Source organism: Kluyvera georgiana, from assembly GCF_050990895.1.
GTDB classification, from domain to species: Bacteria; Pseudomonadota; Gammaproteobacteria; order Enterobacterales; family Enterobacteriaceae; genus Kluyvera; species Kluyvera georgiana.
Genome location: NZ_CP158865.1, coordinates 1,268,775 through 1,326,153, shown reverse-complemented (window position 1 = coordinate 1,326,153; position 57,379 = coordinate 1,268,775). Strand labels below are relative to the sequence as shown.

At 57.4% G+C, this 57,379-nt stretch carries 53 protein-coding genes (2 of these 53 only partly in view); 14 read left to right on the top strand and 39 right to left on the bottom strand.

The window, feature by feature from the left end; genetic code table 11:
- Window positions 1-1,577 carry the 5' portion of an EAL domain-containing protein gene (locus tag ABTW00_RS06320; protein WP_433639615.1) on the bottom strand. Its footprint begins 706 nt before the window's first position, so only the first 1,577 of its 2,283 coding nucleotides appear in the window; it begins with the start codon at window positions 1,575-1,577; its stop codon lies beyond the left edge, outside the window.
- Window positions 1,578-1,928: 351 nt separating this feature from the next.
- Between ABTW00_RS06320 and ABTW00_RS06315 the strand changes: the two genes are divergently transcribed.
- Both ABTW00_RS06315 and mscS read left to right on the top strand, forming a co-directional pair.
- Complete coding sequence (locus ABTW00_RS06315; RefSeq protein WP_074416780.1) at window positions 1,929-2,132, top strand: YfgG family protein; 204 nt, start codon at window positions 1,929-1,931, stop codon at window positions 2,130-2,132.
- A 315-nt stretch (window positions 2,133-2,447) separates the two neighbouring features.
- Window positions 2,448-3,326, top strand: a complete 879-nt coding sequence (gene mscS, locus ABTW00_RS06310; RefSeq protein WP_433639613.1) for a small-conductance mechanosensitive channel MscS — start codon at window positions 2,448-2,450, stop codon at window positions 3,324-3,326.
- On the opposite strand, the gene ABTW00_RS06305 is transcribed toward mscS, so the two are convergent.
- Window positions 3,323-4,216 carry a LysR family transcriptional regulator gene (locus ABTW00_RS06305; protein ID WP_433639611.1) on the bottom strand — a complete coding sequence of 298 codons (894 nt, stop codon included), beginning with the start codon at window positions 4,214-4,216 and terminating at the stop codon, window positions 3,323-3,325. The two genes, mscS and ABTW00_RS06305, sit on opposite strands and share 4 nt — an antisense overlap.
- 97 nt (window positions 4,217-4,313) lie before the next feature.
- Here ABTW00_RS06305 and ABTW00_RS06300 point away from each other — a divergent pair, with 97 nt between their 5' ends.
- Window positions 4,314-5,507 carry an MFS transporter gene (locus ABTW00_RS06300; RefSeq protein WP_433639609.1) on the top strand — a complete coding sequence of 398 codons (1,194 nt, stop codon included), beginning with the start codon at window positions 4,314-4,316 and terminating at the stop codon, window positions 5,505-5,507.
- Window positions 5,508-5,512: 5 nt separating this feature from the next.
- Window positions 5,513-6,028: a GNAT family N-acetyltransferase gene (locus ABTW00_RS06295; protein ID WP_065355906.1), complete on the top strand. Its 516-nt coding sequence runs from the start codon at window positions 5,513-5,515 to the stop codon at window positions 6,026-6,028.
- 59 nt (window positions 6,029-6,087) lie between these two features.
- On the opposite strand, the gene guaA is transcribed toward ABTW00_RS06295, so the two are convergent.
- Window positions 6,088-7,665 (bottom strand): glutamine-hydrolyzing GMP synthase, encoded by a 1,578-nt coding sequence (guaA, locus tag ABTW00_RS06290; RefSeq protein ID WP_433639607.1) that lies wholly within the window; start codon window positions 7,663-7,665, stop codon window positions 6,088-6,090.
- Window positions 7,666-7,734: 69 nt separating this feature from the next.
- Window positions 7,735-9,201, bottom strand: a complete 1,467-nt coding sequence (gene guaB / locus ABTW00_RS06285) for an IMP dehydrogenase (RefSeq protein ID WP_064543580.1) — start codon at window positions 9,199-9,201, stop codon at window positions 7,735-7,737.
- A gap of 160 nt (window positions 9,202-9,361) precedes the next feature.
- Between guaB and xseA the strand changes: the two genes are divergently transcribed.
- Entirely contained in the window at window positions 9,362-10,741 is a 1,380-nt protein-coding gene (gene xseA / locus ABTW00_RS06280; protein ID WP_433639604.1) for an exodeoxyribonuclease VII large subunit, read from the top strand.
- 99 nt (window positions 10,742-10,840) lie between these two features.
- Here xseA and ABTW00_RS06275 read toward each other — a convergent pair whose 3' ends face one another.
- The 8 genes from ABTW00_RS06275 to ABTW00_RS06240 form a co-directional block, all read right to left on the bottom strand.
- Window positions 10,841-11,074, bottom strand: coding sequence for a zinc ribbon domain-containing protein (locus ABTW00_RS06275; RefSeq protein ID WP_433639602.1), 234 nt, complete (start codon window positions 11,072-11,074; stop codon window positions 10,841-10,843).
- A 43-nt stretch (window positions 11,075-11,117) separates the two neighbouring features.
- Complete coding sequence (locus ABTW00_RS06270; RefSeq protein WP_433639599.1) at window positions 11,118-12,209, bottom strand: Gfo/Idh/MocA family oxidoreductase; 1,092 nt, start codon at window positions 12,207-12,209, stop codon at window positions 11,118-11,120.
- Between the two features lie 87 nt (window positions 12,210-12,296).
- Window positions 12,297-13,478 carry a cystathionine beta-lyase gene (gene metC / locus ABTW00_RS06265; protein WP_064543573.1) on the bottom strand — a complete coding sequence of 394 codons (1,182 nt, stop codon included), beginning with the start codon at window positions 13,476-13,478 and terminating at the stop codon, window positions 12,297-12,299.
- A gap of 45 nt (window positions 13,479-13,523) precedes the next feature.
- Window positions 13,524-13,769 (bottom strand): YmjA family protein, encoded by a 246-nt coding sequence (locus ABTW00_RS06260; RefSeq protein WP_064543572.1) that lies wholly within the window; start codon window positions 13,767-13,769, stop codon window positions 13,524-13,526.
- 90 nt (window positions 13,770-13,859) lie between these two features.
- Window positions 13,860-15,377, bottom strand: coding sequence for an EAL domain-containing protein (locus ABTW00_RS06255; RefSeq protein WP_433639596.1), 1,518 nt, complete (start codon window positions 15,375-15,377; stop codon window positions 13,860-13,862).
- A gap of 174 nt (window positions 15,378-15,551) precedes the next feature.
- A complete protein-coding gene (locus ABTW00_RS06250) occupies window positions 15,552-16,547 on the bottom strand; it encodes a DUF2891 domain-containing protein (protein ID WP_271447752.1) in 996 nt (331 codons plus the stop codon).
- 26 nt (window positions 16,548-16,573) lie between these two features.
- On the bottom strand, window positions 16,574-17,560 hold the full coding sequence (locus ABTW00_RS06245; RefSeq protein ID WP_064543565.1) for a DUF979 domain-containing protein: 987 nt from the start codon (window positions 17,558-17,560) through the stop codon (window positions 16,574-16,576).
- Window positions 17,557-18,279, bottom strand: coding sequence for a DUF969 domain-containing protein (locus ABTW00_RS06240; protein ID WP_065355913.1), 723 nt, complete (start codon window positions 18,277-18,279; stop codon window positions 17,557-17,559). The genes ABTW00_RS06245 and ABTW00_RS06240 overlap by 4 nt, the downstream gene beginning before the upstream one ends.
- Before the next feature lie 265 nt (window positions 18,280-18,544).
- On the opposite strand from ABTW00_RS06240, the gene ABTW00_RS06235 reads away from it, so the two are divergent.
- The gene (locus ABTW00_RS06235; RefSeq protein WP_064543561.1) at window positions 18,545-19,093 is read left to right on the top strand and encodes a winged helix DNA-binding protein; all 549 of its coding nucleotides are present in this window, start codon (window positions 18,545-18,547) and stop codon (window positions 19,091-19,093) included.
- Window positions 19,094-19,132: 39 nt separating this feature from the next.
- Here the strand turns inward: ABTW00_RS06235 and pxpA are convergent, their stop codons facing one another.
- From pxpA to ABTW00_RS06170, 13 genes are all read right to left on the bottom strand, one after another.
- The gene (gene pxpA / locus ABTW00_RS06230) at window positions 19,133-19,870 is read right to left on the bottom strand and encodes a 5-oxoprolinase subunit PxpA (RefSeq protein WP_433639591.1); all 738 of its coding nucleotides are present in this window, start codon (window positions 19,868-19,870) and stop codon (window positions 19,133-19,135) included.
- Complete coding sequence (gene pxpC / locus ABTW00_RS06225) at window positions 19,860-20,792, bottom strand: 5-oxoprolinase subunit PxpC (RefSeq protein ID WP_065355915.1); 933 nt, start codon at window positions 20,790-20,792, stop codon at window positions 19,860-19,862. The genes pxpA and pxpC overlap by 11 nt, the downstream gene beginning before the upstream one ends.
- Window positions 20,786-21,442, bottom strand: a complete 657-nt coding sequence (gene pxpB / locus ABTW00_RS06220; RefSeq protein WP_433640944.1) for a 5-oxoprolinase subunit PxpB — start codon at window positions 21,440-21,442, stop codon at window positions 20,786-20,788. Before pxpB ends, pxpC begins: the two co-directional genes overlap by 7 nt.
- A gap of 211 nt (window positions 21,443-21,653) precedes the next feature.
- Window positions 21,654-23,129, bottom strand: a complete 1,476-nt coding sequence (der, locus tag ABTW00_RS06215; protein ID WP_065355916.1) for a ribosome biogenesis GTPase Der — start codon at window positions 23,127-23,129, stop codon at window positions 21,654-21,656.
- A gap of 86 nt (window positions 23,130-23,215) precedes the next feature.
- Window positions 23,216-24,394: an outer membrane protein assembly factor BamB gene (gene bamB / locus ABTW00_RS06210; RefSeq protein ID WP_064543553.1), complete on the bottom strand. Its 1,179-nt coding sequence runs from the start codon at window positions 24,392-24,394 to the stop codon at window positions 23,216-23,218.
- A 10-nt stretch (window positions 24,395-24,404) separates the two neighbouring features.
- Window positions 24,405-25,022 carry a YfgM family protein gene (locus tag ABTW00_RS06205; RefSeq protein WP_064543551.1) on the bottom strand — a complete coding sequence of 206 codons (618 nt, stop codon included), beginning with the start codon at window positions 25,020-25,022 and terminating at the stop codon, window positions 24,405-24,407.
- A gap of 33 nt (window positions 25,023-25,055) precedes the next feature.
- On the bottom strand, window positions 25,056-26,330 hold the full coding sequence (gene hisS, locus ABTW00_RS06200; protein ID WP_064543549.1) for a histidine--tRNA ligase: 1,275 nt from the start codon (window positions 26,328-26,330) through the stop codon (window positions 25,056-25,058).
- Window positions 26,331-26,423: 93 nt separating this feature from the next.
- Window positions 26,424-27,542 carry a flavodoxin-dependent (E)-4-hydroxy-3-methylbut-2-enyl-diphosphate synthase gene (gene ispG, locus ABTW00_RS06195; RefSeq protein WP_065355919.1) on the bottom strand — a complete coding sequence of 373 codons (1,119 nt, stop codon included), beginning with the start codon at window positions 27,540-27,542 and terminating at the stop codon, window positions 26,424-26,426.
- 26 nt (window positions 27,543-27,568) lie between these two features.
- Window positions 27,569-28,594, bottom strand: coding sequence for a cytoskeleton protein RodZ (gene rodZ, locus ABTW00_RS06190; RefSeq protein ID WP_433639584.1), 1,026 nt, complete (start codon window positions 28,592-28,594; stop codon window positions 27,569-27,571).
- A 278-nt stretch (window positions 28,595-28,872) separates the two neighbouring features.
- Window positions 28,873-30,039 (bottom strand): bifunctional tRNA (adenosine(37)-C2)-methyltransferase TrmG/ribosomal RNA large subunit methyltransferase RlmN, encoded by a 1,167-nt coding sequence (locus ABTW00_RS06185; RefSeq protein WP_065355920.1) that lies wholly within the window; start codon window positions 30,037-30,039, stop codon window positions 28,873-28,875.
- A gap of 167 nt (window positions 30,040-30,206) precedes the next feature.
- Window positions 30,207-30,638, bottom strand: a complete 432-nt coding sequence (gene ndk / locus ABTW00_RS06180) for a nucleoside-diphosphate kinase (protein WP_064543541.1) — start codon at window positions 30,636-30,638, stop codon at window positions 30,207-30,209.
- A gap of 233 nt (window positions 30,639-30,871) precedes the next feature.
- Window positions 30,872-33,190, bottom strand: coding sequence for a peptidoglycan glycosyltransferase PbpC (gene pbpC, locus ABTW00_RS06175; protein WP_433639581.1), 2,319 nt, complete (start codon window positions 33,188-33,190; stop codon window positions 30,872-30,874).
- A gap of 1 nt (window position 33,191) precedes the next feature.
- Complete coding sequence (locus ABTW00_RS06170) at window positions 33,192-38,132, bottom strand: alpha-2-macroglobulin family protein (protein WP_433639578.1); 4,941 nt, start codon at window positions 38,130-38,132, stop codon at window positions 33,192-33,194.
- A gap of 260 nt (window positions 38,133-38,392) precedes the next feature.
- On the opposite strand from ABTW00_RS06170, the gene ABTW00_RS06165 reads away from it, so the two are divergent.
- The 5 genes from ABTW00_RS06165 (at window position 38,393) to timP (ending at window position 43,470) form a co-directional block, all read left to right on the top strand.
- On the top strand, window positions 38,393-39,937 hold the full coding sequence (locus tag ABTW00_RS06165; RefSeq protein ID WP_065355923.1) for a PTS transporter subunit EIIC: 1,545 nt from the start codon (window positions 38,393-38,395) through the stop codon (window positions 39,935-39,937).
- Between the two features lie 13 nt (window positions 39,938-39,950).
- Window positions 39,951-41,315 carry a 6-phospho-alpha-glucosidase gene (locus ABTW00_RS06160; protein ID WP_065355924.1) on the top strand — a complete coding sequence of 455 codons (1,365 nt, stop codon included), beginning with the start codon at window positions 39,951-39,953 and terminating at the stop codon, window positions 41,313-41,315.
- A 73-nt stretch (window positions 41,316-41,388) separates the two neighbouring features.
- A complete protein-coding gene (gene sseA, locus ABTW00_RS06155) occupies window positions 41,389-42,234 on the top strand; it encodes a 3-mercaptopyruvate sulfurtransferase (RefSeq protein WP_433639573.1) in 846 nt (281 codons plus the stop codon).
- Window positions 42,234-43,007 carry a MurR/RpiR family transcriptional regulator gene (locus ABTW00_RS06150; RefSeq protein ID WP_433639571.1) on the top strand — a complete coding sequence of 258 codons (774 nt, stop codon included), beginning with the start codon at window positions 42,234-42,236 and terminating at the stop codon, window positions 43,005-43,007. Before sseA ends, ABTW00_RS06150 begins: the two co-directional genes overlap by 1 nt.
- 340 nt (window positions 43,008-43,347) lie before the next feature.
- Window positions 43,348-43,470 (top strand): small toxic inner membrane protein TimP, encoded by a 123-nt coding sequence (timP, locus tag ABTW00_RS06145; protein WP_433639568.1) that lies wholly within the window; start codon window positions 43,348-43,350, stop codon window positions 43,468-43,470.
- A 36-nt stretch (window positions 43,471-43,506) separates the two neighbouring features.
- On the opposite strand, the gene sseB is transcribed toward timP, so the two are convergent.
- The 11 genes from sseB to trmJ form a co-directional block, all read right to left on the bottom strand.
- Entirely contained in the window at window positions 43,507-44,283 is a 777-nt protein-coding gene (gene sseB / locus ABTW00_RS06140) for an enhanced serine sensitivity protein SseB (protein WP_433639566.1), read from the bottom strand.
- An 87-nt stretch (window positions 44,284-44,370) separates the two neighbouring features.
- Window positions 44,371-45,654, bottom strand: coding sequence for an aminopeptidase PepB (gene pepB / locus ABTW00_RS06135; protein ID WP_433639564.1), 1,284 nt, complete (start codon window positions 45,652-45,654; stop codon window positions 44,371-44,373).
- A gap of 53 nt (window positions 45,655-45,707) precedes the next feature.
- A complete protein-coding gene (gene iscX / locus ABTW00_RS06130) occupies window positions 45,708-45,908 on the bottom strand; it encodes a Fe-S cluster assembly protein IscX (protein ID WP_064543522.1) in 201 nt (66 codons plus the stop codon).
- 9 nt (window positions 45,909-45,917) lie between these two features.
- Complete coding sequence (gene fdx, locus ABTW00_RS06125; RefSeq protein ID WP_015963427.1) at window positions 45,918-46,253, bottom strand: ISC system 2Fe-2S type ferredoxin; 336 nt, start codon at window positions 46,251-46,253, stop codon at window positions 45,918-45,920.
- 1 nt (window position 46,254) lies between these two features.
- Complete coding sequence (gene hscA, locus ABTW00_RS06120) at window positions 46,255-48,105, bottom strand: Fe-S protein assembly chaperone HscA (protein ID WP_064543520.1); 1,851 nt, start codon at window positions 48,103-48,105, stop codon at window positions 46,255-46,257.
- Window positions 48,106-48,120: 15 nt separating this feature from the next.
- Window positions 48,121-48,636 carry a co-chaperone HscB gene (gene hscB, locus ABTW00_RS06115; RefSeq protein ID WP_064543518.1) on the bottom strand — a complete coding sequence of 172 codons (516 nt, stop codon included), beginning with the start codon at window positions 48,634-48,636 and terminating at the stop codon, window positions 48,121-48,123.
- Window positions 48,637-48,714: 78 nt separating this feature from the next.
- Window positions 48,715-49,038, bottom strand: coding sequence for an iron-sulfur cluster assembly protein IscA (gene iscA, locus ABTW00_RS06110; RefSeq protein ID WP_004104506.1), 324 nt, complete (start codon window positions 49,036-49,038; stop codon window positions 48,715-48,717).
- Between the two features lie 21 nt (window positions 49,039-49,059).
- Window positions 49,060-49,446, bottom strand: a complete 387-nt coding sequence (iscU, locus tag ABTW00_RS06105; protein WP_005120408.1) for a Fe-S cluster assembly scaffold IscU — start codon at window positions 49,444-49,446, stop codon at window positions 49,060-49,062.
- A 148-nt stretch (window positions 49,447-49,594) separates the two neighbouring features.
- Window positions 49,595-50,809 (bottom strand): cysteine desulfurase, encoded by a 1,215-nt coding sequence (iscS, locus tag ABTW00_RS06100; RefSeq protein WP_064543516.1) that lies wholly within the window; start codon window positions 50,807-50,809, stop codon window positions 49,595-49,597.
- A gap of 149 nt (window positions 50,810-50,958) precedes the next feature.
- Window positions 50,959-51,450: a Fe-S cluster assembly transcriptional regulator IscR gene (gene iscR, locus ABTW00_RS06095; RefSeq protein WP_064543514.1), complete on the bottom strand. Its 492-nt coding sequence runs from the start codon at window positions 51,448-51,450 to the stop codon at window positions 50,959-50,961.
- A 239-nt stretch (window positions 51,451-51,689) separates the two neighbouring features.
- Entirely contained in the window at window positions 51,690-52,424 is a 735-nt protein-coding gene (gene trmJ, locus ABTW00_RS06090; protein WP_064543512.1) for a tRNA (cytosine(32)/uridine(32)-2'-O)-methyltransferase TrmJ, read from the bottom strand.
- Between the two features lie 120 nt (window positions 52,425-52,544).
- Here trmJ and suhB point away from each other — a divergent pair, with 120 nt between their 5' ends.
- Together suhB and ABTW00_RS06080 are read left to right on the top strand one after the other, a co-directional pair.
- Window positions 52,545-53,348, top strand: a complete 804-nt coding sequence (gene suhB / locus ABTW00_RS06085) for an inositol-1-monophosphatase (protein ID WP_064543510.1) — start codon at window positions 52,545-52,547, stop codon at window positions 53,346-53,348.
- 136 nt (window positions 53,349-53,484) lie between these two features.
- Window positions 53,485-53,913, top strand: a complete 429-nt coding sequence (locus tag ABTW00_RS06080) for an OsmC family protein (protein WP_064543508.1) — start codon at window positions 53,485-53,487, stop codon at window positions 53,911-53,913.
- A 123-nt stretch (window positions 53,914-54,036) separates the two neighbouring features.
- Here ABTW00_RS06080 and ABTW00_RS06075 read toward each other — a convergent pair whose 3' ends face one another.
- Both ABTW00_RS06075 and ABTW00_RS06070 read right to left on the bottom strand, forming a co-directional pair.
- Complete coding sequence (locus ABTW00_RS06075) at window positions 54,037-55,020, bottom strand: nickel/cobalt transporter (protein WP_271448172.1); 984 nt, start codon at window positions 55,018-55,020, stop codon at window positions 54,037-54,039.
- Complete coding sequence (locus ABTW00_RS06070; RefSeq protein ID WP_433639554.1) at window positions 55,011-55,649, bottom strand: DUF1007 family protein; 639 nt, start codon at window positions 55,647-55,649, stop codon at window positions 55,011-55,013. Before ABTW00_RS06070 ends, ABTW00_RS06075 begins: the two co-directional genes overlap by 10 nt.
- 116 nt (window positions 55,650-55,765) lie before the next feature.
- Here ABTW00_RS06070 and csiE point away from each other — a divergent pair, with 116 nt between their 5' ends.
- Entirely contained in the window at window positions 55,766-57,043 is a 1,278-nt protein-coding gene (gene csiE, locus ABTW00_RS06065; RefSeq protein ID WP_433639552.1) for a stationary phase inducible protein CsiE, read from the top strand.
- Here csiE and ABTW00_RS06060 read toward each other — a convergent pair.
- A protein-coding gene (locus ABTW00_RS06060; protein ID WP_064543499.1) for a 3-phenylpropionate MFS transporter crosses the window boundary here: on the bottom strand, window positions 57,040-57,379 show its end. Its footprint extends 797 nt past the window's final position; 340 of the gene's 1,137 nt are visible here — the last part of the coding sequence; its start codon lies off the right edge, out of view — the gene reads right to left on this strand; it ends in the stop codon at window positions 57,040-57,042. The genes csiE and ABTW00_RS06060 overlap by 4 nt on opposite strands.

Here is a 57,379-nt window from a genome sequence, read left to right as displayed (position 1 = left end):
TCGTGATAATCATCGCCGCGAATACCGACGATCGGCTGCGCCATCAGGCGGAAACGGTCGTTCTCCAGCGCCTGCTGAACGCGAACCATCATGGCGATTTTGTCCTTCAGTTCCTGCTGCAAATGCTGCGCGCCGCGCCGCTGGAGATTTTCCGGGCGGTCGGTCACCAGAGACAGCTCGGCTACCGTATTCAGCTCCCCCAGCATCAGCGAAAGGTGTGATACTGGCGATTGAATGTAGCAGTAGCTGAGGCCAATCTGCGGTTGTAACGGCATACCGTTCCAGCTATAGCGGAACATTTTCAGACGCGCATAGAGATCTTCAATACGCTCTTTGTAGGATTCCGTATGCAGCTGTACTGCAAGGTCGCTGCCGGTCAGCTGATACACCCCTTCGCCAGGGCGGAGCACCTCGCTCAGGTACTCCGCCAGATTCTGCTTGTAGTTGATACGCAGCATAATCCCGTAGTGCCGGGTAAGGACCTCGAGATCCGGCATACGCAGGAAACACAGTACCGACCATGGCGCTTTGCTTATTGCCCGATTCAAGGCGCGCATGTTGGGCAGATTGACCACGGGATCGATAAAGGCCATCCGCCGTACCCGCTCGTGGATAGCCCGCTGACGGCTTGAGAGCATGGCCATATAAGCAATGATAAACGAGAATACCAGGAAGCTGGACGAGGTAATTGCCAGCTGTACGCTGTAACCTGCGGTGTGTGGCACGTAGTGATAATGGTAGTGAATCGCCACAATCAGCAGTAGCGTCCAGACCACCGAAATAAAGCGGTAACCGAAGCGCATCGATCCCCACAGCATGATGGGCAGCAGCAAAGAGATGGTATAGTTGGTACTGAAAATGGTGCTGCCACTGTCCAGCGGCATCATCAGCATGGAGAAAATCCCCAGCACGAAGCCGCTCCAGACTATCATTTCCGGCCACTTCACTTTTGGATCAAAGTCCAGGCGCACCTGAGAAATAAAAGCGCGAATATAATAAGGGTTGCGGATTAACCTAATCAGCAAATAACACAGCGGCACGCCGGTCAGGTAGCCCATCAGCAGCGATTGGTAGTTGATCAGATTGCGCTGGGTCAGCGGCGAGGTCCACTGTACATCGCTGAAACTCGGGTATATACCAATATACAACGTAAATTGGATCAGCAGCATAAACAGCGTGGCAGGGATAAACATCTGCCAGAACAACCGCTGTGCCATGAGCCGCGTGTCGCCATGCGACACCATTTTACGCCCGCTGTTGAAATACTGATAGCCGCCCCATGCCACCAGCGTAGGAATCAGAAACTGTAGCGTGATGCCCATTTCTTCAACCACATGCAGATCGCGCGTAAGATAGCAGCCAATACCGATAATCAATCCAGGCAGTGCTTTCCAGCCGAAAAACAGCATCATACACAGCAGAAACGGCATTGGCAGATAATAAAGGTAGGTCTTGCCGCCGCCAACATAGGTGTACGTATTAGCAAGTCTAATTATTGGCAATATCAGAAGTGGCAATATCAGCGGAAGGCCCCACCAGCAATCGCGATATTGCTTATATATTTTACAGAAATTCATAGATGCTCTATAGATACCCCAAATCCTGCTGGGTATTTTCAGACAGGCATCCAACCTGGCTTAAACGTCCGCGAAAGAAGGTAATGCGCGGGTATAGCGAGAATTTTAGTTATCGGTTACGAATGAAGTTTGATGTGAGTCAAGAAACCGCGTACATAAAAACAATAATTTCGTTTTCTTTGCCGTTCATCTAATTATTAATTTATCTTTGTGAATACGTATAATATCTTATATAACATTAATTAATGTTTTATTTGACGGTTTTTTACATTCATCTCAATTGACCCGTGCGCCACTCTGTGCCTTAATGTACAAATCGCCCGTCTATGGGTATTGCTAAAGGACCCCTTTGTGAGCCAGGTTACCAGCCTACGAAAACGACACCGATTTAACAGTCGAATGACCCGGATCGTACTGCTTATCAGTTTCCTCTTCTTCTTCGGACGCTTCGTCTACTCCTCCATCGGTGCGTGGCATCACCACCAGGACAAAAAAGAATCCCAGCAGAGCAGCCTGTCGCAACAGACTCCCCCCGCACAAACCAACGATCGTTAATCCCCCGAAAGATTCCTTACCGAATGGCTAAGCGTCCCGTTTAACCATCCGGTAAGGGATCTGCATGATTGGTCATATCCTGTGGCAAATTGGGCAAAAAAACGTTTCTCGCACGAATACACAAAATTTTATTTTCGCTTCGCCGCAACATTCGCGCTGTTTTTTATACTCTTGATAAATGGGCAGAAAAAAGACAATAACTGCGCAAATAATCGCTAACCCATACACCTCAGATATATAAAAACAAATATATAGATATTTTATATATCTTCATTTGATTTTTTCGCCATTATTTTTAACCAGGCAGGGCTTGTGATGACCGGTTTTACCTTATTTCCAAAAATAAAAAATGCCGTTGAATGGATGGCGGGCCACAGCGATGCGGTTATTCAATTTGGCTGGAATGTCGTTGCAGCTATTATCCTGTTATTTGTCGGTAAAGCCATCTCACGCCTGCTGTCCCGCGGGCTGGAGAAGCTACTGCTCAAGCGTAGAGTCGATATCACTATCGTCCAGTTTTTCACCGCGCTGGTACGCTACATTACGCTGGCTTTCTCCGTCGTTGCCGCGCTGGGCCGCGTGGGGATCGAAACCTCATCGATCATCGCCGTTATCGGCGCTGCAGGCCTGGCCGTCGGCCTGGCGCTTCAGGGCTCGCTCTCCAACTTTGCCGCGGGCGTGTTGCTGGTTTCCCTGCGCCCTTTCCGCGCCGGCGAAGTAGTACAGATTGGCGCTATGACCGGTACGGTAGAGAAGGTGCACATTTTCTCCACCACGCTGCTGACCGGCGATAGCAAAGAAGTGGTGATCCCCAACGGCAAGATTATCGCAGACAACATCATCAACTACTCCCGCCATCCGTTCCGCCGTATCGACCTGGTGATTGGCGTGGGTTACCAGAGCCGCATTGCTGACGTCAAACGCGTCATCAATCAGCTGATTGAAAAAGACTCGCGAATTGACCGCCAGCGCGGCGTCACCGTCCGTCTGGGCGAGCTGGGCGCCTCATCGCTGAACTTTTATGTGCGAGTGTGGGTACGCAATGCGGATTACTGGGACACCTATTACGATATGCTGGAAAACATCAAAGAGGCGCTGGACGCCAATCATATCGACCTGCCTTATCCACAGATGGATATTCGCGTGGAGAACGTGACCGCGCCAGCGCACCCGCAGCTACAGCTGGTTGATTAATCCCGAGGGCACGCGGGTGTCCTTTGCAACAGCTTTACTAACTCAGCAATTCCTTTACTGAGGATCTTATCGTGGCGCATCACCACCGCCAGCTGGCGGTGCAGCAGCGGTGCCAGCGAGCAGACATGTAACCCTTCCCGGTCACGAGGCGCCTCAACCGCCATACGCGGAATAATGCTGTAACCCAGGCCGGCGGCCACCATGCGCTTTATCGCTTCAATACTGCCCAATTGCATCACCGGCCGGACGTCTAAGCCTGCTCGTTGGAACCAGCCATCAATCAGGCTACGCGTGCCGCTTCCTTGCTCGAACGCGATAAGCGGTAGATCCCGCAACGCGGCGGGCGTTGCCATTGACGTCCGTTGCGTTGCAGCAATAATCAGCACAAATTCCTCTCGTTGAACCGCCATAACCTCCAGACTGCGCCCGCTCGCGGGCAAGGTGACCAGCCCCAAATCGAGCCGATTCTCTTCTATCGCCCGCACGATATCCGGGGTATTGCCGGTGGTCACCCCCACCGTCAGCCGCGGGTAACGCTCACGCAGTTCCTGCAGCATCGGCGGCAGCAGATGAATGCACGCCGTAGCCCCGGTGCCCAACGAAATCTGGCCGCTCACCTGCTCGCTGCATTCGCTTACCGACTGCACGGCTTCATTCACCGCCTGTTCAATCCGCTCGCCGTGCAGCAGCAGCGCCATTCCTGCCGCCGTCGCCTTCACGCCGCGCCCGGTACGTTCAATCAACCTTGTCTGTAAGAACTGTTCAAGCTGGCGAACCTGAAGACTCACTGCAGGCTGAGAGATACCCAGCGCATCAGCCGCCGCCGAAAAGCTGCCGCGCTGCACCACCAGGCGGAAGGTTGCCAGATATCCCAGATTCAGCGTCGTCATGCAAAGTTTCTCTTATCAGGGTCATAAACGGAGGGCTCTGCCAGCACAATAGCCTGAGCGTTATGCTGCCAGCAACTGCATAACTGACGAGAATATAATGAAAACACCCGCCGCCCCTCTTTCTGTTACCCTTGCCGCTGGAGGCAACCAGCTGATTAACTGGGGGATCTCATTTTATATGCCTGGCACCTTCGCCCGCGCGATTACGCAAGAGACCGGCTGGGCAGCGACGCATATCTATTTCGGCCTGACGCTGGCCATGCTGGTGATGGCGCTACTTTCACCTTGGGTCGCCCGCCTGCTGGCGCATTTTGGCGGTCAGCGCGTGGTGGTGAGTGGCACAATGCTGATGGCGATAGGCTGTCTCTTAATGTCGCTCATACGCACCTTGCCGGGCTGGTACTGCGCCTGGATACTGACCGGCGTCGGGATGCGGCTGGCACTTTACGACGGTCTGTTTGCCGCGCTGGTGAATCTCTACGGCCAGCGAGCCAGAGCGACCATTTCACGCGTCACCTTAGCCGGCGGGCTAGCCTCCGCGCTATTCTGGCCGCTGGGCAGTGCATTACTCACGATAATCGACTGGCGACACGCGCTGCTGGTGTACAGTCTGCTCGGGTTTCTTAGCGCCCTGATTCTCATTCCAATGCCCAACCAAAAACTGCCGCCAGTGAGCCCACGCAGCCCCACCGCTCCCCTCTCCCGCAACGGGCATATTGGCTGGCTTTACGCTGCACTGATTGCCATCGTGACCTTTATCTCTAACGGCACCTCTACACATCTGCCGGAGTTTATCGCCGCCCACGCTCTCCCCATCGCCGTGGGTATTCTATGGGGCGTCGGGCAGACCGGCGCGCGCTTTCTTGAAGTCGCCTCCGGCTCAGCGTTAACCCCCATCAGGCTGACGCTGCTCACGGTATTTTTCATACCGCTGTGCTTTGCATTGGGTATAGGCAGCACGCATATTGGCTGGGCCGCCGGAGGGTTTGTTCTCGGATACGGCGCAATCAATGGCCTGACCACGGTATTCAAGGCCACGCTGCCACTTCAACTCTTTGCCGCTGAAGACTATGCCCGCCGCACTGGCGTATTGCTGATCCCGGCCCAACTGCTGGCCGCCGCCTCGCCGCTTGCCTACGCCTGGCTCAATCAGACGCTGGGTATGCAGGGAAGCCTTACCGTATCCGCGGCACTGGCTGTGATAGCCGCAGGGCTGGCGGTGACCATTGCGCTGTGCCAGACTGCTCGCATAACAAAAAACAACGATCAACACGCTTCACGACAAGGATAACTCCCATGCACCTGCAAACCGAGCGCCTGATCCTCCGCCCGGTGGCGGCGACCGATCTTGACGCGCTTTACCGCATCTACGGCGATCCCGCGACCAACACCTTTAACCCTGCTGGCCCACATCCGGATATCGAACACTCTCACCGCATCCTGACGGGGTGGCTTGAACATCGCGATGCTCACGGCTTCGGCAACTGGGCGTTCAGCCTGCGGGATGCCCCCGAACAGATTATCGGTTTTGGTGGGCTACGCATTGTCGAATATCCCTTCGGTGCGGTGAATAACCTGGGCTACCGCTTTGCGCCCGAAGCGTGGGGAAAAGGGCTGGCTACGGAGTTTGCCCTTGCGGCGGTGGAGTATGCGTTTACGATATTAAAACTTGAGGAGGTCGTCGGTATCGTACGCAAAAACCATCTGGCATCGCAGAAGGTATTGCTGAAGTGCGGGCTGACGCTGCTCAGAGAGATTGACGACGTGACGGGAGCAGAGCCGAGTTTGCTGTATCATCGTCTACGTGGCTAAACGGCATAAAAAAACCCTCTGCCTGACAGAGGGTTTTACATGCTAACGGAGAGGGGAAATTATTCCCACTCGATCGTTGCTGGCGGCTTACCGCTGATGTCATACACCACGCGGGAAATGCCGTTCACTTCGTTGATAATGCGGTTAGAGACGCGGCCTAAGAAGTCATACGGCAGGTGCGCCCAGTGCGCGGTCATAAAGTCGATGGTTTCGACCGCACGCAGGGAAACAACCCAGTCATATTTACGGCCATCACCCATCACGCCAACGGAACGTACCGGCAGGAACACGGTAAACGCCTGGCTGACTTTGTTGTACAGGTCAGCTTTGTGCAGCTCTTCAATGAAGATAGCGTCCGCACGACGCAGCAGGTCGCAGTACTCTTTCTTCACTTCGCCCAGCACGCGAACGCCGAGACCCGGGCCCGGGAACGGATGACGGTACAGCATGTCGTACGGCAGGCCCAGTTCCAGACCGATTTTGCGCACTTCGTCTTTGAACAGCTCACGCAGCGGCTCAACCAGCCCCATCTTCATCTCTTTCGGCAGGCCGCCCACGTTGTGGTGAGATTTGATGACGTGTGCTTTACCGGTGGCAGACGCCGCAGATTCGATTACGTCAGGGTAGATAGTCCCCTGCGCCAGCCATTTCACGTCTTCCAGCTTCAGCGCTTCTTCGTCGAACACTTCCACGAACACACGGCCGATGATCTTACGTTTGGCTTCCGGATCGTTCTCGCCTTTCAGCGCTTCCAGGAAGCGCTGCTCGCCTTCCACGTGAACGATGTTCAGGCCGAAGTGGTCGCCGAACATATCCATCACCTGCTGGGCTTCGTTCAGACGCAGCAGACCGTTGTCCACAAACACGCAGGTCAGGTTTTTACCGATGGCGCGGTGCAGCAGCATCGCGGTGACGGAAGAGTCCACGCCGCCGGACAGGCCCAGAATAACTTTGTCTTCGCCAACCTGCTCGCGAATACGCGCAACGGCGTCGTCGATGATTTTAGCCGGGGTCCACAGCGCTTCACACTGGCAGATATCGCGTACGAAGCGCTCCAGCATGCGCATACCCTGACGGGTGTGGGTAACTTCCGGGTGGAACTGCACGCCGTAGAAGCGTTTTTCTTCGTGCGCCATAATGGCGAACGGGCAGGTCTCGGTGCTGGCAACGGTGACGAAACCTTCCGGGATCGCGGTCACTTTGTCGCCGTGACTCATCCATACGTCGAGCAGCGGTTTGCCGTCGGCGGTCAGAGAATCTTCGATACCGCGAATCAGCGCGCTGTCGGTCTGTACCTCAACCTGAGCGTAGCCGAATTCACGCTCGTTAGAACCTTCAACGTGGCCGCCCAGCTGCATTGCCATGGTCTGCATACCGTAGCAGACGCCGAAGACCGGCACACCGGCGTTGAAGACGTACTCAGGCGCGCGCGGGCTGTTTGCTTCGGTGGTGCTTTCCGGGCCGCCGGAGAGGATGATGCCGCTCGGGTTAAACTCACGGATTTGTGCTTCAGTAACATCCCATGCCCACAGTTCACAGTAGACGCCCAGTTCACGTACGCGACGCGCGACCAGCTGGGTGTACTGCGATCCGAAATCGAGGATGAGAATGCGATGTTTATGAATATTGTCTGTCATTTGACGATAATTCCGAGGCAAGTGAAACAATAACAAAACGCCCGGTTTAAAACCGGGCGCGGAAACTTATCAGGAGCCCATGCGATAGTTCGGGGACTCTTTGGTGATGGTCACGTCGTGAACGTGGCTTTCCTGGATACCCGCACCGCTGATACGCACGAATTCAGCCTTCGTACGCAGCAGGTCGATGGTACCACAACCGGTCAGACCCATACAGGAACGCAAGCCCCCCATCTGCTGGTGAATGATCTCTTTCAGGCGGCCTTTATACGCTACGCGGCCTTCGATACCTTCCGGCACCAGTTTGTCAGCGGCGTTGTCGCTCTGGAAGTAACGGTCGGAGGAGCCTTTGGACATCGCGCCCAGAGAACCCATACCGCGGTAGGATTTGTAAGAACGGCCCTGGTAGAGTTCGATTTCGCCCGGGGATTCTTCGGTACCGGCCAGCATAGAGCCCACCATCACGGCAGCGGCGCCAGCGGCAATCGCTTTAGCGATGTCGCCGGAGAAACGGATACCGCCGTCGGCGATAACCGGAATACCGGTACCTTCCAGCGCTTCAACCGCGTCAGAAACGGCAGTGATCTGCGGAACGCCCACGCCGGTCACGATACGAGTTGTACAGATGGAGCCAGGGCCGATACCGACTTTCACCGCGCTGCAACCGGCTTCGGCGAGTGCGCGAGCGCCAGCGCCAGTCGCAACGTTACCGCCGATGATTTGCAGGTCAGGATATTTAGCTCGGGTTTCACGGATACGCTGCAGCACGCCTTCGGAGTGGCCGTGAGAGGAGTCGATCAGCAGGACGTCAACGCCCGCGGCAACCAGCGCATCAACGCGCTCTTCGTTGCCCGCGCCCGCGCCCACTGCGGCACCAACGCGCAGACGACCTTTCTCATCTTTACAGGCGTTCGGTTTACGTTCGGCTTTTTTGAAGTCTTTAACGGTGATCATGCCCAGCAGGTGGAAGCTATCGTCAACCACCAGCGCTTTTTCGACGCGACGTTCGTGCATTTTAGCGAACACCACATCACGCGCTTCGCCTTCGCGAACGGTCACCAGACGATCTTTCGGGGTCATGTAGACGCTCACCGGCTGGCTCAGGTCGGTGACGAAACGCACGTCACGACCGGTGATGATACCTACCAGTTCATTGTCTTCGGTCACAACCGGATAGCCCGCGAAGCCGTTGCGCTCAGTCAGCTCTTTCACTTCCGCCAGCGTGGTGGTTGGCAGCACGGTCTGTGGGTCGGTGACCACGCCGGATTCGTGTTTCTTCACGCGACGAACTTCTTCCGCCTGGCGCTCGATAGACATGTTTTTGTGGATAAAACCAATGCCGCCTTCCTGTGCCAGGGCAATCGCCAGGCGCGCTTCAGTCACGGTGTCCATTGCCGCAGAGAGCATAGGAATGTTCAGACGAATGGTTTTGGTCAGCTGAGTGCTAAGGTCAGCCGTGTTCGGCAGAACGGTAGAATGAGCGGGAACGAGGAGGACGTCGTCAAACGTCAGGGCTTCTTTTGCGATACGTAGCATGGGCAATATCTCACCTGGGAGGTTATTAAATATTGCCGCGGCATTATACAGAGCGTAAGCGATTGCATCCACACTTTTTTGCATAAAATGCTTGCACTCGCTCGTTAGCAGGTTACTATCGACTGAATAACCTGCTGATTTAGAATTTGATCCCGCTCACATGTTATCCTCACAAAGCCCCGCAATTTTTACCGTTAGCCGTCTTAACCAGTCGGTGCGTCTACTGCTCGAAAAAGAGATGGGCCAGGTGTGGATTAGCGGCGAGATCTCCAATTTTACCCAGCCCTCTTCCGGCCACTGGTACTTCACCTTAAAAGACGATAACGCCCAGGTGCGCTGCGCAATGTTCCGCAACAGCAACCGCCGGGTGACGTTCCGCCCACAGCACGGACAGCAGGTGCTGGTACGCGCCAACATCACGCTGTACGAGCCGCGCGGCGATTACCAGATTATCGTCGAAAGCATGCAGCCCGCGGGCGAAGGGCTATTACAGCAGAAATATGAACAGCTGAAAGCCAAACTGCAGGCTGAAGGGTTGTTCGATCAGCAATATAAGCAGCCGCTGCCCTCCCCGGCCCACTGTGTCGGGGTGATTACCTCGAAAACCGGCGCGGCGCTGCACGATATTCTCCACGTTCTTAAACGCCGCGATCCCTCGCTGCCGGTAGTTATCTACCCTACCGCGGTACAGGGCGACGATGCGCCGGGGCAGATCGTGCGCGCCCTTGAACTGGCCAACGCGCGCGGCGAGTGCGACGTGTTAATCGTCGGGCGCGGCGGCGGCTCGCTGGAAGATTTATGGAGCTTTAACGACGAACGCGTGGCGCGCGCTATTTTTGCCAGCCGCATTCCGGTGGTTAGCGCCGTTGGCCACGAAACCGATGTCACTATCGCCGATTTTGTCGGCGACCTGCGCGCGCCGACGCCGTCGGCGGCGGCGGAAATCGTCAGCCGTAACCAGCAGGAACTGCTGCGCCAGATTCAATCCGCCCAACAGCGTTTGGGCATGGCGATGGACTACTACCTCGCCAACCGCAGCCGCCGTTTTACTCAGATGTCCCATCGCCTACAGCAGCAGCACCCGCAGCTGCGTCTGGCGCGTCAACAAACTTCACTGGAACGGCTGCGTCAGCGTATGAGCAGCGCGTTGGAAAGCCAGATCAAACAGGCCAATCAGCGCCAGCAGCGCATGCTGCAACGTCTGAACCAGCAGAATCCGCAGCCGCGTATTCATCGCGCCCAGTCGCGTATCCAGCAGATGGAATATCGCCTGGCCGAATCCATTCGCGCACGCCTCAGCGAACAGCGCGAACGCTTTGGCAATGCGGTCACGCATCTGGAAGCCGTCAGCCCGCTGGCGACGTTGGCGCGCGGCTATAGCGTCACCACCGCCAGCGATGGCAAGGTGTTGAAACAGGCGAAGCAGGCAAAAGCCGGTGAGATGCTGACGACCCGGCTGGCAGACGGCTGGGTCGAGAGCGAAATTAAAACGGTGACGCCGGTGAAGAAAACGCGCGCACGTCAAAAACGGCCTGAATGATCGACATTAAAGACGCGCCTGACGCTTCGCTTATCCAGCGGATATAAGAGTGGCAAAGGTGTAGGCCGGGCAAGGCATCGCCGCCACCCGGCAACAGCGCTACTGGCCCGCAGATTCGCTACCAGAGACCCACTCAACCCGCTTTTTCGAGATCATCCCGTGGCCGTTCTGGCAGAAGAAATCCACCGCGCCGCAGGCTTTTAACACTTCCAGCGGCTTATGGCACTCGGGGCAGCGTGGCTCGAGGGTAAAGGTTTTATCACAGTGCGCGCAGTGCGCCTGTTGGCCCTGCACCTCCAGCGAGGCCTGACAGGTTGGGCAGATGAATTCCATGGCGACTCCTTAACATCGTATTGTGCCGCCATTTTATCACGTCTCAGTGCGTCCCGCGTAACCGCTGCTGAATCTGCAGCAGCGCCTCGACCTCGCCAATACGCCGCGCCGTGAGCTTCGCCACTTCCTGCGGCGCACGGGAATACAAACTTTGCGCGCCCAGAATCTGCTCGCCCAGACAGTGGGCATAAATTGCGCCGCGACGCGTCCAGCCGAGAACGGAATCGCCGCAAATGAGCTCAGCGCGCTCGCCCTCGGGGCTACGGTTCTGGCTTATCACTCGCCCGTCGCGCAAGGTAATGCGGATCCCCTTACGTTCAACGCCCGGCCCGGCGTATTTATTCAACCACAGGTTGACCGCAATCCCACCCAGCGTGCCGACCAGATGAGCCTCACCCTCTGCCGTTTCGATATCGCCCAGCGCAATGGGCCGCCCTAATCGGTCCCTGACTCGCTCAGCGCGCAGCACAATGTCATCGCTGCCGCCGAGATAGCGCACCGTCTCACGCATCATCGCCAGTACGTGGGTACCAATATCGACAATCACCCCGTCCGGGTGGCGCAGCTGGCGGCTATCCGGTTGCCCGGTGGCAAAATTCAGCGCGATAGGTTCACCCGCGGCGTTATAGCCGCTTGGCTCCAGCAGAAAGCCGTCGATGCTGACAATATCGTCCAGCGAGGTGACCACCGGGCGGTCAATTACCGCGCCATCTTCAGGCTGCCAGCGGTCATCCATTCGCCCCTGTGCCAGACACAGCACGCCGTCACGGGCCATCCAGTGATCCAGCGCCAGCACGCGCCGCGCGTTATCCGGCACCGAAAGCAACTGGCGCAGTGCGGTAAGCTGCTCCAGCGTGGCGGCGATCGGCTTCTCCACCACAATGCGCGGAATCGGCGAACGCAGCGCTTGTTCAAGCACCGGCAGATGCGCCAGCGAAACGGTGGTAATAAACAGCGTGTCGATGGGCTGCACCAGCAGTGCGGCAAGCGATTCATAGGCCGTCACACCCGGTAGCACACGCAGCGGATTGCGGTCATAGCCGCAAATCTGGGTCACCGGCAGCGACAGCGCTTTTAGCGCAGGCAAATAGGCGGTTTCAACCACCGACCCGAGGCCGATAAAACCAATATTCATAGCATTCGACTCATGAAGAAAAACAATACGGCAGGCATTATGCGTGAAGCGCCATCACAGAAACGTGTCCGCGATGGCTTATTGGGTTTAGCGCACCGCGCGTAAACGGTCAAAGCCAGCTGCCAGATCGGTTTTCAAATCGTCCATATCTTCCAGCCCCATCTGGATGCGCAGCGTCAGGCCGCCGGGCTGCCAGGTAGTCGCGGTGCGGTAATCGGCGCAGTTGAACGGGATAATCAGGCTTTCAAAACCACCCCACGAATAACCCATGGCGAAAATACGCATATGATCCAACATATTCGCCACCCCCGCTTTGGTGAATTCGGGCTTAAGCACCAGCGAAAACAGCCCGGATGAGCCGGTGAAATCACGCTTCCAGATCTCGTGCCCCGGGCATTCCGGCAGCGCCGGGTGCAGAACCCTCAGCACTTCCGGACGCGCCTGTAGCCAATGCGCCATCTCCAGACCGCGCTGTTCAGCCTCTTTCAGGCGCAGATGCATCGTGCGCAGCCCGCGCAGGGCCAGGAAGCAGTCTTCCGCGCCGGGCAGCATGGCCATCAGATCGTAGGTTTTACGCAGCCGCGGCCACCAGGCGTCATTGGCTGACACCAGCCCCATCAGCAGGTCAGAATGGCCGCCGAGATATTTAGTCCCCGCCTCAAGCGAGAGATCGCAACCGTGTTCATGGGCACGGAAGAAAATCGGCGTCGCCCAGGTATTGTCGATAATGGTGGCGATCCCCTGTTTTTTCGCCGCCTGGGTCATCGCCGGAACATCCTGAATCTCAAAGCTCTGCGAGCCGGGCGATTCCAGGAACAGCGTGGTGGTGTTCGCGCGAAAAAGCGAGGCTATTTCCGCGCCAATCAGCGGGTCGTAATAGGTGGTCTCAATGCCCATTTTGGCCAGCATACCGGCGCAGAAATTGCGGGTCGGTCGATAAACGCTATCGGGCATCAGCAGGTGATCGCCCGCTTTCAGCGTTGTCAGCAGAGCCAGTGAAATAGCCCCCAGCCCGGATGGTGACAGTACGGTCCCGGCGGCACCGGCCAGCACGCTCCAGGCGTTCTCGAGGCTGGCGATGGTCGGCGTCCCCATCGTGCCGTAATTAAATTCGGCGCGGTTATGTTCAAGATCGTCAACCGTCGGAAAGACCACCGTAGATCCGCGATAAATCGGCGCATTAACAAACCCTGCCTGACGGGAAGTATCCCGGCCTAGCTGGGTAATTTGCGTGCTGATATTAAAATCGGATGGAGAATGATGACCCATAATTTACCTCGTACTTTTCAGCGGCCGTGCCAACGAGAAATTGTGCTATTCATTACCCCATTGATTGAGGAATTCCGCAATATCATCAATGCGCTGTTCTTTAATGCCCGCCTCAGCGGCCATCTCTTGTTGCGCTTCTTCGCTGATCTCTTCGTTGTTCATCAAGCGGGTAATCAGCAGTTGGAAATAGTGTGCCAGCGCATCACGCTCGGCGTCGTTCACCGCCTGCGCGGCTTCGGTCGAGTATTCGTCGACGATGTCATAAAATTTCAGCGGGATTTCGTGCGTCATAGACAGCTCCTGGAATAAAGACGGGCAAAACGGTGACTATCCTACGTTACGCGCTATCAGGTCAACGTGCGTTTTCATACGCACGGCGAATTACTCAACAATCACCTTCACTTTCGGTTTAGACAGCAGAATTTTGATCAATTCAGTGAATTTCACCGGCTTATAAAAATAGTAACCCTGCTGGAACGTAATGTCGTTTTTGTTGAGATAGTCGAGTTGTTCTTTGGTTTCGACACCTTCAGCCACGATGCTCAGGGAGAGCTTGCGGGCCAGGTCCAACACGCAGTCCAGAATGCGCGTCGAGTCCGGATCCGCATTCACGCGAGCGACAAAGCTTTGATCAATTTTAATATAATCAATATGTAAATCATGCAGATAAGACAATCCCGAGTATCCGGTACCGAAATCATCAAGAGCGATAACAAAACCGTTCTCGTGTAGCGTGTTCAGCGTCTGTACCAAATCTTCATCCACGTGCAGCGGCTCGCGTTCCGTCACTTCAAGCACCAGGTTGAGATCCTTGCGGTGGAAACGTTCTTTAAAGCGCAGACACTCCCCGACAAAATCCGGCTTGGCGATATGCGACGCGCTAAAGTTAATACCGACATGAAAACCCTCCGGAAGTTTGCTTTCGATGGCGTTCATATTGTCCACGACCTGCGCCATCAGGCTGCGCGTCAGCGGCACAATCAGCCCCGATTTTTCCGCCACCGGAATAAACGACGCCGGAGAAATATAGCCCGCACGCGGGTGTTTCCAGCGGGCCAGTACCTCAACGCCGCGCAGCGTCCCCTCTCTACCGTTCACCACCATCTGGTAAAAAGGGACGATTTCACCGTTGGCTATCGCCCGACGCAGCATCTCTTCCGGCGTCATCTCTTTGGTCAGATATTTATCCAGCACATAAGCCGTAACGATAGAGATCAATCCAAGAAAAAGCAGGATACCCAGTCCGCGAGTAATCATACGCTGAAGGCTAAATAACGGCGGCTGATTGTAGACAATACTGAAGGGATATTTTATTGAGCTGATTCGTCCGCTATAACGGGCGTTTCCGTTCACCACGTCGCCAGACATTCCAATCGTCGACTCCCCTACCCGTAAGGCAAAATGCACGCCTTTCAGAGGGACATTCAGCGCGCCGCGAATATGCCGATCGCTAATGGTGACCAGGATGCGACTGGCGGCTAACTGGGTGCTATAGATAAGGATCGGCTGCCCATTCGACGTCTCGCGAGCAGGAACCAACAGCAGCTTGCGCGCCTCCATCGGCGGAATTTGCGAGAGTAAAATACGGTTTCCCGGTAGCGATGAGCACCAGACCGTACCATTCTTAACGATAACAATCGTGCGCAAATGTGGCTGCAAGGCCGCTTCCGTGCCGAGCTGGTATTGCCCATCAATATTACATCCCTTGGCCGCAATATTGATGGCAACGCGGGTTGCCCGGAAAGCTTCATCGAGAATAAGGTTAATATTATTGGCGGCATATCGGGCACCGCCCAGACTTTCCGCGCGAGAGGAGTACCACAGCTGGGTATTCAAAATAACAACACCGGCCAGAAACAGGCACACGGCGGCAATGACAGGAAGAAGCGCGTTACGCATTATCATGTCCTGGGCAAAGAGATGTATTTCTGGCGGCGGATATGGAATCGCGCAAGTACGCGAATAAAGAAAGGATGGTCGAGAGGAGCAGAAATCGCCATTAGCCCAATAACATTTTGCCATTTCCCTTGATGGGAAAAGGTACCCCGGCGACACCGGAGTACTTTAAGAAGCTTACTCCAGGGCCAACAATGCGAAACTCGCCAGCCAGTGGCCGCCGCTGTAGTGGCTACCAACCACATGCTCAACGCTGGCGGAGAGATGGCGCGCCACGGCATCGCCCAGCGCTTGCTGCGCCGCATGGTCTTGCGGCAAAGCACGGGCGATATGTTTCATACACCAGGCGCGGCTGAGATTCAGGCCGTCCAGATGGGCAATTTTCGGGTCGGTACGGTCGCTCACTTCTGCTGGGCTCATCAGCGCCGATACCGATGCCACTTCCGGCAGGAAGGCATCGAACCACGCCGGGAAATTCCCCGCCACTTTGCTCATCAGCAGCGCTTCCGTTAGCGCGCCCGAAATATATTCGTCGCCGCCCGGTTCATAGTGCGCCGGGTAGTGCGTATCGGCGAAGTAAAAACGGTTAGCCGCATTGAGAATGGCCGTCTCCAGCGGTTTATCGGCCAGCGCTCGAGCGTAGTCAAGCCCCAGCGCCAGCGCGAAAGCGGTGTTGTAGTGCGTCCCGACGCGAATCGGGTAGGTCAGCTTGCTGAGATAGTCGATAAGACGGCAGCGAATATCCTGCGTCAGCGGCTCAAGCGTCGCAAACCAACGCGCCGCCTGTGGCAGAGAAGCCTGTTTTAGCTCCTGCGCCAACGCCAGCAGCCAGCCGTAGCCGTAAGGACGCTCAAACGAGGCACGGAACGGCGCGGTAAAATAGGCCAGCTCCTGCGCGACGTTTTCCTCGGTGAGGTGCTCGTCAAACAACGCGATGATTTCATCGCGGCACGGCAGTTGCGGATAAAGGCGCACACAGCGCAGCAGCAGCCAGTAACCGTGCACCGCCGAGTGCCAGTCGAAGCAGCCATAAAATACCGGGTGCAGCGCGCGGGGCGGCAGAACGTCGCCATCATCATTCAGCAGATGCATGATGTGGTTTGGATATTCCTGGCGCAAATAGGTCAAAGGCATACGGGCAAAAGCGTCAGCCTGATGTTGCGTTAATTCCATAACAGCTCCTGAAAAAGTCACCGCGCTTAGCGAAACACGAGGAAGTACATTAAAAAGACGTTCACCACCAGCAGCGGCAGCGCCGTGGGGATCTGAACCTTAATCACCTGATACTTATCTTTCAGCTCAAGCAGCGCCGCGGGCACGATATTGAAGTTGGCGGCCATCGGCGTCATCAGCGTGCCGCAGTAACCGGCATACATCCCAATCGCCAGCAGCGGCGCCGGGTTACCGTGGTGAAGATGAATCAGGAACGGCAGCGCAATACCGGCGCTGAGTACCGGGAACGCGGCAAACGCGTTGCCCATGATCATGGTAAACAGCGCCATGCCGACGCAGTAAATCACCACCAACATAAAGCGGTTATCCGGGTTCACAAACAGGCTCACCACCTTCTGCACCGATTCGCCGGTATCCGCGACCACAAATACGCCGCCCAGCATGGCCAGCATCTGCGGCAGAATCACCGCCCAACCGATGGTGTCCACCAGACGGCGAGACTGACGAATGGCATGCAGCGGCGTACCGCGCGTCAACCACCAGCCGGTCAGAATGGCCGCCACGCAGGCCACGCACAGTGCCGCCAGCGTCAGCTGTTTCTGGTCAAGCAGGTAGACACCGCCAATCGATACGCCTTTCAGGAACAGCGTGCCGATGACCGTCACGACAGGAATCATCAATGCTGGTAAGAAGAGCCAGTTTTTCAGTCTGTTGGACGAGGCAACGCGCTCGCTTTCGCTCGACATTTTGTATTCGCCTTTGCCAACTAACCCGCAGCCCGCCAACAGCGCGATGACAATTACCGCCCCGCCGATAATGCGATAAGCCAGCGATTTCCCTAACTCCTGGACCATCAGATCGCCAAACAGGAAAATCCCGCCGAACAGAAACCAAAATAGCGCGGTAGTAAAACGTTTCGGGTTGCCGCGGTCGCGTAGCGTCATGATAACCAGCAGCATCACGACAAAACCGATCAGGTAGTAAACACGGTTGATGGTGATAAGTGTACTCATGGCGTCACCGCCTTCGTGCTCTGGGCGTTGCGCCACGCCATCACGTCACGGCGAATGCTGGCGTCCAGACGCAGCAGGCGAATCATGTGGATAATCAGCGCGGAAATGGCGGTCGGAATAGCCCACAGGCCAATATGCAGCGGTTCAATCCCGCTAATCCCGTTCTCTTTGAGGAAGGCGTCAATCAGCAGCACCGCGCCGAAGGCGATAAAAATATCTTCACCGAAAAAGACGGCAATGTTGTCGCAGGCGGCGGCGTGCGCTTTGATTTTATCGCGGATGTGCTGCGGCAGTTCGCCGTATTCATTTAACGCCGCCCCTTCCGCCATCGGCGCCAGCAGCGGACGTACGGTTTGTGCATGACCGCCCAGCGACATCAGGCCCAGCGCGGCCGTACCTTCACGCGCCACAAAGTAGAGCATCAAAATACGCGCCGAGGTGGCGCTGGCAATTTTTGCCACCCAGGCCTGCGCGCGCTCCTTCAGACCGTAGTATTCCAGCAGGCCAATCACCGGCAGAATCAGAATGAAAGTCGCCAGCGAGCGGCTATTCACAAACTTTTCGCCGAAGGTTTCCAGCAGCATGCCGAAATCCATGCCGACCAGCAGTCCGGTCGCCAGACCGGCGACAACCACCACCAGCAGCGGGTTAAAGCGCAGCGCAAAGCCAATTACCACCACCGGAATCCCGATAAGCGGCATCAGTGTCGTACCGTCCATAAACGTTTACCCTATCCAAAGTGTGCGTTGCACGCCGAAGGCTCTTTTTTATCGCGTCACCTCAAGGTGAAGCGTGCGGCATTGCGGCGAACGATGTTGTGTTGTGTCATCAGACCGCGTAAATCTACGTATGCGTCATCGGTCTGTATCAAAAATCTATATCCGAACGGTGATAATATGTAAACAATTTATCAATAAAACGTTCTTATACTATCTCTTTTCATTTACATTCTTTGCGAATAGTCACAATTGCGTAAGGACAGTTATGACCTCGAAAAAATCGGCCACACCTGCCACAAATAACGATATCAACGAAAGCCGGATCGTCTCCTCGCGCCATCTGATTTCCGAGCGCTGTGCGGAATTATCAGAGCTGGAATACGCGCTGATCATGACCAGTAACGCGTTCAATAAATGGATGGTGCGCTGTATGACCGCAGCGGGCGAGCCGGATATGGGGGCATTTGATGTGTCGCTCCTGCATCACGTGAACCACCGCGATCGCAAAAAGAAGCTGGTCGACATCTGCTTTGTGCTGAACGTAGAAGATACCCACGTGGTGACCTATGCGCTGAAAAAGCTGGTCAAAGCGGGGTACGTGACCAGTGAGAAAGTGGGTAAGGAGCTCTATTTCTACACCACGGAAGAAGGGAAAGCGCTGTGCATGAAATACCGCGACGTGCGTGAAGCGTGTCTGATTTCGATTCAGGTGGAGAGCGGTATTCCGGGACACTCGATTGGCGAGACCGCCCAGTTGCTGCGGACCATCTCGTCGCTGTACGACACCGCCGCGCGGGCGGCGGCGTCGCTGTAGCAAGGCGCTCGCCGGAGACGGACGACGAGCGAAGGAAACTCAGTCGGCGCTTACGGCAATCTGCCGGGCGTCGAACGCTTCGCGCAGCCGACGGGCAAACGCCAGCGCCTGTGGGCCGTCACCGTGCAGACACACCGTCTGGGCATTCACCTCTGCCCAGACGCCATCGCGGCTCATCACCCGGCGGTTCAGCACCATTTCCAGCGTGCGGGCCACCGCCTCATCTTCATCGTGAATCAGCGCGCCGGGCTCGCTGCGCGGCACCAGCGAGCCGTCCGCCAGATAGCCGCGATCGGCAAACACCTCTTCCCGAGTAGTCAGCCCATGATGTATACCTGCGCGAATGAGCTCGCTACCGGCTAACCCCACCAGGACAAGCGACGGTTCAACATTGTGCACGGCTCGGGCAATAGCATCCGCCAGCAGCGGCTCTTTCGCCGCCTGGTTGTACAACATGCCGTGAGGTTTAACGTGCGTTAGCGCGCCGCCTTCCGCGCGGGCGATCGCCGCCAGCGCGCCAATCTGATACAGCATCTGCGCATAGACCACGTCAGGCGCTAGCTGCATCGCAGTACGGCCAAAGTTTTCCCGATCGGGAAAGCTCGGGTGCGCGCCAATCGCCACGCCATACTTCAGCGCCAGCAGTACGCTTTGGCGCATGGTCTGCGCGTCACCGGCATGGAATCCACAGGCTATGTTGGCTGACGTAATCAGCGGCATCAGCGCGCTGTCGTTCTCACAGCCTTCGCCGAGATCGGCGTTCAGGTCAATCTTCATCGTTCAACCGCCATTCCAGTTGTGCAAAATAACGCTGCTGCTGGGCTCGCGCCGCCAGCGCCTCTTCCAGCGTGCAAAGGTCAAAGTGAACCGTTTCACCGAGTCGGATTTGCGCCAGATTGTACATGTCCGCCTCAATCACGCAGGCAATGCGCGGGTAGCCGCCGGTCGTTTGCGCGTCGTTCATCAGTACAATCGGTTGTCCGTTATGCGGCACCTGTACCACGCCGGGTAGCAGGCCGTGGGAAAACATCTCCCGAGACTCTGTACGCTCCAGCGTCTGGCCTTGCATGCGGTAGCCCATGCGATTGCTCTGCGGGCTGAGCTTCCATGGCGCGCGCCAGAAGGACTCATGCGCGGCGGCGGAAAACTCATGGTATTCCGGCCCCGGTAAAGCTCGCACGCGGTTGCCCCACTGCAACTGGCGTACCCCGCGACGCTGGCGGAATTCACGCGTTGTCGGGCGCAGCGGCAGGCGATCGCCCTCTTGCAGGCTTCTCCCCTCAAAACCACCAAATCCGGCCTTTAAGTCGGTACTGTAAGAGCCCATCATGCAAGGCACATCGAAACCACCGGCCACTGCCAGATAGCTGCGCATACCGCGTTTTGGCAACGCCAGCTTGAGGCGCTGGCCCGCGCGCACCGGCCAACGCCAGCCGGACCACACCGGCTGACCGTCGAGGGTGGCCGCGCAGTCCGCGCCCGCAAGAGCAAACCAGCCGTCGCGATGAAAAACAAAGGCACACTGCCCCAGCGTGATTTCCAGTACGGCGCTATCGGCGGCGTTACCGACCAGCAGATTAGCAATGCGCAATGCCGCAGAATCCATCGCCCCGCAGCGGCTAATCCCCGACTGTCGAAGGCCGTGTCGCCCGCCGTCCTGCAAGGTGGTACTCATCCCTGCGCGAATAATCTCTAACACACGCCCTCCTTAGACGGCACAAAACGGACCCGGTCACCGGGCTGCAATAGCGTGGCTGGCTCTCGCTGTGGGTCGAACAGGCGCAAATCGGTGCGGCCAATGATTTGCCAGCCACCGGGGGTCGGCAGCGGATAGATCCCCGTCTGACTGCCGCCAATTCCCACCGATCCCGCGGGTACGGCAAGACGCGGTTCCGCCCGTCGCGGCGTCGCCAGTTCGGTTGGCAGGCCGCCAAGATAGGGGAAACCAGGCTGGAAGCCGATAAAGTAGGTGATGTAGTCCGCTGACGCGTGGCGTTCAACAACCTGCTGTTCACTCAGGCCAGTATGCCGCGCCACCTCCGCTAAATCAGGGCCGTGCTCACCGCCATAAATCACCGGAATCTCTATTTGCCGCGAGTCCAGAGTCACCGCTTCGCTCTCTTCCCACCAGCGCTGTAAACGCTCGATGGCATCCAGCGCCAGCGACGCCGGGTTGCGAAGCATCACGGTGATGTTGTTCATTCCCGGAATCACTTCCACCACTTCGGGCACCCCCGCCAGACGCTGTGCCAGCCCCCAAATCCGTTGCTGGCTTTCCAGCGTCAGCGGCGGTTCCAGCTCCAGAACCACCGCGCTTTCTCCTAATAGATAACACCGCGCTCGCTGCACGTTTTCACCTTTGCTCATGCTGGGTTGCAGAGGCCGACGGATGTTAAAGTCGGCCACCATTTCCATTTACAATTCAGCAATAATGCAAATGTGTCAATGTCTTCAGTTTGGATCTGTACGAACGAATCTGGTTATCTGAACGACGGGCAATAAAAAAGCCCGCATCATGCGGGCCCGGAGTATTCGGCAAATTTACGCTTAACGTGAACGCTTACTTGCTTTTCTTAATGTGTTTAATCAAACGCTTACGTTTACGCATCTGGGTCGGCGTCAAGGTATTGCGCTTGTTGGCATACGGGTTCTCGCCTTCCTTGAACTGAATGCGGATAGGCGTGCCCATCACGTCCAGCGATTTGCGGAAGTAGTTCATCAGATAGCGCTTGTAAGAATCCGGCAGGTCTTTTACCTGGTTACCGTGAATCACCACAATCGGCGGGTTATAGCCACCGGCGTGGGCGTATTTCAGCTTCACGCGGCGACCGCGCACCAGCGGCGGCTGGTGGTCTTCAGACGCCATGGTCATGATGCGGGTCAGCATCGCGGTACCCACGCGGCGGGTGGAGCTGTCATAAGCTTCACGAATAGATTCAAACAGGTTACCAACACCGCTGCCGTGCAGCGCAGAGATGAAGTGCACGCGCGCAAAGTCGATAAAGCCCAGACGGTAGTCGAGGGTCTCTTTCACCTGCTCTTTCACTTCCATGCTCAGGCCGTCCCACTTGTTGACGACGATGACCAGTGAGCGCCCACTATTGAGGATAAAGCCCAGCAGAGACAGATCCTGATCGGAAATGCCTTCACGCGCATCAATCACCAGCAGGCAGACGTTCGCGTCTTCAATGGCCTGCAGCGTTTTGATAACCGAGAATTTCTCTACCGTATCGGTCACTTTACCGCGCTTACGTACCCCGGCGGTGTCGATGAGCACATATTCACGCTCATCGCGCTCCATCGGGATATAGATGCTGTCACGGGTGGTGCCCGGCATGTCATAGACCACCACGCGGTCTTCGCCGAGGATACGGTTAGTTAGCGTTGACTTACCTACGTTCGGGCGGCCAACGATCGCGATTTTAATCGGCAGATCCTGCGGATTGAAGTCGTCTTCCGGCTCTTCTTCTCCTTCGCCATTTTCCGCCTCAAACTGCGCCCAGTACTCCGCATCTTCGTCCACCTCTTCTGGCGGATTAACGTCATCCACGAACGGCAGCAACACCTGCTCCAGCAACGTGGTCACGCCACGGCCATGAGAGGCAGCGATCGGGTGAATGTCACCGAGGCCCAGCGACCAGAAATCGGCGACGGCCTGATCCGGATCGATACCGTCAGTTTTATTAGCCACCAGGAAAGTCGGTTTTTCACGCGCGCGCAGATGGTTAGCGATGGCCTGGTCCGCCGGCATCAGCCCGGCGCGCGCATCAACCATAAACAGCACGACGTCGGCTTCTTCAATCGCCAGCAGCGACTGTTCCGCCATGCGCGTTTCCACGCCTTCTTCCGTGCCATCGATACCGCCGGTATCGATACAGATAAATTCACGCCCTTCAACTTCAGCACGACCGTACTTACGGTCACGAGTCAGACCCGGGAAATCCGCAACCAGCGCATCACGAGTGCGCGTCAGGCGGTTAAAGAGCGTGGATTTTCCAACATTAGGGCGCCCGACAAGCGCGACCACAGGTACCATGTTAAAGCCTCATTTACTCAAAATCTAAAAATAGCAAACGGCCCCTGATTAAACAGGAGCCGCCAATAGAGTTACGACAGCCGAAATTAACGCGTAATCGCGTAAACCGTGCCGTCTTTTGCCTGAATCAGCAGTTTACCGTCGGCGATCACCGGTTCGGTCAGGAAGCCGGAGCTGTCAACTTTCTGCTGCGCTTCGAAGCGCCCGTCTTCCGGGTTAACCCAGTGCATGTAACCTTCGCTATCGCCGACAACCAGGCTGCCATTATACAGCGCCGGAGCGGTCAGCAGACGGTGCAACAGATCGCTCTGCGTCCACAGGGTCACGCCGCCGTCGGTGGTCAGCGCCAGAATACGGTCATTCTGATCGACGATGTAGATGCGGTTGCCGTCAACGATGAAATCATTCACCGAGCCCAGCTCGCGTTTCCACAGAATCTGTCCGCTGCGCAGATCCAGCGCCGTCAGGTTACCATTGTAGGCTAAGGCGTAAACTACACCATTAACGATGACCGGCGTGGTATCCACGTCGCTCAAACGGTCAATTTCAGTCGTGCCGGTCGCCTGGGAAATACGCTGCTGCCAAATCAGCTGGCCCTGCTGCATCAGAACCGCGCTCACGCGACCGTTGTCACCGCCGACAATCGCCGCGCCGTAGGCCACAGCCGGAGCAGATTCGCCGCGCAGAGAGAGCGCTGGCATATCCAGGTTCACCGTCCACTTCACGACGCCACTGTTTTCATCCAGCGCCTGCAGCTGGCCGTTACTGGTATGAACCAGCACCAGGCCATCACTCGCGGTTGGACGAGACAGCACCTCACCCGCCGCGGTGGTCTGCCAGACGATAGAACCGTCGCCCGCGTCCAGCGCATAAACCTGCGCTTTTTCGCTGCCAACGTACACGTGGCCGCCGGAAACGGTCAGGCCGCCGGAGAGCAGCGCCGGTTTACGGGAGAACCAGCCGTCTTTTTCCGCCAGATTCACGGACCAGACTTCTTTACCGTCGTCCGCGTTGACCGCTTTCACGGTGCCTTTACGGTCGGCGGCATACACCACGCTATCCGCATAGGCCGGATGCAGGTTGGAGTAGAAATCGCCAATCCCGCTACCGACGGAAACATCCCAGGCGGTAGACGGAGTAAACTGGTTCTCTACGGTCGGCAGCGGAGACATTTTCACAACGTCTTCTTCGCCGCTGAACAATGAACAACCACTCAACAGAGTGACAGAAAGCAGTCCTGGCAAAAGTAGTTTACGCAATTGCATCGGGTCCCTCTCAGACGGACAAATTATTAATTTTCATGCGCATCATTTCACTGAGCGCCGGAGATGCATCGCTCTTAGCGCCAGCTTCCCACGCTGCACGCGCGCCCTGCTTGTCACCTTTACTGAGCAGGATTTCCCCGCGTAAATCAGCAACAATCGCCGTCCAGCCTTCGCCCTTCACGCCTTCCAGCGTTTTCAGCGCCGCATCAGCCTGCTTCATTTGCAGCTGAACGCGCGCCAGACGCAGGTTGATAACCGACTTCAGGTTGTCATCAGAAGCGGCGGCCAGCCCTTGTTGCAGCTGCTTTTCCGCCTGTGCCAAATCGTTTTTATCAACGAAGACCTGCGCCAGTTCCAGAGAAGCAAACGACCCGTAGGTGTTTTTGGTCTCGGCGGCGAATTTCTCTGCCGAGGCCAGCGCTTCCGGTTTCCCTGAGCTAAGAGAAGAAACGGCATTTTCGTAGGCCATGGAAGATTCCCGGGCCGAGTCTACCTGATGAGAGTTCCAGTAGCGCCAGCCAACCAGCGCACCGATCCCCAAAATTACCCCAACGGCCAGCGCTTTGCCATTTTCGGCAAAGAAGTTTTTAATCGCTTCAACCTGATCGTTTTCGTTATGAATTTCCACGCAGCCCTTCTCCTGATAATGATGTCCTGGAGATTAACCCAGAATAGTGCGCAAATGCGCGGCAACGCCTTCCTGCGTTACGGTTGTCTGCTCGCCAGAGCGCAAATCCTTCACGACAACGGTGGCTTGCTCAACCTCAGACTCACCCAGAACCAGGGCAATACGAGCCCCCCATTTATCCGCGCGGGCAAACTGCTTCTTAAAGTTGCCGCCGCCGTGGTTCGTCATCAGCTTCACGCCCGGTAACGCATCACGCACCTGCTCGGCCAGGCCCATTGCGGCTGACTGAGTTCCGGTACCTGAGGCGACCAGGTATATATCGACAACAGGATCGGCTTTAAATTCCGGATTAACTGCCTGAACTAATAAAACAAGTCGTTCCAGGCCCATGGCGAAGCCCACGGCCGGGGTCGCACGACCGCCCAGTTGCTCAACCAGACCATCGTAACGGCCACCCGCGCAGACGGTACCCTGTGAGCCCAGGCTGTTGGTGACCCACTCAAATACGGTGCGGTTATAGTAATCCAGACCGCGTACCAGACGCTGGTTCACGGTATAGGCAATACCGGCGGCATCCAGCTGTGCGCACAGGCCAGCAAAGTGCTCGCGGGACTCTTCATCCAGGTAGTCGCCAAGCTTCGGCGCATCGTTTAACAGCGCCTGTACGTCCGGGTTTTTGGAATCCAGCACGCGCAGCGGGTTGCTGTACATACGGCGCTTGCAGTCTTCATCTAACACTTCAACGTGTTGCTCGAGGAAGGCAACCAGCGCGTCGCGATAATTCGCGCGTGCTTCCAAAGAACCGATGGAGTTCAGTTCCAGATTAACGTGTTCAGCAATGCCCAGCGCACGCCACCAGCGCGCGGTCAGCATGATCAGCTCCGCGTCAATATCCGGCCCCTGCAGACCAAACACCTCCGCCCCCAGCTGATGGAACTGGCGGTAACGGCCTTTCTGCGGACGCTCGTGGCGGAACATCGGCCCGATGTACCACAGACGTTGCTCCTGATTGTACAGAAGACCATGTTCGATGCCGGCGCGTACGCAGCCCGCAGTACCTTCCGGACGCAGCGTCAGGCTATCGCCATTGCGGTCTTCAAAGGTATACATCTCTTTTTCAACCACGTCGGTGACTTCACCAATTGCGCGCTTGAACAACGGGGTCTGCTCTACAATCGGCAAACGGATTTCGCTGTAACCGTAGCTGCCGAGCACCTGCTTAAGTGTGCCTTCAATGCGCTGCCAGATGGCGGTTTCGCCAGGCAGATAATCGTTCATGCCGCGAATGGCTTGAATGTTTTTTGCCACGTTAATTCTCTTTATATATAAAAATGAACCCTCGGCGCAGAACACGCCCGCGGGGTTCAATCATACACGGGAAGCAAGCGGCTTCCCATCTCGTTATTTTTCAACCTGCTGAACGTCGATACGGCGGGCTTCATCCAGCACCGACGCTTTCGCGCGGATTCTGGCCTCAAGCTGGCTAATCATATCATCGTTGTCCAGGCGGTCTTTACGCACGCCGTCTTCATACAGACCGCTTTTCTTGTTGCCGCCGGTGACCCCCAGCGTCGACACCAGCGCTTCGCCGGGGCCATTCACCACGCAGCCGATGATGGAGACGTCCATCGGGGTGATGATATCTTCCAGCCGTTGCTCCAGCGCGTTCACCGTGCCGATAACGTCAAATTCCTGACGGGAACAGGTTGGGCAAGCGATGAAGTTAATACCACGCGCGCGGATGCGCAGGGACTTCAGGATGTCGAAACCGACTTTGATCTCTTCAACCGGATCGGCTGCCAGCGAAACGCGAAGCGTGTCGCCGATGCCTTCGGACAGCAGCAGCCCGAGGCCGATGGCGGACTTGACCGCACCGCTGCGCGCGCCGCCCGCTTCGGTGATCCCGAGGTGCAGCGGCTGATCGATCTGCTTGGCCAGCAGGCGATAGGATTCCACCGCGAGGAACACGTCGGAGGCCTTCACGCTGACTTTAAACTGATCGAAGTTCAGACGATCGAGGTGATCGACATGGCGCATCGCCGATTCCAGCAGCGCCTGCGGGGTTGGCTCGCCGTATTTTTCCTGAAGATCTTTCTCCAGCGATCCGGCGTTAACGCCGATACGGATCGGGATGTTTTTATCGCGCGCACAGTCAACAACCATGCGGATACGCTCTTCGTTGCCGATGTTGCCCGGGTTAATACGCAGGCAGTCGACGCCGTACTCCGCGACTTTCAGCGCAATACGGTAGTCAAAGTGGATGTCGGCGACCAGCGGAACGTTCACCTGCTGTTTGATAAGCTTGAACGCTTCTGCGGCGTCCATTGTCGGCACGGAGACGCGGACAATGTCCGCACCTACGCGTTCTAACGCTCTGATTTGATTAACCGTCGCCTCGACATCCGTCGTGCGCGTATTGGTCATTGACTGGACGGCGATAGGTGCCCCATCGCCGATCGGCACGTTCCCAACGTAAATGCGTGTGGATTTTCTACGTTGAATAGGAGCCTGGTTGTGCATGAAAAATCTCCCGCATTACGCGTCTGTTATTGTGCCGGTGATTGTTCAGCACTCACGGTCAGGCGCGCAACCTGGTTAGTTCTGATAAAACGACTCAGATCGACCGGTTTACCCTGGAATTCGATCTGCACTGCGGCCGGTGCGCCAATTTTCAGCTTATAAGGCGTCTGACCGGTCAGATTCAGATTGCCACCTTTACGTTGCAGGCCGCTGAACAGTTTTTTACCGGTGGCGTCGGTCACTTCCAGCCAGCAGTCGGCGGAGAAGTTCATGACCAGCGCGTTAGCGTCAGCCACCGGCGCGGCGGTTTGTGCCGGGTCGGTCGGCAGCGCGCCCGGGGTCGCGGTCTGCGCTGCTGGGGTGGTCTGCGCGGTGGTCGTATCGACGTTAGCCTGAGACGGCGCTACCACGGCATTGTTCTGGGCGGTTGCGGCTGGCGCAGCGGCATCTGCCGGCGCCTGCGCGGAGGTATCCGCCGGAACTGCGGCGCTGGAGTTCGGCGCGGCGGCAGTATCGGTGGTTGCCGGAGACGAGGTCGCATCTGCGCCCGTATTCAGCGGAATATTTTGTGAATCGCTGCCGTTGGCCTTCAGCTCAACGGAGGATTGGTCAGCCATGGTCGAGATTTCTTCCTGCTGCGCTTTGTGGTTCTGCCACCACCAGGCGACGGTTAACCCCACCACCACGAACAGCACCAGCCAGGTAAAGCTCATCAGCCAGCCATCGCGTTTTTTACGACGTTTGCCCAGAGAGAAGCTCTGCATCGGCGCGACTTTCGCTGCGCGAACCGGAGCCTGCTTTTCCATCATCGGCAGCAGCTCTTCCTCAGGAATATGCACGAGGCGAGCGTAAGAGCGGATATAACCACGCAAGAATGTTGAAGCGAGTTCAGCAGGCGCCTTATCTTCTTCAATATCACGAACGGTGGAAACCTTCAGGCACAAGCGTTCTGCAACGGCTTGCTGGCTGAGTCCGAGTTGTTCACGGGCATTACGCAAACGGACACCCGTAGTTTGTGCTTCTTGTTGGTCGTGGTTGGTTTCAGTATTCATTCGCTACAACTGCTGATTCGTGAAATTTAAGGTTCTGATGCGAAGCCGTTCTCGCACCGCGAAACATCCGGTCGTGTTATCGAACAGACAGACAAGCTGCCCGGTATACCCTACTCCAAAACAGCGTCAAAAGCCCTATTCACGCTGTCGATGTAACGCTACATACTGCCTCAATACTTGATTAAACGCACCGTAATTATTAACCAGATCAGTACGTTTCGCCTAATCCTTAAGCACTTAACTCTGCGTGCGCCATTTCTGGCGCACGCGGCGCGGGATTACACCGCTTTCACGGCGATAGATTCACCCTGCATACGCTTACGCATGGTGCGTTTGGTACGGTCAATAACATCACCGGCCAGCTGGCCGCAGGCGGCATCGATATCGTCACCGCGGGTCTTACGCACAATGGTGGTAAAGCCATAACCCATCAGCACTTTACAGAAGCGATCGATACGGCTGTTGGAGCTACGACCATACGGCGCGCCCGGGAACGGGTTCCACGGAATCAGGTTGATTTTGCACGGCGTGTCTTTCAGCAGTTCAGCCAGCTCATGCGCGTGCTCGGTACCGTCGTTGATATGGTCCAGCATCACGTATTCGATGGTCACGCGGCCCTGGTTGGCGTTGGACTTCGAAATGTAGCCGCGAACCGACTCCAGGAAGGTGGCAATATTGTACTTTTTGTTGATAGGTACAATTTCATCACGAATGGTGTCGTTCGGCGCATGCAGAGAGATAGCCAGCGCAACGTCAATCATGTCGCCCAGTTTATCCAGCGCGGGCACCACGCCGGAGGTAGACAGCGTCACGCGACGTTTAGACAGACCAAAACCGAAGTCGTCGAGCATGATTTCCATGGCCGGGACCACGTTGGTCAGGTTCAGCAGCGGTTCGCCCATCCCCATCATCACCACGTTGGTGATCGGACGTACGCCGGTGGTTTTGACCGCGCCGACGATTTTTGCCGCGCGCCACACCTGGCCGATAATTTCCGATACCCGCAGGTTACGGTTGAAGCCCTGCTGAGCCGTAGAGCAGAATTTACACTCTAACGCGCAGCCGACCTGTGAGGAGACGCACAGGGTCGCACGATCGTCTTCCGGGATATAAACGGTTTCAACGCGCTGATCGCCGACGGCAATCGCCCATTTGATGGTGCCGTCCGAAGAACGCTGCTCTTCAACCACTTCCGGCGCGCGAATTTCAGCGACTTCTTTAAGCTTACCGCGCAGGACTTTGTTGATGTCGGTCATTTCATCGAAGTCGTCGCAGCAGTAGTGGTACATCCACTTCATCACCTGGTCGGCGCGGAAGGGTTTTTCGCCTAAGTCTTTAAAAAACTCGCGCATCTGCTGACGGTTGAGATCCAGCAGGTTAATTTTTCCATCTTTGTTGGGAACCGCCGGGATGGCGCTCTCAGGCGTGACAATTTGTTCAGACATTTTCTATTCCGGCCTCGTTGTTACACGTTATGGCCCCTGGAGGGTTGATAAAAAGAAGCGCCCCTGGACAGCGGTCTGCTCGTCCGGGGGCGCTGCATTGTACAAATTCTGGCGCATGGATGCCACGTCTGCACGCGGCATTCACGAAATAAAGTGTAAACGACCCCTTAACGGGTACGTGGGCACACTTCGCCTTCGCCGAAGAAGAAGGCGATTTCACGCGCAGCGGATTCAACGGAGTCGGAACCGTGGGTACCGTTCTCGGTGAAGCTGTCCGCGTAGTCAGCGCGCAGCGTGCCCGCCAGTGCGTTAGCCGGGTTAGTTGCGCCCAGCAGGTCGCGGTGACGCTGAACGGCATTTTCGCCTTCCAGCACGGAAACCACGATCGGGCCAGAGGTCATGAATTCAACCAGGCCATCGAAGAACGGACGACCGTCGTGCTCAGCGTAGAAACCGCGAGCCTGTTCAACGGTCAGGTGCAGCATTTTGGTGCCAACAATCTTAAACCCTGCTGCTTCAAAGCGAGAGAAGATGCTGCCAATAACGTTTTTTGCCACCGCGTTTGGTTTGATGATGGAAAAAGTACGTTCAATAGCCATGATTACCTCTAATAAAATTTATTCTGTTGTCGTGCATACGCGTTGTATGATCTGGCGCGGATTATAATGAGCCTCTGCGCCGTTGCCTATGGATGAAGGTAACATTTTTTTAAAATAAAATACTTTTAAGCAACAGATCTGCTACCAATCCTCTCGTCGGCATGGTGCGCCCGTTCGGCCCGAAGGCGCTACGCTTATCGTGCCTACCCGATTACGCCGCCCGACAATGCCCGTCACTGTAGCGTAAAGTTAGCCACCGCCATTTGCCCCGCATCATCCATCACCACCAGTTGATAGGCACCCGGTTTCTCCAGCGTTAACACCAGACGGTCGTCCGCCTCCGCCTGCGGGTCACCGTTAAGGAACCACCAGCGCCGCCCTTCTCCGCCATGGACCTGTAGCGCCACCTGTGCGCTTCGCACGCCCGGCAGACGGCGAATGACCGCGTCATCCCGCACGCCGGTGAGCATCAGCGGGGCGGCATTTTGCAACTGTCTCGGCGGGCAGGTTGCTGAAACCGGCGGCAGTCGCGACGCGCGGCGCTCCCCGGCGGGGAGCCACGGTTCCAGCGGAAGCGGCCAAACGTTAAGGGTGACCTGGCGAGCATCCGGGCAGTCCGCCGCCACCCGCTTGCCTGCGGTGTCCAGCCACAGCGGGAAACGAATCCCCTGCATCCCCTCCTGCTCCGGCAACAGCAGCGTTGGCGGCAGGCTATTATCCAGTACCCAGGTCGATAGCCGACGACGACAGTTAGCGTCGCCCACCGGCAGCGGCTGGCCGCCCGGCCAGCAGATTTCCGCCGCGCTCACCGATGCCGGTCGCGGATCGCGTCCTTCCTGCTGACCCACGCCGCGCGAAGCCAGTAAGTTATTCACCTGGTTGAGCAGCGGGATGGCGCTGGCAAAACCAAATTGCCCGGCGACCGGTGTGCCGTCGGGTCTGCCGGTCCAGATGCCGATGCTGTAACGCGCGTTGACGCCAATCGCCCAGGCATCGCGATAGCCGTAGCTGGTGCCGGTTTTCCACGCCAGCGACGGCACCTGCGGTAGCGAAGCATCCGGCACGGGCTGCGCTTCTCCCGCCAGAATACGACGAGTAATCCACGCCGCGCCTGGCGACAGCAGCGGGCGTTCAAGCAGCGGATCGCTTGCCAGCATCCGCAATTTCCCCACTTTTCCGTGACGGGCGAAGGCGCTATAGGCAGCGGTAATATCGGCCAGACGAGCGCCCGCACCGCCGAGAATCAAGGACAAATTCGGTTCCGCACCTGCGGGTAAGATCAGGGGCAACCCCGCATTACGCAGACGTGCGGCAAACTGTTTCGGCCCATAGGCGTCCAGCACCTGTACTGCGGGCAGGTTGAGCGATCGCACCAGCGCGTCGCTCATACTCACCGGGCCGTGGAAACCGCTGTCGAAGTTACCGGGGCGATAATCGCCAATTCGGCGCGGCACATCCTGTAGCAGTGACGCCGGATGAATCAAGGCGCTGTCTAAGGCCATGGCATACAAGAATGGCTTTAACACCGAGCCGGGCGAGCGAATTGCGGTGACCATATCCACATGGCCGAAACGGCTGTCATCGGCGATATCCGCCGAACCGACCCAGCCGCGCACCTTCATGTCTCGATTATCCACAACGATCATCGCCAGCGAGCTGCGCGGCGGCAGGCGCGATTTCCAGTTCAGCGCCAAATCTTCCAACTGCCGCTGTAGCCCGGCATCCAGCGTAGTGACAATTTTCTCCTCCCGGCTGCGGGCCAGCATCGCGCGGGCGAACAGCGGCGCCAGCTGCGGCATCTGACGCGGGAACAGCCAAACCGGCTCTTCTTTCGCCTCGTTAACCACGTTGGCAGGCCAGACGCCCTGCATCAGCAGACGATCAAGCACTTTATTGCGTGCCGCCTGCGCCCGCTCCGGCCAGCGATCCGGACGCAGCCGACTCGGCGCCTGCGGTAAAACCGCCAGCAGCGCGGCATCAGCGTAGCTCAGTTCAGCGGGCGGCTTGCCGAGATAGGCCCAGCTTGCCGCGCCGATCCCCTGTAACGTGCCGCCGAACGGCGCTCGGTTGAGATATAGCGTAAGAATGTCACGCTTAGAGAGGTGCCACTCCAGCTGGAAAGCGCGCCAGAGTTGACGAAATTTACCGCCGAAAGTACGCGGATGTGGGTCCAGCAGCCGCGCTACCTGCATGGTGAGCGTGCTGCCGCCCGAGACCACGCGCCCGGCGGTGAGATCCTGCCAGGCGGCGCGGGCAATTGAAAACGGATTGACGCCGGGATGCTCCCAGAACCAGCGGTCTTCATACTGAATGAGGGCGTCGAGGTAACGCGGCGACACCTCTTCAATCGTGACCGGGTAGCGCCAGATCCCCTCGGCGTCGGCAAAGCGCCACAGCGGGCTGCCGTCTTCGGCCACCACCACCCGCGCGGGCGTCACTTCATGCAACGGCAGCGGCCACTGTTTATCCGCCAGCACAATCGCGCCGCAAAACAGGACCACCGCCCCGGCTAGCCAGCGCCAGACGGGGCGTTTCCAGCAGACGATCCGCATCTTACGGTACGACGATCAGCATATCGTCCGCCGCGCCAACCGCACGCCAGGCTGGCACATACATTGATTCCACCTGCGTTGGCGGCACCTGATAGGTCCCCGGCATCACCGCCCGCGCCAGATAGACCACCGTCACCGGCTGATTGGCATTCACTGCCACCGCGGCCACAAAGCGATCATCACGGAATTCCATATGCTGAATATCCGCCTGCTGCATCTGGTTCAGCCACTCCTGCACTTCGCTGCCGTTGTCCTGCAGGTTAGCGCTACTGTTGGCCAGATTCTGGTTTTCCAGCTCCAGCCCGGCGGGCAGCATATCCACCACCAGCGCGTCCGGCACGTTTTGGCTGGCGTTGATATCCAGTTTCACCAGCACCAGTTCACCGCTGCGCAGCGAAGAGAGCGATTTACGTTGCCCATCGGTGCCATAGAACTGGCGTTCAATGTGCAGCACGTTGCTGCTGGCCGCCGGAGCGTGTTCCGGGTAGCCGGTGCTATCGAGGCGCAGCCACAGCGGCTGCTGGCCGCTGTTGGTCACTTTCAGCGCCGAAAGCTGTTCAGCATCGAGGTTGCGCGTCAACGCCTTATCGCCCTGCAACGGCTGGCTGTCCAGCGTCGTTTGCGCCTGCCAGTTACCCGGCAGGTCCAGCACGCTTCTCGCCGCGAGGAACAGCGCATTATTCTCCTGAGTTGACAGCCAACGTTCGCTAAATGCCTGCTCGGAGAGGGTTTGCAGCAGCGCATTCTGCGCGTCCGGCAGCAGCTTGTTCTCTTCCAACAGGGCCAGCATCAGCGCGTTATCTCGCAGGTCGCTACCGTAGTCTGCCAACCAGCGGGTCTGGTCCGAGCGTTTGGTGGCCAGCGCCAGCTGTAATGCCTGTTCGCTACGCGGCGCGTCGCCCATCGCCTTCAGCGCGATCCCTAACTGCATCAGCGGCAGACCGGAGCGCGCCTGGTCGCGGCGTTCCCACAGTTCGCGCAGCGCGCCGAGCGGCGCTTTTTGCTGTCGGGCCAGCACCAGCCCGGCATAGGACTGAATGGCGAAGCGGCTGGCGGCATTATCGTCGGTGTAGCGAACGCTCATCAGCCCCGGCTCCTGAAGATAGCGCAGCAGTCGGTTGTTGCCGTTGTTAATCGCCTGCGCCGGAACGCTATAGCCCTGCTCCGCCGCGCGCACCAGGAAGTCCATGGCATAGGCGGTTAGCCAGTACTCCTCCGGCCCCTCTTTATCCCACAGCCCAAAGCCGCCGCTCTCTTTTTGCATTTGCAGGAGACGCGAAATACCGATATCGACCGCCGCGCGGCGTTTGTCATCGCTGTCACCCACAATGCCCAACGTTTTTAGCTGCGCGGCGTTGGTATAAAGCTGCGGGAACAGGCCGCTGGCGGTTTGTTCCAGACAGCCGTACGGATAGGCCTTCAGCTCGCGGATGTAGCGCGCCAGGTTCAGCGGGGGTTTTCCGCTGAGCAGAAGCTGGCCCTGCTGTGTCACCGGCGAGAAGCGCGCATTCTGGTTAGCCGGCACGCTCCAGCTTTCACCGGGTTGCAGCACCGCGCCATTGTTCACCGTTTGCGCCGGGAAGGCTGGACGGACGCCAATTTTCCACTGCTTATGCAGGTCGGCCAGCGTTTCACCCGGCAGGTTCATGCCAGAGACGGTTATGTTCACCTCGCCGTTGCCGAAACCTTCGCTGGCGCTGACGGGGACAAACAGCGTGGTGCGCACGCCTGGATCCAGCGTCACTGGCGACGGTTGACCGCTATTCAGCGTCAACAGGCCCGTCGTTGCAATCTGGACGTTCAGCGTCTGCGGCTTATCAGTCAGATTGGTGACGTCCAGCGTCAGTCGCGCGTTATCACCACCGGCCATAAAGCGCGGCGTGTTCAGCTCGGCCACCACCGGCGCGGCGACCACCACTTTTTGTTCTGCGCTGCCGAAATCTTCGCTCGTCCACGCCTGCGCCATCACCCGCAGCTCACCGTTAAAGTCACCGATGGGTAGAGTGATGGTCCCTTCCCCGTTGTCATCAAGGGCTACCGGCTGGGCCTGCTGGGCGATAATGGTGACGTGATTAACCGGCGGTTTGCCGCCGCGATTTAGCTCGTCGCCGTCGCCACCGAAGCGCAGGCTGGCAAGGCGTCCCTGACCTTCAATGACCTGACCGTAGATGTCATAGATATCCGCGCCGTAACGTTTCTGGCCGAAAAACGCCTGCCACGGATCCGGCGTGACGTAATCGGTAATATTCAGCACCCCGCTGTCGACGGCAGACAGCAGCACATTGACCTGCTTCGGTGCCGCACCTTCCTTGCGATTCACTTTCACTTTGACGCTCAGCGGCTGGTTTGGCCGCATTTTTGGCGGGCTTTCCAGCGCCACGTTCAGTCGACGCTGTTCATCGCCCAGCGGCAGGTGCAACACGCCAACCGCACGTTTCGGCGTCGCGGAACGTGATTTATCCCCCGGACGAACCACCAGCGTGCTCAGATAGAGGTCGTGGCGATTCCAGCTTTTGTCGACCGGAATAGATAAATCCAGCCCTTGAGCCGGGACGTCAATTTCTTGCCACCACAGCGGGCCATCGCTGGACTCTACCATCGCATAGCCCTTACCGGCCGCCGGAGCAGCTACGTGTAGTTTGATGTTATCCCCCGGCTGATAGCTCGGTTTATCCAGTTTCAAGGTCACGCGATCCGGCCGCGCCGCGCCGCTACCGTCACTGTTATCCTGCCAGCTATAGCCTGCCCAGAAGCGCACGCTGCTGACCGCGTCATTCGGCGCTTTCACTTCCAGACGGTAAGCCCCCCACTCCACCGGGAAGCTGACCTTGCCGGTCTCATCGGCTTTGAGATCCAGCGTCTCTTCACCTTCCACCAGATCTTTTTGATCGAAGCGGGACTGCCAGCCGTCGCTTTCCGACCAGTTCCAGTAGTAGTCGCGGCGTTCGCGGATCAGCCGCACCTGCAGGCCAGAAACGGCTTTTTTGTCACCGGCAGCGTTGCTGTAAACAACGTCAAACGCAGCCTGGCTATTTTCTTCAACGATCGGCTGGTTGACGGTGGTATCGGTGCGGTAGTCATAAACCGCCTTGCTGGCGAACTGCGGGCGGATCCCCGGCAGCTCGGGGGCGGGCCAGATAGCCTGGCTGACCCGACGGGTTACCGGGCGACCGCCGGACTCCAGCAGGCTGGCCTGAAGGATCACCTGCAACGGCGAATGCGTTTCCTGCCACTGGCTGGCGGTGGTCACTGCCCCACGCCCTTTGTCATCCAGCGTCAGGCTCATTTCATCCAGGCTACGGGAGGTATTGTCTTGCGCAATATCGCCAAACTGGAAGCCCGGCAGCGCCGCAACCGCATCGCGCAGCGGGCGCAGGAACAGTTTCCCCTGCAAACTGTTACCGCTGGCGGGTGCGCCGTACAGATAGTAGCCGGAAACGGCGAAATTGACGTCGTCAGCGGGGGCCAGCGGCGTCGTCTGTGGCGTCAGGCTCAGCGCCATGCGCTCGGGCATAAAGTCTTCGACGTGGAAATCCCACTCGCGCAGCTGGTTGTCGCCGGTATTGGCGCGGATGTGCCACATGCCGGTCGCCGCGCCACTATCCAGCGGGTAGGTCAATTGATACAGGCCGTTCTGCGGCTGGCTCACCACGCTGCGAACCACCTGGCCGTCGGGTTTCACCACTTCCAGCTTCACCGGCTGGTCGGGTAGCGGCTTGCCGTCGCTGTCGCGCAGCAGGCCGTTGAGGATCACCGTTTCGCCGGGGCGATAGAGATCGCGCGGGCCGAACATAAAGAACTGCTTGCGATAACCGGGATCGCCGGCAACATCAAACTCGGCCAGATCCAGCGCGGGCAGCTTCAGATCCAGCAATGTCGTTTGCCCGTCTTTACGCGCCAGCAGCAGCGCCGCGTCTTTGTCGGTTTGCAGCGTGGCGTGACCTTTGGCGTCGCTGGTCGCCTGTGCCAGCGTCTGGCCTTTGTCGTTTAACAGCGTCAGTTCCACTGCCGACTGGGCGGCGCCGTTTTCCAGGCTTTGGGTGAACACGTCAAGCTGGCCGTGGTAGCGGTGCAGCGATACGCCGACGTCGCTCAGGGTAAACAACGTTGCGGCGTTACTGTAGCTGTATTGCCCCGCAGGATTCATCACCGCAATGTAGACGCCAGACTGCTGTAGCGGCGCGATATCTTTCAGCGGCAGCAGCAGTTTTTCCCGGGTATTACGCGCCGGATTAAGGTCAAATCGCCCGGTGTAGACCAGATCGGCCATCTTCAGCAGCTCGTCTGACTCCCAGTTGCTTAGCGAGCTGCGGTACTCCCACTGGCTGACGAACGCGGCCAGCGATTCCGGCTTAACGCGGAAGAAATTCACGTCAACGTGCGGCACGTTGAGCACCATCACCGGCAGCCCTTCCACCACCTTGCCCGGCAGCAGCGAGCCACGGCTGGCAAAGCCAACGCTCGGCGCAATATCGCGGGTGGTCAGCGTTTTTTCGACGCTGGTACCAAAAGTCGACTTATTCAGCGCCGCCAACCCAGGGTCGACGGTCACAATCAGATCGCGTTTCGGTTCCAGATGGCGCAGCCGCAGCTCTTTGAGGTTGGGCGCCAGTTCCCACGCGCCGTCAACCTTACCGTTCTTTTTGTCCACCAGGTGGACCGTTTTGCTGAAATCCTGATCGGGGTTAAGCGGTACGGAGAAAGTGAGCACCAGCGTTGCGGCGCCGTCGAGCTGCACTTCTGAGGCATCCAGCAGGGTGAGCGTTTTGCCCTGGCTCTGCTGGGCGAGTTTTTCAAGCTGGGCGGCATCGGGTTTTGCCGGTGCGGTAGCGGCTGGCGTCGAGGGGGCGGCGGGTTTGTCGTCATTTTTATCGTCGCAACCTGCCATCGTGAACGTCATTGCCAGCGCGAGTGCCAGCGTAGCCAAACGAAAGGGTTTCATCCTGTAACCTCTGACTGGTGAAGTCTGTTTGAGTCGTCAACACAGTATTATGCCCCAGGTAGACGTTTACCAGTACTGGAGGATGACATTCGTAACCAGACTTCCGCGGTGTTACGGCGATCACAACTCATAACGTAACATGTAACGTTATGCGTACTTTGTTTTTAAAACAATAGGATAGCTGGATCCCCCCGCCCTTCTGCTGCTACCTTTTGCCGGTCATGAGGTCTCATCTACGCGGTTCAACGTTGGAGAAAATAATGAAAAGAGCCGTTAATGCCCTACAAAATTTTGGTAAATCCCTCTACGGCCCGGTCCTGATTCTGCCGATTGTCGGGCTGTTTATCGCCTTCGGCAACGTGCTGGGCAACGGCAGTCTTGCAGAGTATATCCCTTTTCTGGGCTACTCTGCGGTCCAGCATTTAGGGCAGCTGATTGCCAAATCTGCCGTTTCACTGCTGGTGAACCTGGCGATGATCTTTGCCGTCGGTATTCCTGTCGGCCTCGCCGCCCGCGATAAAGGCTACGCCGCGCTGCTGGGTCTGGTGACGTTTATTGTGTTTATCAACGCCATGAACTTCACGCTGCAATGGCAGGGCGAGCTGGCCCCAGCCGACCAGATGCGCACCGCAGGGCAAAGCATGGTGCTGGGCGTGCAGGTGCTGGAGATGGGCGTTTTCGCCGGGATCCTCACCGGTGCGCTCACCGGCTATCTCTACAACCGTTACTCCGGCGTGCAGTTCTCCGGGGCGATGGCGATTTACTCCGGCCACTGTTTTGTCACCATCATCATTCTGCCGGTCGCGATTTTACTTGGCGTGGTGATGAGCGAACTCTGGCCGTGGGCGCAGCACGGTATCAGCGCGCTGGCACTGGCGATTAAAGGCTCCGGACCGTTCGGCGTGGCGATTTACGGTTTCCTCGAACGTATCCTGGTGCCAACCGGCCTGCACCACCTGGTCTATACCCCATTCTTGTATACCGAACTGGGTGGTTCGCACGAGGTCTGCGGCAATCTCTACCAGGGCGCGCGCAACATCTACTTCGCCGAAATGGCCTGCCCTGACGTCAAGCAGTTGAGCAGTACCGTGGTGTGGGACGCACGCGGCATCAGCAAAATGTTCGGCTTACCTGCCGCCGCGCTGGCGATGTACGTCACCGCAAAACCGGAACGCAAAGCCGCGGCGAAAGCCATTCTGATCCCAGCGGCGCTGACATCAATGCTGGTCGGCGTGACCGAGCCAATTGAGTTTTCCTTCCTGTTCGTCGCGCCGCTGCTGTTCGTGGTGCACGCCGTACTGACCGGCATCGGCATGATGCTTTTCTCGCTGTTCGGCGTCCACGCCATCGGGGCCAACGGCATTATCGATTTTATTCTCTATAACCTGCCGCTGGGGACGGAGAAGTCCAACTGGCCGATGTACATCGTGGTCGGGCTGATTATGTTCGCGCTCTACTTCGTCATCTTCCGCTTCCTGATCCTGCGCTTCAACATGAAAACGCCGGGCCGCGAAGAGGATGACCAGCAGACGAAGCTCTACAGCAAGCAGGAGTATCAGGCGAAGGGCAATAACGATGGGCTGGGCACCAGCATCATCGAGGGATTAGGCGGACGCGACAACATTGAGGTGGTGGATAACTGCTACACCCGGCTGCGCGTTACCGTGAAGGACATCGCACGGATTAACGAGCCGCAGCTCAAGGCGACCGGTGCGAAAGGCATTATTAAACAAGGTAATAACGTTCAGGTGGTCTACGGGCTGCACGTCAAAAAAATGCGAGAAGCCGTTGAGACGTTTCTCTGAAGGAGGCTATAACATGTTGAAATCCCCATTTATTCTGGCTATCGCCGGCGGTGGCAGCACCTATACGCCGGGCATTGTCAAAAGCCTGATGGTGCGCCTGAGCGACTTCCCGCTGGCGGAAATTCGCCTCTACGATATCGATGAAGCGCGGCAAAACACCATCGCCCCTGTGGTGGAAAAGGTGATTCGCGACCATAGCCAGAGCATCAAATTTACCGTGACCACCTGCCCTGAAACGGCGTTTAGCGGCGCGCACTTCGTCTTTGCCCAGATGCGCGTCGGGCAGTACAAAATGCGCGAGCAGGATGAAAAAATTCCGCTACGCCACGGCGTGGTCGGCCAGGAGACCTGCGGCCCTGGCGGGCTGGCCTACGGCCTGCGCACCATTCTGCCGATGGTCGAGCTGATTGACCTTGTTGAGCGCTATGCCGATCCGAAAGCGTGGATCGTCAACTATTCCAACCCGGCGGCGATTGTGGCCGAAGGCATTCGCCGACTGCGTCCGCAGGCGCGAGTGCTGAATATCTGCGATATGCCGGTGGCGGCCATGCGCAATATGGGGGCGATTCTCGGCGTCGACCGCCACAAGCTCGACGTCGACTACTTTGGCCTCAACCACTTTGGCTGGTTTACCCAGGTTCGGGTCGATGGCGAAGACAAACTGCCTGAGTTACGTCGCCACGTGGCGAAATTCGGCCTGCTGACCGAAGATGCCGCGCAAACCGATCCACAGCATGCCGATCCGTCCTGGGTGAAAACCTGGCGTAATATCAAACCAATTATGGACTGCTTCCCGGAATATCTGCCGAACCCGTATCTGCAGTATTACCTGATGCCCAACCAAATCGTCGAGCATCAGAACCCGGACTACACGCGCGCCAACGAAGTGATGGACGGGCGAGAGAAAAAGCTGTTTGCGGCGGCGGTGGAGTATCAGCAAACCGGTATTCTGCCGGACGCTTTCCACGTTGGCGTGCACGGGGAATTTATCGTCGAAGTGGCCCGGTCTCTGGCCTTTGATTTACGCCAGCGCCATTTAGTGATCGTTGAAAACCAGGGCGCCATCGCCAATCTGCCGGACGATGCCATGGTAGAAGTCCCGGCCTACATCACCGCCAATGGCCCGGAGCCGGTGCGGATGGGCAATGTGCCGCTGTTCCACCAGACGCTGTTAATGCAGCAGCTGGCCTCAGAGCAGCTGTTGGTTGAAGCCACGCTTGAGGGCAGCTATGAAAAAGCGTTACAGGCCTTTACCCTCAACCGTACCGTGCCAACAATGGAACACGCGCGCGCCATTCTTGACGAGATGATTATCGCCAACCGGGATTACTGGCCGCAGCTGCAACATGCCTGGCAAAATGGTGAAGCCACGCGCTAATAAACCGCGGGTCGCTTGTCGGTGTGAGCAAAAACACCGACAATCTCTCTATGATTCATCAATGGAGGGTACCATGACCACTTCGTATTTTGTTGCCGCCGACTGGCTGGCTGAGCACGTTGATGACCCGGAAGTTCAGATTATCGACGCCCGCATGGCGCCGCCGGGACAAGAACATCGCGATCTGCACGCGGAATACCGCGCCGGGCATCTGCCGGGCGCGGTCTTTTTTGATATTGAGGCCCTCTCCGACCACACCTCGCCGCTGCCGCATATGATGCCGCGGCCGGAGGCTTTCGCCGTCGCCATGCGCGAGCTGGGCGTCAGCCGCGATAAACACCTGGTGATTTACGATGAAGGCAACCTGTTCTCCGCGCCGCGCGCGTGGTGGATGCTGCGCACCTTTGGCGCTGAGCGGGTCTCGATCCTGGCCGGAGGTCTTGCCGGTTGGCAGCGTGACGACCTGCTGCTTGAGCAGGGAGACGTACAAACCGCTGAGGGCGAATTTGAGGCTAAATTCCATGCCGAAGCAATCAAACGACTGACCGACGTGCTGCTGGCCAGCCATGAAGGCACCGCGCAAATCGTCGATGCCCGTCCGGCGCCGCGCTTCGATGCCCAGGTCGATGAACCGCGCCCGGGGCTGCGTCGCGGGCATATTCCCGGCGCGCGCAACGTGCCCTGGGGAGAGCTGGTGGTGGACGGCGAGCTAAGAACCACCGACCAGCTCGAAGCTATCTTTGCCCGTCAGGGCGTCGACTTACATCAGCCGATTATCGTGAGCTGCGGATCCGGCGTGACGGCGGCGGTGGTCGTACTGGCATTAGCAACGCTTGAGGCCAACGACGTAACCCTGTACGACGGGTCCTGGAGTGAATGGGGTGCCCGCGCCGACCTGCCGATAGAGCCTGCGCAGTAATGGATAACCGCCTGGCACCGCTGCTGACGCGCGGAGCGTCCTTAACCCGCGCGGAGTATCGGGTGCTGGCGCATTTGACGGAGCATCCGCTGCTGGTGGGCAAGATCACCGTCCGCCAGCTGGCACAGGCGACATTTGTCTCCACGGCAACCATTATGCGACTGTGTCAGAAGCTGGGCTTTAGCGGCTACAGCGAATTTATCTGGCACTGTAAAAGCCTGCTGGCGGAGACGCCGCATATTGCGGCGCAACGCACAGAGTCCTGCGCGGAATTTCCCGAATTGTTCAACCGCTTTATCGCCAACTACCAGCAGTCTTTTCAGTGGGCAACGGCGGACAAGCGGCAGCAGTTTACCCGCCTGCTGCGCGAGCAGGAAAGCTTCTTTCTCTATGGCGCAGGGTTTTCTTATCTCTTTGCCGAGTATCTGACGAAAAAGCTGCAGGTGCTCGGCAAAACGGCCTTTATTTCCGGCCCGGGCGATAGCCGTAACATCTTTCTCAGCAACGCCGCGCGCTACCAGGTGTTTATCGCCGTATCGCGCAGCGGCGAAACCGAGCAGGTGCTGGATAAGGCGCGCATCGCCCGCAACGTGGGCATGACGGTTGTCGCCTTCACCCGCGCCTCCGCCAATACGCTGGCGGGACTGGCGGATCTGCATTTTGCGCTGTATGACGAAGCCGCGCATTTTGCCGCCGAAGCGGCGGATATCACTTCATTTGAGTCCAATCTGGTGCTGTTGATGGATTTATTGCTGCTGGAGGCGACGGGGTAATCAAGGGGGTTTCAGGCACAAAAAAACCGCCTGTAACAGCGGTTTCTTTGTGCTGGTCCGGTTCGCGGCCTTTCCAGCAGGCTACATTGCTTAAGCAATGCAAGCGTATCTCAGCAGGCAAATATTCTCTTTTGCCGGAACTAAAGTCAAGTTAATAACCAAAGAAACTATTTCATTTTTACCGTATTATCGTAAGCGGCCCTTTCCGCCGTCTCGCAAACGGGCGCTGGCTTCGGGAAAGGATGTCCCATGGCCGTACTGCAAGCGTGTCTCAGCACTTGCTATCGCAACATTATCGCCAGCGGTGCTGCTGTGATGCGGTCTTCGCATGGACCGCGCAATGAACAGACGATACTTCTGTATCGTGCTGATTGTTTCTGCCGCCTTGTTTCTTCGCACCGACAGCGAACGGAGTCACTCCGTCAGCGCCGTTAGCGCGATGAGCATCGCGCAGGGCAAGTAAGCCAGGATGCCGCCCTTCGGGGCGGCTTTCCTCGGGTCAGATAATCCGGTTCTGCTTAAAATCGCGCAGGAAGCTGCCCCAGCGCTTTTCGTAGAACGGCGTAATATGCGCCAGCATAAAGTGGCTGATGCCCGGCTCGCCTTCCACCACCTGGCAGATATCAATCGGTTCGTCGCCCGGCAGGGTGTCGGTCGCGACGCTGCCAGCGGCGTGGATAATCTCTTCGATATCCCCTTCCGCTTCAATCCCGATCAGCAGGTTTGGCTGTTCATCAGCGTATTCTTTGATGGAGCACAGAAATGCGCGTTTGACCGTTTTCAAGGTTTTAAACAGCGTGGTGAGCGACTCCACCATCTGTGCCGGTGGCTCTGCCACTTCAGAGAGCAGCAGCGCGCTACCGCCTTCCAGCACCGTCTGGGTGCTGAGCGGATTGCCCTCCTCACCAATCAGGTGGCTGATTTCACGCGGGGTAAACTCTTTACCGGTCGGCAGTTTGGCGTTGAGGAACAGCGTCTCGCCGAGGGTCATTTCAAACAGCGAACGTACCGGCATGACGACAAACGCCTGCTCAGTGGTCACCGCCTGCTTCAGGGCTTCCAGCGAGGTGAAGAACGGGATAACGGAGGTGCCGTCATCTTTTTCCCAATGCTGAAGTTCCAGCGCGCTGTCGTCGACAACCTGTTGATCATCGGCAGCCGCGCCGGGTACCCAGACGGTGGACTCCAGCAGGGTGCGGAAAAAGGCCGGGCGATGAGCAGGTTCCGTCGCCGCTTGTTCCAGCAGCGTTTCGAGTTCGTTTTTGGTTTCGGACATAAGGCCACAAATTCAATGGTTACTGTAGGGCGGGCAAGCGAAGCGCCCCCGCCAGTATTTTGCCGGATGGCGCTACGCTTATCCGGCCTACGCGGTCAACAGATTCGCAATTGTCCGCACGCCCAGCCCGGTCGCGCCAGCCGACCACTGCTCAACGGCAGCTTTGCGGTAGGTCGCTGAGCAGTCGATGTGCAGCCAACCTTCGTGATAGTTTTCCACGAAGTGAGACAGGAAGCCCGCCGCCGTGCTCGCACCCGCCGGGTAGGCCGCGCTGCCGGTGTTGTTCAGTTCAGCAAAGTTAGATGGCAGCTGGTTGCGGTGGAACTCGGCCAGCGGCAGACGCCAGAAGGCTTCGTTTTCAGCCTGCGCGCTCGCCAGCAGACGGTTCGCTAGCTTGTCGTCAAAGCTGAACAGCGCGTGGTAATCATTACCCAGCGCGGTTTTTGCCGCCCCGGTCAGGGTTGCCGCATCAATGATAAGCTCAGGTTTCTGCGCGCTGGCGTCAATCAGGCCATCGGCCAGCACCAGGCGACCTTCCGCATCGGTGTTCATCACTTCCACATTTTTACCGTTACGGTAGTGGATGATATCGCCCAGCTTGAAGGCGTTGCCGCTGATCAGGTTGTCCGCGCAGCACAGGTACAGTTTTACACGCTTGTTCAGACCACGGGTGATCGCCAGCGCCAGCGCGCCGGTCACGGTCGCCGCGCCGCCCATATCGGATTTCATGGAGTCCATGAATGCGCTCTGTTTGATGCTGTAGCCGCCGGAATCGAAGGTAATGCCTTTACCCACCAGGCAGGCGTAAACCGGCGCGTCTTTATCGCCCGTTGGGTTGTAGTCCAGCGCCAGCAGTACCGGCGGACGTTCAGAACCACGGCCTACGGTGTGCAGGCCAGCGTAACCCTGCTCGCGCAGATCTTCACCTTTGGTAATACGATATGAAACGTTATCGCAGGCCACACCGCACAGCAGATCTACCGCACGCTGCGCCAGCTGCTCCGGGCCTAACTCTTCCGCCGGGGCGTTGATGGTGTCACGCACCCAGTCAATGTGGGTAAGACGGTTATCCAGCTCCTGGCGCTGAGCGTCGTCCAGCTCCGGCCACTCGACCTGGCGAGTGCCTTTCGGCCCTTTGTAGCCCGCCCAGAAAGCCCATGCGAGGTCAACGTTCCAGCCTTCGCCGCTCAGCGCAACATGCTTGATGCCCATGCCGTCGATTTTGCGCGCCGCGCGCTGGATAAGACCCGCGTCGTCTCGACCGGTCAGGTGCAGGACGATACCTTCATCATTAATGCTATAGGCCGCTTTGTCGCCCCAGCGCGCATCGGCTGGCTGGGTAGACAGGGTAATTTTCATCGCTTCTGTCATTTTATTTATCCTTATTAGCAAACGGGCCGCCGAAGGGCAGCCCGTTAGGTGACTTATTCTGCTTCATCCAACCAGACTAGCAGAATTGCCTCAAGAATTTTTTCATTTGATGCCTGAGGGTCATCATCAAAGTCTTCGAGGTCGCAAATCCACTGGTGCATGTCGGTAAAACGTACCGTTTTCGGATCGGTATCCGGGAAGGTATCGTAAAGCGCTTCGCCTATTTCGCGGCTGTCAGTCCACTTCAGTCCCATACTATCCTCTTAGTGCTCGCGCGCGTGGTTAATTGTGTAACGCGGAATTTCGACCACCAGGTCTTCATCCGTAACGCGGGCCTGGCAGCTCAGGCGGCTATCCGGTTCCAGCCCCCAGGCCTTATCCAGCATATCGTCTTCGTCTTCGGTGCTTTCCGGCAGCGAGTCGAAACCTTCACGTACGATGCAGTGACAGGTGGTGCAGGCACAGGATTTTTCACAGGCGTGTTCAATCTCGATACCGCTACGCAGCGCAGCATCCAGAATGGTTTCACCGGTCTCAGCTTCCACAACGACGCCATCCGGGCACAGGTCCTGATGGGGCAGAAAAACAATCTTTGGCATATTAAACCTCGTCCACGGATTGGCCTTTCAGCGCGACACGGACGGATTGGTCCATACGGCGAGCGGCGAATTCCTGGGTTTGTTTGTCAACGTTTTTAATGGCTTGTTCGATGGCATCAGTGTCGTTGCCCTCAGCTACCGCGCTTAACGCCGCAGCGGCCTCGTCAATTTCCTGACGCTCTGCGGCACTTAACAGCGCGGCATCGGCGGCAAGGGCGCTGTGCAGGCTTTCCAGCACGCGCGCCGCTTCCACTTTCTGCTCTGCCAGCATACGTGCTTTCACGTCCTGCTCGGCATAGCTCATGGAATCCTGAATCATGGTGGCGATTTCGCCGTCGGTCAGGCCGTAGGACGGCTTAACCTGAATAGAGGACTCAACGCCGGTGGATTTCTCCATGGCGGTGACGCTCAGCAGGCCGTCGGCGTCCACCTGGAAGGTCACGCGAATGTGCGCCCCGCCGGCCGGTAACGCCGGGATCCCGCGCAGCGCAAAGCGCGCCAGCGAACGGCAATCCTGTACCAGCTCGCGCTCGCCCTGCATCACGTGAATGGACATCGCGGTCTGGCCGTCTTTGAAGGTGGTGAACTCCTGCGCGCGAGCCACCGGAATAGTGGTGTTACGCGGGATAACCTTCTCTACCAGTCCGCCCATGGTTTCGAGGCCGAGGGAGAGCGGAATCACATCGAGCAGCAGCATTTCGCTGTCCGGCTTGTTGCCGACCAGAATATCAGCCTGTACGGCGGCGCCAATGGCGACCACTTTATCCGGGTCGATTGAGGTCAGCGGCGTGCGGCCAAAGAATTCACCTACGCGCTCGCGCACCAGCGGCACGCGGGTCGAACCGCCCACCATCACCACTTCCAGCACTTCTTCAGCTTCCACGCCCGCATCTTTCAGCGCGCGACGGCAGGCCAGCAGCGTGCGCTTCACCAGCGCGGAGATAAGATCGTTAAACTGTTCGCGGGTCACCTCGCCTTTCCAGCCAGCCACCTCAACGGTGACGCTGTCGGCATCGCTCAGGGCGATTTTGGCGGCGATGGCGGCATCAAGCAGCTCGCGCTGTACGCGGTTGTCGCTGCGATCGGCAATGCCCGCCTGTTCGCGGATGTAATCTGCCAGCAGGTGGTCGAAGTCGTCGCCGCCCAGCGCGGAATCCCCGCCGGTGGCCAGCACTTCAAACACACCGCGGCTAAGGCGCAGAATCGAGATATCGAAGGTACCGCCGCCCAGATCGTAGACGGCAATCACCCCTTCCTGACCGGAATCGAGGCCATAGGCAATCGCCGCGGCGGTCGGTTCGTTCAGCAGACGCAGCACGTGTAGGCCAGCCAGACGCGCGGCGTCTTTGGTGCCCTGACGCTGTGCATCGTCAAAGTAAGCGGGAACGGTAATCACCACGCCATCAAGCTCGCCGTCAAGCGTTTCGGTAGCGCGCGCCGCCAGCGCTTTGAGGATATCAGCCGAGACGCGGATCGGGTTGAGTACACCGGCGTTGGTCACCAGCATCGGCAGGCCGTTTTCACTGGACTGGAACTGGTAAGGCAGGTGCGGGTAACGCGTCTGGATATCCGCCAGCGAGCGGCCCATCATGCGTTTTACGGAGCTAATCGTGTTGGCTGGGTCCAGCGCGGCGTTGGTGCGCGCATCGTAGCCGACCACGTGGCCCTGCTCCTGATAGTGCACTACAGAAGGCAGCAGGTGACGCCCCTGATTGTCGGCCAGCGTTTCCGCCTGACCGCTACGCACGGTAGCCACCAGGGAATTGGTGGTGCCTAAGTCAATGCCCACCGCCAGACGACGCTGGTGCGGTGCGGCGCTCAGACCCGGCTCACTAATTTGTAATAAGGCCATGTTAAGCTTCCAGAATCAGAAATCGAGCAGCTTTTCTTCGAGTAATTCAGCGCTGCTTTGGAGTTTATCGAGAAAACGCAGTTTACGAACGGTATCCGCCGCCGCGTCCCACGTTTGTGAATCGAGTTCCGCTACCATCTGCTGCTGACGCTGGCTGTACATCGCTTTGATGCGCTTAAGCAGCGCTTCCAGACGGTCAGCGTCTTTCGCCTGTTCAATCTCGTCCAGCTCTTCACGCAGTTCCAGCTGTTCCATCAGGAACGCGGTATCGCGTACGGTATGCTGTTCGGAGGCCAGATCGAAGCCGTGCAGAGAGAGCAGATATTCGGCGCGCGTCAGCGGGTGACGCAGCGTTTGCCATGCCTGGTTGATATTCGCGGAGCGCTGGACAGCCGCGAGCTGTTCAGCTTCGCTGGCGCTGGCAAAACGGTCGGGGTGATTCTGACGCTGCAGGTCCTGGAAGCGTGCCGCGAGGGCCTGAGTGTCTACGTGATAACCGGCTGGCAATCCAAAGAGAGTGAAGTAATCCATGACGTTCTCAGGGTTAACTATTTAAAACAAACCCCACGCACAGCAGTGGTGCTATGGTGGGGTTGGCAGGACTCAAAATCAGACGTTAAAGCTTTCGCCGCAACCGCACTCGTCTTTCACGTTCGGGTTAGTAAATTTAAACCCTTCGTTGAGACCTTCTTTGACGAAGTCGAGCTGCGTGCCATCAAGAAATTGCAGGCTCTTACCGTCGATGACCACCTTCACGCCCTTGTCTTCGAAAACGGTATCTTCTGCCGCCGGCTCGTCAACAAATTCCAGTACATAGGCCATACCTGAACAGCCGGACGTTCTGACGCCCAGACGCAGACCAAACCCTTTACCGCGGTTTGCCAGGAAGGTATTCACTCGCGCTGCTGCACTGTCGCTTAAGGTAATCGACATAAAAACCTCAACTCTTCTTAATTATTTTGCTTCACGTTTGCTTTTGTAATCCGCAATTGCGGCTTTAATCGCGTCTTCTGCCAGGATAGAGCAGTGAATTTTCACCGGTGGCAGTTCAAGTTCGTCGGCGATATCGGTATTTTTAATCGCCTGTGCTTCGTCCAGGGATTTCCCTTTTACCCACTCGGTGACGAGGGAGCTGGAAGCAATGGCGGAACCGCAGCCGTAGGTCTTGAAACGCGCGTCTTCAATGATACCTTCATTGTTGACTTTAATCTGCAACTTCATCACATCGCCACAGGCCGGCGCGCCGACCATACCGCTGCCGACGCTCTCGTCGCTGTTGTCGAAGGAACCTACGTTACGTGGGTTCTCGTAATGATCGATTACTTTTTCGCTGTAAGCCATGATGTATTCTCCTTATCGATGCCCTAAATAATTCGAGTTGCAGGAAGGCGGCAAGGGAGCGAATCCCCAGGAACGTACACAAGTACGTGACTGGGGTGAGCGAGCGCGGCCAACGCATCTGCAACTTGAAGTATGACGGGCATACCGATTAATGATGTGACCATTCAATACTGTTCAGATCCACGCCCTGCTTGAACATTTCCCACAGTGGAGAAAGGTCGCGCAGACGGCCAATGGCGTTACGAACCAGATTGATGGTGTAGTCAATCTCTTCTTCGGTAGTGAAACGACCTAAAGAGAAACGAATGGAGCTATGCGCCAGCTCATCGGTCATGCCCAGCGCGCGCAGCACGTAGGATGGCTCGAGGCTTGCGGAAGTACATGCGGAACCGGAGGAAACCGCCAGGTCTTTCAGCGCCATAATCAGGGATTCGCCTTCAACGTAGTTAAAGCTCACGTTGAGGATGTTCGGAGCGCCCTGCTCAAGGTCACCGTTCAGGTAGACCTCTTCCATATCCTTCACGCCGTTCCACAGACGGTTACGCAGACCGCGCAGACGGGCCATTTCGGTCTCCATCTCTTCTTTCGCGATACGGTAAGCTTCGCCCATGCCGACGATCTGATGAACTGGCAGGGTGCCGGAACGCATGCCGCGCTCGTGACCGCCGCCGTGCATCTGCGCTTCGATACGGATACGCGGTTTACGACGCACGTACAGCGCGCCGATACCTTTCGGGCCGTAGATTTTGTGGCCGGAGAAGGACATCAGGTCAACTTTCAGCTGGCTCAGGTCGATAGGCAGTTTGCCCACGCTCTGGGTGGCGTCAACGTGATAGATGATGCCGCGCGCACGGCACATTTCGCCGATAGTCGCGATATCCTGCACCACGCCGATTTCGTTGTTCACGTGCATGATGGAGACGAGGATGGTGTCGTCACGCATCGCCGCTTCGAGCTCTTTGAGATCGATAATGCCGTTGCGCTGCGGGGCGAGGTAGGTGACTTCAAACCCTTCGCGCTCGAGCTGACGACAGGTGTCCAGCACGGCTTTGTGTTCGGTTTTGCTGGTGATGATGTGCTTGCCTTTTTTCTGATAAAAGTTGGCTGCACCTTTAATCGCCAGGTTGTCGGATTCCGTTGCGCCGGAAGTAAAGACGATCTCACGCGGATCGGCGCCCACGAGGTCGGCAATCTGATTACGGGCGATATCTACCGCCTCTTCAGCCTGCCAGCCGAAACGGTGTGAACGAGAGGCCGGGTTACCAAAGGTCCCGTCCAGGGTCAGAAACTGCATCATTTTCTCGGCAACACGCGGGTCCACCGGCGTGGTTGCGGAGTAGTCGAGATAAATCGGTAATTTCATTGCTCTTTAACTCCGTACATCACTCAATGCAAGGAGTCAGGCAACCGGCTGGATGTACGACCGCTTGACGGGAGATTTTCCCGGCCTGACTCTGAAATCTCATTGTTATCTATAACTCGCTCTGCGCATCACGCAGCAGAGCGGTTGGATTATGCGCGTAACTTAACGTCGATTGCGTCTTGTACGCGAGTCGTGCGGGAGGTGTCGTGCGAGTGCTGACGGCCAGACACGTCCAGAACTTCCTGGTTGTTCACCAGTTCACCGAGGGTGATGTTGTTCAGGAAACCGGTCAGGCGGTCGCTCAAATCGCGCCACAGAGCGTGGGTCAAACATTTATCGCCGCCCTGGCAGCCACCTTTCCCCTGGCAGCGGGTCGCGTCAACGGACTCGTCCACTGCGCTAATCACTTCGCCTACGGCGATATGGTTTGCTTCTTTACCCAGCAGATAACCGCCGCCTGGACCACGTACGCTGGACACTAAGCCATTTTTACGCAGACGGGAGAACAGCTGCTCCAGATAGGAGAGTGAAATTCCCTGACGTTCAGAAATATCAGCCAACGGCACCGGGCCCGCTTCGGAGTTGAGTGCAACGTCCAGCATCGCGGTCACGGCGTAACGCCCTTTAGATGTCAGTCTCATGTCTTACTTAACCTCAAACTCGCCCCTGCCCGGGGTTTTTAATAATAGTGTGGGTATTGCATAGCAGGAGCAAGTCTGACATTCCCGACTAAATCAGTCAACTATTTACTTGAGTGATTTAGTCGGGTATTTGACGTTCCGTGCGGTATTGATCTGCCGGATGGCGCTTTGCTTATCCGGCCTACCGGCCGCTCGAGTTGTAGGCCGGATAAGCAAAGCGCCATCCGGCATTAACGCGGTTACTTGCCTTTATTCTGCTGCTCAATAGAGGCCAGAATCCCGCGCAGGATGTTCAGCTCCTGGCTTTCCGGACGCGCGCGGGTGAACAGACGACGCAGCTTGTTCATCACCTGCCCCGGATGGTTCTCACGGATAAAACCGGTGGACAGCAGCGTCTGCTCCAGGTGACCGTAGAAACGTTCGAGATCGTCTACCAGCGGGTACGGCGTCTCTTCGTGTTCCACCTTCGGTTCAGCGCTTTCCTGCGCCGCCAGCCAGGCCATGCGCACTTCATAAGAAATCACCTGCACGGCCATCGCCAGGTTTAGCGAGCTGTATTCCGGGTTAGCGGCAATCGCCACGTGGTAGTGGCATTTCTGCAGTTCTTCGTTAGTCAGACCCACACGCTCGCGACCAAACACCAGCGCGACCGGCGCGTGTTCAGCTTCAGAGACGCTTTTCAGGCCGCATTCACGCGGGTCGAGCATCGGCCACGGCAAGGTGCGGGAACGCGCGCTGGTGCCGACCACCAGGCTGCAACCGGCCAGCGCTTCGTCAAGGGTATCGACGATCTGCGCGCTGCCAATCACATCGCTGGCGCCTGCCGCCAGGGCGATGGCCTGGGAGTCCGGTTTCACCAGCGGATTAACCAGCCACAGGTTAGTTAAGCCCATGGTTTTCATAGCGCGGGCAACGGAGCCCATATTGCCGGTATGGGAGGTTTCGACCAGCACGATTCGGATATTTTGCAGCATTGTCATTCTTCGTCTAAAGATTATTCGGCCATATTACCATAAAGCTGAGACAGAATCCGAATTCGCTGCTATGATATGCGCCGTTTTCCCCGTTCTTTAACATCCAGTGAGAGTAACCTGATGCATCCGATGCTGAACATCGCCGTGCGCGCAGCGCGCAAGGCGGGTAACCTGATTGCCAAAAACTACGAAACGCCAGAAGCTGTTGAAGCGAGCCAGAAAGGCAGCAACGATTTCGTGACCAACGTTGATAAAGCTGCCGAAGCGGTGATTATCGACACCATTCGCAAATCTTACCCGCAACACACCATCATCACCGAAGAAAGCGGTGAACATGTTGGCGAAGATCTGGATGTACAATGGGTTATCGATCCGCTGGATGGCACCACCAACTTCATCAAACGTCTGCCACACTTCTCTGTTTCTATTGCCGTACGCATTAAAGGCCGTACCGAAGTGGCCGTCGTTTACGATCCGATGCGTAACGAACTGTTCACCGCCACTCGCGGCCAGGGCGCACAGCTCAACGGTTATCGTCTGCGCGGCAGCTCTGCCCGCGATCTGGATGGCACCATTATCGCCACCGGTTTCCCGTTCAAAGCCAAGCAGCACGCGACCGCTTACATGAACATCCTCGGCAATATGTTTACCGAATGCGCGGACTTCCGCCGTTCCGGTTCCGCTGCGCTGGATCTGGCCTACCTGGCCGCTGCGCGCGTTGACGGTTACTTCGAAATCGGCCTGAAGCCGTGGGACTTTGCAGCGGGCGAGCTGATCGCACGTGAAGCGGGCGCGCTGGTTTGCGATTTCGTTGGCGGTCATAACTACATGATGACAGGTAACATCGTTGCGGGTAACCCACGCGTGGTCAAAGCCATGCTGGCAAACATGCGCGACGAACTGAGCGAAGCGCTGAAGCGCTAAGTTTATACAGCAAGTCATTAAGAAGCCCGTTCGCGGGCTTCTTTTTTATCTCCCTTCCCCAGAATTATCTCTATTCCCGTTGCCGCCCAATCCATCGTCTATACTTAGCCTTTTGTTAGCCAAAAGGAGAACGAGCATGACAATTCACAAGCACGGCTCAGCGCACTGGTCAGGTGATATCAAACGCGGAAAAGGAACGGTCTCTACCGAAAGTGGCGTTCTTAACCAGCAGCCTTATGGCTTTAATACCCGTTTTGAAGGTGTAAAAGGAACTAACCCGGAAGAGCTGATTGGCGCGGCTCATGCGGCCTGTTTTTCGATGGCGTTATCATTGATGCTCGGCGAAGCAGGTTATACCGCAGATGCCATTGATACCACGGCGGACGTCTCGTTGGATAAAACCGACGGTGGCTTTGCCATTACCAAAATCGCGCTGCAAAGTAAGGTGGCGGTCCCGGGTATCGACGCGCAACAGTTCGATGGCATCATCCACAAAGCCAAAGCCGGTTGCCCGGTATCACAGCTGTTAAAAGCGGAAATCACGCTGGACTATACCTTGAACTAACGCTTAAACCGCTGATTCTGGCGCCTCTGATAAAAGAGGCGCAGATGAGGTATGCCACACAAGAACAGCCCTCAATGCCATGTTTTCGGGCTCAGACCGTTTTATGCCCCCTCGACGTTAACGCTAAAACGGCCTCAGCCCCCTGCCCACCGGCACCGCGCTCAGCCACATCACCGTCGCCGCGGCAATCAGAATGACGCCGCCCGCTAACGCCAGCGTCGTCCAGCCCACCTGCCGCCACAGCACCGGCGTTTTATTACCGCTCAGCTTCACGGCCAGCGAGCGAAAACCGTGAACCAGCAGCGCCAGCGACGAGATAGTGAGTGACGTCCCTGCCGCCATCGCCAGCGCCGAAGCAACGCCCCAGCCAAATACGCCGATCACTTTACTGAACAGCAGTACCATAATCGCGCCGGAACACGGACGCATTCCCATAGAGAGAATAATCATCAGCCAGGCACGCCAGTCGTCTCCCTGTGCCAGCTGTTCAGAATTCGGTAAATGTTGATGGCCACAGCCGCAACCATCATGATGTTCATGATGCGGTGTGAAGGCAGTAAATGTGGGTTTTCGCAGCAACGCGCGCAGCTTTTTCAGCGCCCGCCAGCACAGCAGCAGCCCAAGGACGCCCACCAACGCGTAACTGCCCTTCTCCAGCCAGAAGCTGCTGAGATGCAGCTGGCGCGCAGGAAGCTGTAGCACGGTGAGCACGATAATCACCAGCCCAATCGCCACCACGCCCTGTAATAATGAGGAGGCCAGCGTCAGACCAATGCTCGACTTGAGTTTCGACGGATGGGTTGCCAGCCAGGTGGTAATCACCACTTTGCCATGCCCCGGCCCCAGCGCGTGGAGCACGCCGTAGGCAAAGCTGAAGAGTAGCAACGCGCCGCCGGCCTGTGTGGGGTTGTCGGCAACCGCTTTCAGTAGACCGCTCATCTGCTGGTTAACGTCGCGCTGCCAGATAACGCTTTTCAGCATCACCTGCGGCCACGCCTGCCACAGCCACGCCAGCCCTACGGCGGCGGCCACGAGAAACAGCGCCAGCGGCCAGAGCGAAACCCAGCGGCGCGCCGGACGGCGTCGGTTAACGGAAATTACTGACATTGTACGGTCACCTTCTGGGCAAACTGTTTCCCCAATTCCATGTCCTCCTCCGGTGCGTCTTCTTTATCGAGCGACTGGGCGTAGGAGAGCATCTGTTCATTCGGCTGCGGCGTGTGCACGCTAACGTTGCACGCGCCTTTAAAATCAGCGGCAAACGCCACGTCGCTGTCTTTTTCATAGCTCATATCAACATAATAGGTCGGGTCAAAGGTGGAGAACGTATAGGTCTGCCCCGCCAGCGGTTGTGGTGAGGCCAGGGGCAACGTGAAGGTCAATACCGCCTGGTGCCCCTCACGCGCCAGACCGTACTCTTTGGGCAGATTGTCAAACTTCACCTTTATGCCGTTATGCCAGAACTCGGTGAAGTAGTGCTGCCCCAGCACGTTGGCCATCACTTCCGCCGCCAGTTTTTTCCACACCTCATCGCCGGGCTTTGCATTACCCCCGTCGTACAGCAGGTCAGCCGAGGTGAGCTCATCCATCACCCAGCGCATTTTCATGCCGGTCAGCGCGCCATCGCTCACCACCAATTGATTGGTGATGGTGATAAAACTGTGCGGATGTGCCCTGGCGTTTAATGATAAAAACGCAAGAAACACCATAACCGCGCATTGTTTCACTCTCTTCATCCGTTCCTCAGTGAAAAATTCTGTGAGCGTCACCAGCATTCCTTAGCGAAAGCCCCGTGGTTGCCGCTATCTTTTGTCTATCCTTAATCCAGGTTACCCACAGCTGGATATAGCAGATGATGACCGTACTCGAACCCCCATCTGTGCTTTCCAGTCCCCAGCGCCGCTGCCAGGCGCTGTTAATGCTGTATCTCCCAGGGCACACCATCACGGCGGAATACATTGGCATGATAAATAATGTCGATGTTTCAACCGCCCGGCAAGATATCGTTGAGGCCGGAGAGGAGATTGAGCGTTACCATCATCTGGCAATCGCCACTCAGGCGGATGGCAGCTATCGGATTGAAGGCACCACCCTCGACCTGCGCCTGTGCCTGCTGCACTGGCTGCGCCGTGCGCTGCGTCTGTGCCCGCAGTTCGTCGCTAACCATTTTACACCGGCTATCAAAACGCAGCTGAAACAGCTGAAAATTGCCCGCACGCTGTACGATGAAACGAATCTCCAGGCGCTGGTTAACCGCTGCGCCCGCAGCCTGCAGCGTGAGTTTGAGTACCGGGACGGGCAGTTTTTACGCCTGTATCTACAATACTGCCTGCTGCAACATCATCAGGGTGTCAGCCCCCAGTTCACGCTATTGCAGAGCGCCTGGACCCAGTCGACCGACGAATACCAGATGGCGGCGGACATCGTGCGCCACTGGCAGCGGCGGGTCATGCAAACACCTAATCCTGGTGAACAGCATTTCCTCGCCCTGCTCTTTATGCTGTTGAAAATACCCAACCCGCACGACGAAGGACGTCAGCAGGATCAGCCGTTACATCTGGCGGTTGCCCATTTGGTTGAGCGTTTTCAGCAGATTGCCGGATGCCGCTTTACCGACGAACGCGGGCTGCACAACCAGCTTTATATCCATCTGGCCCAGGCGCTTAACCGCTGCGTGTTCGCGATTGGGATCGATCATCATCTACCGGAAGAGATCCATCGTCTCTATCCGCGTTTAATCCGCACCACCCGCAGCGCGTTGGCCGATTTTGAAACGCGCTACGCCCTGCGCTTCAGCGACGATGAAGCGGCCCTCATTGCCGTCATTTTTGGCGCGGGATTGATGCAGGAGAGTGAGCTACATGAAAAACAGGTGGTGTTGCTGACCGGCGATAACCCGGCGCTGGAACAGGAGATTGAACAGCAACTGCGGGAGTTGACCCTGCTGCCGCTCAATGTGAAGTATCTGGCGGCACATATCTTCCAGAAAGAAGGCGCGCCGAAAGACAGTACGCTGGTGATATCGCCTTACGCGATTGTGCTGCCGCTGTTTTCGCCGCCGCTGATCCACGCCGAGCAGTCGCTCAGCGAACATCAGCAGCAGCGTATCTGCCAGATCCTCGAAACCTAGCGGACGACGGCTTTTGGCCGCAGCACCAGCGCAGGCAGGGCCACCAGCGCCATCACCCAGAACAGCCCCTGGTGCAGATGCTGATAGAGGAAGCCTGCGAACATAGTCATTACCGCAATGCTGCCGCCCATTGCCACCGCGGAGTAGACCGCCTGCAGGCGAATCACTTCACTGCCCTGGCGTGCAGCAATGTAGCGCATGGCCGCCAGATGGCAGACCGTGAAGGTGCCGCAGTGGAGAATCTGAATCAAAATCAGCCACGGTAAACTGGTCGTCCAGCCCATCAGCCCCCAGCGAATCACACCGCAGATGGCGGAGAGCAGCAGTAAGTCCCGC

What these genes read in the sequence shown, in the direction of transcription:
- iscU (WP_005120408.1), bottom strand. Translation starts at nt 49,446, where the DNA reads ATGGCTTACAGCGAAAAAGTAATCGATCATTACGAGAACCCACGTAAC.
- ABTW00_RS06240 (WP_065355913.1), bottom strand. Translation starts at nt 18,279, where the DNA reads ATGGACGGTACGACACTGATGCCGCTTATCGGGATTCCGGTGGTGGTA.
- xseA (WP_433639604.1), top strand. Translation starts at nt 9,362, where the DNA reads ATGTTATCCTCACAAAGCCCCGCAATTTTTACCGTTAGCCGTCTTAAC.
- sseA (WP_433639573.1), top strand. Translation starts at nt 41,389, where the DNA reads ATGACCACTTCGTATTTTGTTGCCGCCGACTGGCTGGCTGAGCACGTT.
- ABTW00_RS06150 (WP_433639571.1), top strand. Translation starts at nt 42,234, where the DNA reads ATGGATAACCGCCTGGCACCGCTGCTGACGCGCGGAGCGTCCTTAACC.
- pbpC (WP_433639581.1), bottom strand. Translation starts at nt 33,190, where the DNA reads ATGCGGATCGTCTGCTGGAAACGCCCCGTCTGGCGCTGGCTAGCCGGG.
- ABTW00_RS06295 (WP_065355906.1), top strand. Translation starts at nt 5,513, where the DNA reads ATGCACCTGCAAACCGAGCGCCTGATCCTCCGCCCGGTGGCGGCGACC.
- suhB (WP_064543510.1), top strand. Translation starts at nt 52,545, where the DNA reads ATGCATCCGATGCTGAACATCGCCGTGCGCGCAGCGCGCAAGGCGGGT.
- trmJ (WP_064543512.1), bottom strand. Translation starts at nt 52,424, where the DNA reads ATGCTGCAAAATATCCGAATCGTGCTGGTCGAAACCTCCCATACCGGC.
- ABTW00_RS06270 (WP_433639599.1), bottom strand. Translation starts at nt 12,209, where the DNA reads ATGAATATTGGTTTTATCGGCCTCGGGTCGGTGGTTGAAACCGCCTAT.
- iscX (WP_064543522.1), bottom strand. Translation starts at nt 45,908, where the DNA reads ATGGGACTGAAGTGGACTGACAGCCGCGAAATAGGCGAAGCGCTTTAC.
- fdx (WP_015963427.1), bottom strand. Translation starts at nt 46,253, where the DNA reads ATGCCAAAGATTGTTTTTCTGCCCCATCAGGACCTGTGCCCGGATGGC.
- mscS (WP_433639613.1), top strand. Translation starts at nt 2,448, where the DNA reads ATGACCGGTTTTACCTTATTTCCAAAAATAAAAAATGCCGTTGAATGG.
- bamB (WP_064543553.1), bottom strand. Translation starts at nt 24,394, where the DNA reads ATGCAATTGCGTAAACTACTTTTGCCAGGACTGCTTTCTGTCACTCTG.
- ABTW00_RS06165 (WP_065355923.1), top strand. Translation starts at nt 38,393, where the DNA reads ATGAAAAGAGCCGTTAATGCCCTACAAAATTTTGGTAAATCCCTCTAC.
- iscR (WP_064543514.1), bottom strand. Translation starts at nt 51,450, where the DNA reads ATGAGACTGACATCTAAAGGGCGTTACGCCGTGACCGCGATGCTGGAC.
- hscB (WP_064543518.1), bottom strand. Translation starts at nt 48,636, where the DNA reads ATGGATTACTTCACTCTCTTTGGATTGCCAGCCGGTTATCACGTAGAC.
- metC (WP_064543573.1), bottom strand. Translation starts at nt 13,478, where the DNA reads ATGGGTCATCATTCTCCATCCGATTTTAATATCAGCACGCAAATTACC.
- ABTW00_RS06300 (WP_433639609.1), top strand. Translation starts at nt 4,314, where the DNA reads ATGAAAACACCCGCCGCCCCTCTTTCTGTTACCCTTGCCGCTGGAGGC.
- csiE (WP_433639552.1), top strand. Translation starts at nt 55,766, where the DNA reads ATGATGACCGTACTCGAACCCCCATCTGTGCTTTCCAGTCCCCAGCGC.
- ABTW00_RS06245 (WP_064543565.1), bottom strand. Translation starts at nt 17,560, where the DNA reads ATGAGTACACTTATCACCATCAACCGTGTTTACTACCTGATCGGTTTT.
- iscA (WP_004104506.1), bottom strand. Translation starts at nt 49,038, where the DNA reads ATGTCGATTACCTTAAGCGACAGTGCAGCAGCGCGAGTGAATACCTTC.
- sseB (WP_433639566.1), bottom strand. Translation starts at nt 44,283, where the DNA reads ATGTCCGAAACCAAAAACGAACTCGAAACGCTGCTGGAACAAGCGGCG.
- timP (WP_433639568.1), top strand. Translation starts at nt 43,348, where the DNA reads ATGAACAGACGATACTTCTGTATCGTGCTGATTGTTTCTGCCGCCTTG.
- ABTW00_RS06160 (WP_065355924.1), top strand. Translation starts at nt 39,951, where the DNA reads ATGTTGAAATCCCCATTTATTCTGGCTATCGCCGGCGGTGGCAGCACC.
- ABTW00_RS06305 (WP_433639611.1), bottom strand. Translation starts at nt 4,216, where the DNA reads ATGACGACGCTGAATCTGGGATATCTGGCAACCTTCCGCCTGGTGGTG.
- guaA (WP_433639607.1), bottom strand. Translation starts at nt 7,665, where the DNA reads ATGACAGACAATATTCATAAACATCGCATTCTCATCCTCGATTTCGGA.
- ABTW00_RS06080 (WP_064543508.1), top strand. Translation starts at nt 53,485, where the DNA reads ATGACAATTCACAAGCACGGCTCAGCGCACTGGTCAGGTGATATCAAA.
- ispG (WP_065355919.1), bottom strand. Translation starts at nt 27,542, where the DNA reads ATGCACAACCAGGCTCCTATTCAACGTAGAAAATCCACACGCATTTAC.
- pepB (WP_433639564.1), bottom strand. Translation starts at nt 45,654, where the DNA reads ATGACAGAAGCGATGAAAATTACCCTGTCTACCCAGCCAGCCGATGCG.
- der (WP_065355916.1), bottom strand. Translation starts at nt 23,129, where the DNA reads ATGGTACCTGTGGTCGCGCTTGTCGGGCGCCCTAATGTTGGAAAATCC.
- ABTW00_RS06070 (WP_433639554.1), bottom strand. Translation starts at nt 55,649, where the DNA reads ATGAAGAGAGTGAAACAATGCGCGGTTATGGTGTTTCTTGCGTTTTTA.
- guaB (WP_064543580.1), bottom strand. Translation starts at nt 9,201, where the DNA reads ATGCTACGTATCGCAAAAGAAGCCCTGACGTTTGACGACGTCCTCCTC.
- ABTW00_RS06250 (WP_271447752.1), bottom strand. Translation starts at nt 16,547, where the DNA reads ATGGAATTAACGCAACATCAGGCTGACGCTTTTGCCCGTATGCCTTTG.
- pxpA (WP_433639591.1), bottom strand. Translation starts at nt 19,870, where the DNA reads ATGAAGATTGACCTGAACGCCGATCTCGGCGAAGGCTGTGAGAACGAC.
- ABTW00_RS06185 (WP_065355920.1), bottom strand. Translation starts at nt 30,039, where the DNA reads ATGTCTGAACAAATTGTCACGCCTGAGAGCGCCATCCCGGCGGTTCCC.
- ABTW00_RS06260 (WP_064543572.1), bottom strand. Translation starts at nt 13,769, where the DNA reads ATGACGCACGAAATCCCGCTGAAATTTTATGACATCGTCGACGAATAC.
- ABTW00_RS06075 (WP_271448172.1), bottom strand. Translation starts at nt 55,020, where the DNA reads ATGTCAGTAATTTCCGTTAACCGACGCCGTCCGGCGCGCCGCTGGGTT.
- hscA (WP_064543520.1), bottom strand. Translation starts at nt 48,105, where the DNA reads ATGGCCTTATTACAAATTAGTGAGCCGGGTCTGAGCGCCGCACCGCAC.
- ABTW00_RS06170 (WP_433639578.1), bottom strand. Translation starts at nt 38,132, where the DNA reads ATGAAACCCTTTCGTTTGGCTACGCTGGCACTCGCGCTGGCAATGACG.
- ABTW00_RS06255 (WP_433639596.1), bottom strand. Translation starts at nt 15,377, where the DNA reads ATGCGTAACGCGCTTCTTCCTGTCATTGCCGCCGTGTGCCTGTTTCTG.
- iscS (WP_064543516.1), bottom strand. Translation starts at nt 50,809, where the DNA reads ATGAAATTACCGATTTATCTCGACTACTCCGCAACCACGCCGGTGGAC.
- ABTW00_RS06235 (WP_064543561.1), top strand. Translation starts at nt 18,545, where the DNA reads ATGACCTCGAAAAAATCGGCCACACCTGCCACAAATAACGATATCAAC.
- rodZ (WP_433639584.1), bottom strand. Translation starts at nt 28,594, where the DNA reads ATGAATACTGAAACCAACCACGACCAACAAGAAGCACAAACTACGGGT.
- ABTW00_RS06275 (WP_433639602.1), bottom strand. Translation starts at nt 11,074, where the DNA reads ATGGAATTCATCTGCCCAACCTGTCAGGCCTCGCTGGAGGTGCAGGGC.
- ndk (WP_064543541.1), bottom strand. Translation starts at nt 30,638, where the DNA reads ATGGCTATTGAACGTACTTTTTCCATCATCAAACCAAACGCGGTGGCA.